The organism is Paracoccus sp. (in: a-proteobacteria), assembly GCF_047605025.1.
GTDB lineage: Bacteria > Pseudomonadota > Alphaproteobacteria > Rhodobacterales > Rhodobacteraceae > Paracoccus.
Map to the genome: position 1 here is coordinate 1 of NZ_JASGGO010000022.1, position 55,954 is coordinate 55,954.

At 66.5% G+C, this 55,954-nt stretch carries 54 protein-coding genes, 1 tRNA gene and 1 pseudogene (1 of these 56 cut by a window edge); 23 read left to right on the forward strand and 33 right to left on the reverse strand.

Features of this window, described 5'->3' with window-relative positions; genetic code table 11:
* A partial coding sequence (locus tag QM682_RS12900; RefSeq protein ID WP_415130366.1) for a ZinT/AdcA family metal-binding protein occupies positions 1 to 252 on the forward strand: 252 nt, incomplete at its 5' end.
* Between the two features lie 124 nt (positions 253 to 376).
* Here the strand turns inward: QM682_RS12900 and QM682_RS12905 are convergent.
* Positions 377 to 1,795 carry an amino acid permease gene (locus QM682_RS12905; protein WP_415130368.1) on the reverse strand — a complete coding sequence of 473 codons (1,419 nt, stop codon included), beginning with the start codon at positions 1,793 to 1,795 and terminating at the stop codon, positions 377 to 379.
* Between the two features lie 342 nt (positions 1,796 to 2,137).
* Positions 2,138 to 3,985, reverse strand: coding sequence for an excinuclease ABC subunit UvrC (gene uvrC, locus QM682_RS12910; protein ID WP_415130370.1), 1,848 nt, complete (start codon positions 3,983 to 3,985; stop codon positions 2,138 to 2,140).
* Positions 3,986 to 4,144: 159 nt separating this feature from the next.
* Between uvrC and QM682_RS12915 the strand changes: the two genes are divergently transcribed.
* On the forward strand, positions 4,145 to 5,245 hold the full coding sequence (locus QM682_RS12915; RefSeq protein WP_415130372.1) for a hypothetical protein: 1,101 nt from the start codon (positions 4,145 to 4,147) through the stop codon (positions 5,243 to 5,245).
* Positions 5,246 to 5,545: 300 nt separating this feature from the next.
* Here QM682_RS12915 and QM682_RS12920 read toward each other — a convergent pair whose 3' ends face one another.
* The 10 genes from QM682_RS12920 to QM682_RS12965 form a co-directional block, all read right to left on the reverse strand.
* Positions 5,546 to 6,316 (reverse strand): SDR family oxidoreductase, encoded by a 771-nt coding sequence (locus tag QM682_RS12920; protein ID WP_415130374.1) that lies wholly within the window; start codon positions 6,314 to 6,316, stop codon positions 5,546 to 5,548.
* Positions 6,317 to 6,422: 106 nt separating this feature from the next.
* The gene (locus QM682_RS12925) at positions 6,423 to 7,238 is read right to left on the reverse strand and encodes a S49 family peptidase (RefSeq protein ID WP_415130376.1); all 816 of its coding nucleotides are present in this window, start codon (positions 7,236 to 7,238) and stop codon (positions 6,423 to 6,425) included.
* A 46-nt stretch (positions 7,239 to 7,284) separates the two neighbouring features.
* Positions 7,285 to 8,157 (reverse strand): ribokinase, encoded by an 873-nt coding sequence (locus tag QM682_RS12930; protein WP_415130378.1) that lies wholly within the window; start codon positions 8,155 to 8,157, stop codon positions 7,285 to 7,287.
* A gap of 150 nt (positions 8,158 to 8,307) precedes the next feature.
* Positions 8,308 to 9,453, reverse strand: coding sequence for a cytochrome c1 (locus QM682_RS12935; RefSeq protein WP_415130380.1), 1,146 nt, complete (start codon positions 9,451 to 9,453; stop codon positions 8,308 to 8,310).
* Between the two features lie 11 nt (positions 9,454 to 9,464).
* On the reverse strand, positions 9,465 to 10,787 hold the full coding sequence (gene petB / locus QM682_RS12940; RefSeq protein ID WP_415130382.1) for a cytochrome b: 1,323 nt from the start codon (positions 10,785 to 10,787) through the stop codon (positions 9,465 to 9,467).
* A 10-nt stretch (positions 10,788 to 10,797) separates the two neighbouring features.
* Positions 10,798 to 11,370, reverse strand: a complete 573-nt coding sequence (petA, locus tag QM682_RS12945) for a ubiquinol-cytochrome c reductase iron-sulfur subunit (RefSeq protein ID WP_415130384.1) — start codon at positions 11,368 to 11,370, stop codon at positions 10,798 to 10,800.
* Positions 11,371 to 11,625: 255 nt separating this feature from the next.
* Positions 11,626 to 12,405: a RadC family protein gene (radC, locus tag QM682_RS12950; protein WP_415130386.1), complete on the reverse strand. Its 780-nt coding sequence runs from the start codon at positions 12,403 to 12,405 to the stop codon at positions 11,626 to 11,628.
* A 93-nt stretch (positions 12,406 to 12,498) separates the two neighbouring features.
* Complete coding sequence (gene dnaJ / locus QM682_RS12955; RefSeq protein ID WP_415130388.1) at positions 12,499 to 13,659, reverse strand: molecular chaperone DnaJ; 1,161 nt, start codon at positions 13,657 to 13,659, stop codon at positions 12,499 to 12,501.
* A gap of 81 nt (positions 13,660 to 13,740) precedes the next feature.
* On the reverse strand, positions 13,741 to 15,660 hold the full coding sequence (gene dnaK / locus QM682_RS12960; RefSeq protein ID WP_415130390.1) for a molecular chaperone DnaK: 1,920 nt from the start codon (positions 15,658 to 15,660) through the stop codon (positions 13,741 to 13,743).
* 180 nt (positions 15,661 to 15,840) lie between these two features.
* On the reverse strand, positions 15,841 to 16,662 hold the full coding sequence (locus QM682_RS12965; protein WP_415130392.1) for an ABC transporter permease: 822 nt from the start codon (positions 16,660 to 16,662) through the stop codon (positions 15,841 to 15,843).
* 130 nt (positions 16,663 to 16,792) lie between these two features.
* Between QM682_RS12965 and cysQ the strand changes: the two genes are divergently transcribed.
* From cysQ to QM682_RS13010, 9 genes are all read left to right on the forward strand, one after another.
* Positions 16,793 to 17,590 (forward strand): 3'(2'),5'-bisphosphate nucleotidase CysQ, encoded by a 798-nt coding sequence (cysQ, locus tag QM682_RS12970; protein ID WP_415130394.1) that lies wholly within the window; start codon positions 16,793 to 16,795, stop codon positions 17,588 to 17,590.
* 3 nt (positions 17,591 to 17,593) lie between these two features.
* A complete protein-coding gene (locus QM682_RS12975) occupies positions 17,594 to 18,394 on the forward strand; it encodes a 3-deoxy-manno-octulosonate cytidylyltransferase (RefSeq protein ID WP_415130396.1) in 801 nt (266 codons plus the stop codon).
* A complete protein-coding gene (locus QM682_RS12980) occupies positions 18,394 to 19,590 on the forward strand; it encodes a glycosyltransferase family 2 protein (RefSeq protein WP_415130398.1) in 1,197 nt (398 codons plus the stop codon). The genes QM682_RS12975 and QM682_RS12980 overlap by 1 nt, the downstream gene beginning before the upstream one ends.
* Positions 19,591 to 19,740: 150 nt before the next feature.
* Entirely contained in the window at positions 19,741 to 20,631 is an 891-nt protein-coding gene (locus QM682_RS12985; RefSeq protein WP_415130400.1) for a UTP--glucose-1-phosphate uridylyltransferase, read from the forward strand.
* A 2-nt stretch (positions 20,632 to 20,633) separates the two neighbouring features.
* Positions 20,634 to 21,632 (forward strand): UDP-glucose 4-epimerase GalE, encoded by a 999-nt coding sequence (gene galE, locus QM682_RS12990; protein ID WP_415130401.1) that lies wholly within the window; start codon positions 20,634 to 20,636, stop codon positions 21,630 to 21,632.
* Positions 21,622 to 22,833, forward strand: coding sequence for a glycosyltransferase family 4 protein (locus tag QM682_RS12995; RefSeq protein ID WP_415130403.1), 1,212 nt, complete (start codon positions 21,622 to 21,624; stop codon positions 22,831 to 22,833). The genes galE and QM682_RS12995 overlap by 11 nt, the downstream gene beginning before the upstream one ends.
* A gap of 53 nt (positions 22,834 to 22,886) precedes the next feature.
* On the forward strand, positions 22,887 to 23,912 hold the full coding sequence (locus QM682_RS13000) for a glycosyltransferase family 2 protein (protein ID WP_415130493.1): 1,026 nt from the start codon (positions 22,887 to 22,889) through the stop codon (positions 23,910 to 23,912).
* The gene (locus QM682_RS13005) at positions 23,909 to 25,612 is read left to right on the forward strand and encodes a beta-1,6-N-acetylglucosaminyltransferase (protein ID WP_415130405.1); all 1,704 of its coding nucleotides are present in this window, start codon (positions 23,909 to 23,911) and stop codon (positions 25,610 to 25,612) included. Before QM682_RS13000 ends, QM682_RS13005 begins: the two co-directional genes overlap by 4 nt.
* Before the next feature lies 1 nt (position 25,613).
* The gene (locus tag QM682_RS13010; RefSeq protein ID WP_415130407.1) at positions 25,614 to 27,002 is read left to right on the forward strand and encodes a hypothetical protein; all 1,389 of its coding nucleotides are present in this window, start codon (positions 25,614 to 25,616) and stop codon (positions 27,000 to 27,002) included.
* A gap of 10 nt (positions 27,003 to 27,012) precedes the next feature.
* On the opposite strand, the gene QM682_RS13015 is transcribed toward QM682_RS13010, so the two are convergent.
* The 5 genes from QM682_RS13015 to QM682_RS13035 form a co-directional block, all read right to left on the reverse strand.
* On the reverse strand, positions 27,013 to 27,987 hold the full coding sequence (locus QM682_RS13015) for a DMT family transporter (RefSeq protein WP_415130409.1): 975 nt from the start codon (positions 27,985 to 27,987) through the stop codon (positions 27,013 to 27,015).
* Positions 27,984 to 29,042 carry a tRNA epoxyqueuosine(34) reductase QueG gene (gene queG / locus QM682_RS13020; protein WP_415130411.1) on the reverse strand — a complete coding sequence of 353 codons (1,059 nt, stop codon included), beginning with the start codon at positions 29,040 to 29,042 and terminating at the stop codon, positions 27,984 to 27,986. The genes QM682_RS13015 and queG overlap by 4 nt, the downstream gene beginning before the upstream one ends.
* Positions 29,023 to 29,712, reverse strand: coding sequence for a glutathione S-transferase family protein (locus QM682_RS13025; protein ID WP_415130413.1), 690 nt, complete (start codon positions 29,710 to 29,712; stop codon positions 29,023 to 29,025). The genes queG and QM682_RS13025 overlap by 20 nt, the downstream gene beginning before the upstream one ends.
* A 77-nt stretch (positions 29,713 to 29,789) precedes the next feature.
* Positions 29,790 to 30,563, reverse strand: coding sequence for a monofunctional biosynthetic peptidoglycan transglycosylase (mtgA, locus tag QM682_RS13030; protein WP_415130415.1), 774 nt, complete (start codon positions 30,561 to 30,563; stop codon positions 29,790 to 29,792).
* A 51-nt stretch (positions 30,564 to 30,614) separates the two neighbouring features.
* Positions 30,615 to 31,190 carry a DUF1269 domain-containing protein gene (locus QM682_RS13035; protein WP_415130417.1) on the reverse strand — a complete coding sequence of 192 codons (576 nt, stop codon included), beginning with the start codon at positions 31,188 to 31,190 and terminating at the stop codon, positions 30,615 to 30,617.
* Positions 31,191 to 31,402: 212 nt separating this feature from the next.
* On the opposite strand from QM682_RS13035, the gene QM682_RS13040 reads away from it, so the two are divergent.
* Positions 31,403 to 31,717 carry an antibiotic biosynthesis monooxygenase gene (locus QM682_RS13040; RefSeq protein WP_415130419.1) on the forward strand — a complete coding sequence of 105 codons (315 nt, stop codon included), beginning with the start codon at positions 31,403 to 31,405 and terminating at the stop codon, positions 31,715 to 31,717.
* A 34-nt stretch (positions 31,718 to 31,751) separates the two neighbouring features.
* Complete coding sequence (locus QM682_RS13045) at positions 31,752 to 32,801, forward strand: glycosyltransferase 61 family protein (RefSeq protein WP_415130421.1); 1,050 nt, start codon at positions 31,752 to 31,754, stop codon at positions 32,799 to 32,801.
* A 42-nt stretch (positions 32,802 to 32,843) separates the two neighbouring features.
* On the opposite strand, the gene choX is transcribed toward QM682_RS13045, so the two are convergent.
* The 8 genes from choX to dapF all read right to left on the reverse strand — a co-directional run bounded on the left by choX (position 32,844) and on the right by dapF (position 41,278).
* Positions 32,844 to 33,803, reverse strand: coding sequence for a choline ABC transporter substrate-binding protein (gene choX / locus QM682_RS13050; RefSeq protein WP_415130423.1), 960 nt, complete (start codon positions 33,801 to 33,803; stop codon positions 32,844 to 32,846).
* A 190-nt stretch (positions 33,804 to 33,993) separates the two neighbouring features.
* Entirely contained in the window at positions 33,994 to 34,947 is a 954-nt protein-coding gene (locus QM682_RS13055; protein ID WP_415130425.1) for a COG3650 family protein, read from the reverse strand.
* Positions 34,948 to 35,067: 120 nt separating this feature from the next.
* Positions 35,068 to 36,996, reverse strand: a complete 1,929-nt coding sequence (gene dxs / locus QM682_RS13060; RefSeq protein ID WP_415130427.1) for a 1-deoxy-D-xylulose-5-phosphate synthase — start codon at positions 36,994 to 36,996, stop codon at positions 35,068 to 35,070.
* Positions 36,997 to 37,020: 24 nt separating this feature from the next.
* Positions 37,021 to 37,884 (reverse strand): polyprenyl synthetase family protein, encoded by an 864-nt coding sequence (locus QM682_RS13065; RefSeq protein ID WP_415130429.1) that lies wholly within the window; start codon positions 37,882 to 37,884, stop codon positions 37,021 to 37,023.
* Positions 37,884 to 38,120 (reverse strand): exodeoxyribonuclease VII small subunit, encoded by a 237-nt coding sequence (locus tag QM682_RS13070; protein ID WP_415130431.1) that lies wholly within the window; start codon positions 38,118 to 38,120, stop codon positions 37,884 to 37,886. The genes QM682_RS13065 and QM682_RS13070 overlap by 1 nt, the downstream gene beginning before the upstream one ends.
* The gene (locus QM682_RS13075) at positions 38,117 to 39,034 is read right to left on the reverse strand and encodes a histone deacetylase family protein (protein ID WP_415130433.1); all 918 of its coding nucleotides are present in this window, start codon (positions 39,032 to 39,034) and stop codon (positions 38,117 to 38,119) included. The genes QM682_RS13070 and QM682_RS13075 overlap by 4 nt, the downstream gene beginning before the upstream one ends.
* A 160-nt stretch (positions 39,035 to 39,194) precedes the next feature.
* Positions 39,195 to 40,454, reverse strand: coding sequence for a tRNA (N(6)-L-threonylcarbamoyladenosine(37)-C(2))-methylthiotransferase MtaB (gene mtaB / locus QM682_RS13080; RefSeq protein ID WP_415130435.1), 1,260 nt, complete (start codon positions 40,452 to 40,454; stop codon positions 39,195 to 39,197).
* A complete protein-coding gene (gene dapF, locus QM682_RS13085) occupies positions 40,451 to 41,278 on the reverse strand; it encodes a diaminopimelate epimerase (protein ID WP_415130437.1) in 828 nt (275 codons plus the stop codon). The genes mtaB and dapF overlap by 4 nt, the downstream gene beginning before the upstream one ends.
* 97 nt (positions 41,279 to 41,375) lie before the next feature.
* On the opposite strand from dapF, the gene QM682_RS13090 reads away from it, so the two are divergent.
* A tRNA-Lys gene (locus tag QM682_RS13090) sits at positions 41,376 to 41,451 on the forward strand.
* Positions 41,452 to 41,835: 384 nt separating this feature from the next.
* Here the strand turns inward: QM682_RS13090 and QM682_RS13095 are convergent.
* From QM682_RS13095 to QM682_RS13115, 5 genes and pseudogenes are all read right to left on the reverse strand, one after another.
* Positions 41,836 to 42,372 carry a hypothetical protein gene (locus QM682_RS13095; protein WP_415130439.1) on the reverse strand — a complete coding sequence of 179 codons (537 nt, stop codon included), beginning with the start codon at positions 42,370 to 42,372 and terminating at the stop codon, positions 41,836 to 41,838.
* Positions 42,373 to 42,607: 235 nt separating this feature from the next.
* Positions 42,608 to 42,973, reverse strand: a pseudogene (locus QM682_RS13100) (ATP-binding cassette domain-containing protein); the annotation flags it as partial.
* Between the two features lie 14 nt (positions 42,974 to 42,987).
* Entirely contained in the window at positions 42,988 to 44,187 is a 1,200-nt protein-coding gene (locus tag QM682_RS13105) for an ABC transporter substrate-binding protein (RefSeq protein WP_415130440.1), read from the reverse strand.
* A 57-nt stretch (positions 44,188 to 44,244) separates the two neighbouring features.
* Positions 44,245 to 44,874 (reverse strand): CoA transferase subunit B, encoded by a 630-nt coding sequence (locus tag QM682_RS13110; protein ID WP_415130441.1) that lies wholly within the window; start codon positions 44,872 to 44,874, stop codon positions 44,245 to 44,247.
* Positions 44,875 to 44,888: 14 nt separating this feature from the next.
* On the reverse strand, positions 44,889 to 45,089 hold the full coding sequence (locus QM682_RS13115) for a hypothetical protein (protein WP_415130443.1): 201 nt from the start codon (positions 45,087 to 45,089) through the stop codon (positions 44,889 to 44,891).
* 180 nt (positions 45,090 to 45,269) lie between these two features.
* On the opposite strand from QM682_RS13115, the gene QM682_RS13120 reads away from it, so the two are divergent.
* The 7 genes from QM682_RS13120 (at position 45,270) to QM682_RS13150 (ending at position 51,950) form a co-directional block, all read left to right on the forward strand.
* Positions 45,270 to 46,007 (forward strand): SDR family NAD(P)-dependent oxidoreductase, encoded by a 738-nt coding sequence (locus QM682_RS13120; RefSeq protein WP_415130445.1) that lies wholly within the window; start codon positions 45,270 to 45,272, stop codon positions 46,005 to 46,007.
* Positions 46,008 to 46,017: 10 nt separating this feature from the next.
* A complete protein-coding gene (locus QM682_RS13125; RefSeq protein ID WP_415130447.1) occupies positions 46,018 to 47,235 on the forward strand; it encodes an acyl-CoA dehydrogenase family protein in 1,218 nt (405 codons plus the stop codon).
* The gene (locus QM682_RS13130; RefSeq protein ID WP_415130449.1) at positions 47,228 to 48,232 is read left to right on the forward strand and encodes a phosphotransferase family protein; all 1,005 of its coding nucleotides are present in this window, start codon (positions 47,228 to 47,230) and stop codon (positions 48,230 to 48,232) included. The genes QM682_RS13125 and QM682_RS13130 overlap by 8 nt, the downstream gene beginning before the upstream one ends.
* A 39-nt stretch (positions 48,233 to 48,271) precedes the next feature.
* On the forward strand, positions 48,272 to 49,042 hold the full coding sequence (locus QM682_RS13135) for a FadR/GntR family transcriptional regulator (RefSeq protein WP_415130451.1): 771 nt from the start codon (positions 48,272 to 48,274) through the stop codon (positions 49,040 to 49,042).
* 110 nt (positions 49,043 to 49,152) lie between these two features.
* Positions 49,153 to 50,340: a beta-ketothiolase BktB gene (gene bktB / locus QM682_RS13140; protein WP_415130453.1), complete on the forward strand. Its 1,188-nt coding sequence runs from the start codon at positions 49,153 to 49,155 to the stop codon at positions 50,338 to 50,340.
* Positions 50,337 to 51,377, forward strand: a complete 1,041-nt coding sequence (locus QM682_RS13145) for a 3-hydroxyacyl-CoA dehydrogenase family protein (RefSeq protein WP_415130455.1) — start codon at positions 50,337 to 50,339, stop codon at positions 51,375 to 51,377. Before bktB ends, QM682_RS13145 begins: the two co-directional genes overlap by 4 nt.
* Positions 51,378 to 51,491: 114 nt before the next feature.
* Positions 51,492 to 51,950, forward strand: coding sequence for a helix-turn-helix domain-containing protein (locus tag QM682_RS13150; RefSeq protein ID WP_415130457.1), 459 nt, complete (start codon positions 51,492 to 51,494; stop codon positions 51,948 to 51,950).
* Between the two features lie 10 nt (positions 51,951 to 51,960).
* Here the strand turns inward: QM682_RS13150 and QM682_RS13155 are convergent, their stop codons facing one another.
* The 3 genes from QM682_RS13155 to QM682_RS13165 are packed head-to-tail and all read right to left on the reverse strand — an operon-like array spanning position 51,961 to position 54,173.
* Entirely contained in the window at positions 51,961 to 52,299 is a 339-nt protein-coding gene (locus tag QM682_RS13155) for a CoA transferase (protein ID WP_415130459.1), read from the reverse strand.
* A 33-nt stretch (positions 52,300 to 52,332) separates the two neighbouring features.
* Positions 52,333 to 53,190, reverse strand: a complete 858-nt coding sequence (locus QM682_RS13160; protein ID WP_415130461.1) for an SDR family oxidoreductase — start codon at positions 53,188 to 53,190, stop codon at positions 52,333 to 52,335.
* On the reverse strand, positions 53,187 to 54,173 hold the full coding sequence (locus tag QM682_RS13165) for an LLM class flavin-dependent oxidoreductase (protein ID WP_415130463.1): 987 nt from the start codon (positions 54,171 to 54,173) through the stop codon (positions 53,187 to 53,189). The genes QM682_RS13160 and QM682_RS13165 overlap by 4 nt, the downstream gene beginning before the upstream one ends.
* Before the next feature lie 95 nt (positions 54,174 to 54,268).
* Here QM682_RS13165 and QM682_RS13170 point away from each other — a divergent pair, with 95 nt between their 5' ends.
* Positions 54,269 to 55,753 (forward strand): AMP nucleosidase, encoded by a 1,485-nt coding sequence (locus QM682_RS13170; protein ID WP_415130465.1) that lies wholly within the window; start codon positions 54,269 to 54,271, stop codon positions 55,751 to 55,753.
* A gap of 149 nt (positions 55,754 to 55,902) precedes the next feature.
* Positions 55,903 to 55,954, forward strand: partial view of an HU family DNA-binding protein gene (locus QM682_RS13175; RefSeq protein ID WP_311159252.1) — the 5' end (the start) only. It continues 248 nt past the right edge of the window; the window shows 52 of its 300 coding nt (coding positions 1–52); the start codon lies at positions 55,903 to 55,905; its stop codon lies beyond the right edge, outside the window.

The following is a 55,954-nucleotide window of genomic DNA, read 5'->3' on the forward strand; positions in this document are numbered from 1 at the left end:
CACGAGATCCTGACCTACGAAAAGGGCAATCGCGGCGTCCGCTTCATCTTTCGCAAGACCGGCGGCGATGCCGCCGCGCCCGGTTTCATCCAGTTCAGCGACCATAACATCGCGCCGGTGAAATCCGACCATTTCCACATCTATTGGGGCGATGACCGCGCGGCGCTGCTGCAAGAGGTCACGAACTGGCCGACTTATTACCCCAGCGCGCTGAGCACCGAGGAAGTCGTCTCCGAGATGCAGGCGCATTGATCCGGCCGGGGGCGGCCGCGCCCCCCTGTTTCTTGCGAGCCTGTCCGCTTTGTGCAAACGAGTTGCCCCGGCCCCCCGTATGAGAGGGCCGGGGCAGTCGTCATCCGCCAGGAGGCGCGGGCCTTCAGGCTCCGCTGGCGGTGGTGTGGTTCAGCGCGCTGCTGCGGCGGCTGTAGAGGGCATAGACCATGGTTCCGATGGCGTTCCAGACCACGAACCACATCAGTGTCTTCGTCGGCAGGCTGAGGAACAGGTAAAGACAGCCCGAGATCGCGACCGTTCCCACCAGCCAGGCCGCCGGGGCGCGGAAGGTGCGTTTGCGGTCCGGGTCGGTTTTGCGCATCACCAGCATGCTGCCCCCGACCGCCATGAAGGCCACCAGCGTGCCGGCATTGGCCATGGCCGCGATTTCGTCAAGCCGTGCCACCCCGGCAAGCGAGGCCACCAGGATCGTCGTGGCGACGGTGATGGTGACCGGCGTGCCCGTCTTGGGGTTGATCTTGGCCAGCCGGTTCGGCAGCAGTCCGTCGCGCGCCATCACGAAGAAGATCCGGCTTTGCCCGTAAAGGAAGGCCAGCAGCACGGTCGGCAGCGCCACCACCGCCGCCGCCGCGATGACGGTCGACAGCGCGCTCTGGTTGAGTTCGCGCAGGATCAGGGCCAAAGGCTCGGCGCTGTTGGCGAAGACGGTGTAGCTGACGGCACCCAGTGCGGCCAGCGCCACCAGGATATAGATGATGGTGCAGCCCACCATCGAGCCGATGATGCCGATGGCAAGGTCGCGGTCGGGGTTCTTGGCCTCTTCGGCGGCGGTCGCGATGGCGTCGAAGCCGTAGAAGGCGAAGAAGACGATTGCCGCCGCCGCCATGACGCCGCTTTCGATGCCGTTCGCGCCCAGGGATTTGACGAAGCCATGCGGCATGAAGGGCTTCATGTTCTCGGGGTTGAAATGCGGCAGGGCGACGGCAACGAAGATCAGCAGGGCGGTGATCTTGATGCAGACAAGGATGGTGTTCAGCTTGGCGCTTTCATGCGTGCCCCGGATCAGCAGCGCGGCCACCGCGATGGTGATCAGGATCGCGGGCACGTTCAGCACCCCGCCCGCATGGGGGCCGGCGGTCAGGGCCAGCGGCAGTTCGATCCCGAATCCGTGCAGGAAGCCCACGACATAGCCCGACCAGCCCACGGCGACGGTGCTGACCACCAGCGAATATTCCAGGATCAGGCACCACCCCACCAGCCAGGCGATCGGCTCGCCCAGGGCGACATAGGAATAGGTATAGGCGCCGCCCGAGGCGGGGACCATGGCCGCCATCTCGGCATAGGCAAGCGCCGCGCAGGCGCAGACGACGCCGGCCAGCGCAAAGGACAGCAGCACGGCGGGCCCGGCCCGCTCGGCGCCGACGCCGATCAGGGTAAAAATGCCGGTGCCGACGATGGCGCCGATCCCCAAAGCCACCAGATGCACCCAGGTCAGCGACCGGACCAGCTTATGTTCGCTGTCATGTGACATCAGGCTGTGGAATGGTTTTTTCCGAAACACGATAATCTCCCACGTTCATATCGGGGATTGAGCACGAGGCCGTGAACAACTGTCAAGAGAATGTTACCAGCTTAGGCGCGTGAAACGGGATCTGGCTGAAAGCTGCCTATGCTACGGTATTTCGGCTGATATTTCTGTTGATCATGTCGCGCAGCGCCTGAAACCCGCGGCAGATCGGCAGCGTCCAGAGAGCCAGGGCATTTCGTCGTCACGAGCCTTTGTCGCATGCGCTATCTTGCCTGGGGCTGTGATCGTTTGGGGGAGGCGGCGTTTCGTCGTGAAGAACCCTGGGCGTTGCCAAAGGCTTGCTGACCTTTTCGCGGACGTTCCGAAGCCGGGCATTCACCCTTTCTGGAAATGATCCACGATCTTCTGGGCCAGCGCTTCGCTGATCCCCTCGACCGCGACCAGATCGGCAAGGCCCGCGCGGCTGACCGCCTTGGCGCTGCCGAAATGCGTCAGCAACGCGCGCTTGCGCGAGGCGCCGACGCCCGCGATCTCGTCCAGGGGGTTCGCCATCACCGATTTCGCGCGTTTGGCGCGGTGGGTGCCGATGGCCCAGCGATGCGCCTCGTCGCGCAGGCGCTGGATGAAATACAGCACCGGGTCGTTCATGCGCAGGGCAAAGGGGCGGGCGCCGGGGCGGTGGAATTCCTCTTTGCCGTGGTCGCGGTCCTCGCCCTTGGCGACGCCGAGCATGGGGATGTCATCGACCCCTATCTCGGCCATGATCTGATGCACCGCGCTAACCTGGCCGGCGCCGCCGTCGATCAGCAGAAGGTCGGGCCAGGCGTCCGACTGGCGGTCCGGGTCTTCCTTCAGCAGGCGCGCGAAGCGGCGGGTCAGGACCTCCTTCATCATGCCGAAATCGTCGCCCGGCGTGATCTCGGTGCCCTTGATGTTGAACTTGCGATACTGGCTTTTGATCCAGCCCTCGGGGCCGGCGACGACCATGCCGCCGACGGCGTTCGTGCCCTGGATATGGCTGTTGTCATAGATCTCGATGCGCTTGGGCGGATCAGACAGATCGAAGGCTTCGGCCAGACCTTCCAGCAGCCGGGCCTGCGCCGCGCTTTCCGACATGCGGCGCGCCAGGCTTTCGCGGGCATTGCGCAGCGCGTTCTCGACAAGCTGGGCCTTTTCGCCGCGCCGGGGCACGCCAAGCGCGACCTTGCGCCCCGCCTTGTCCGACAGCGCCTCGGTCATCAGGTCGGGATCCTCGATCCCGTGCGAAAGCAGGATCAGGCGCGGCGGCACCTTGCCGTCATAGAACTGGGCCAGGAACGCCTGCATCACCTCATCGGCGGATTCGACGCCGTTCAGCCTGGGATAGAAATCCCGGTTGCCCCAGCTTTGGTTGCCACGGATGAAAAAGACCTGAACGCAGGCCTGGCCGCCCTCCATGTGCAGGGCGATCACATCCGCCTCGGGGACGCCGCGCGGGTTGATGGCCTGGACCGATTGCACGGCGGTCAGCGCCTTGATCCGGTCGCGCAGGGCGGCGGCGCGTTCGTATTCCATCGCCTCGGCGGCCTCGGCCATCTCGCGGGCAAGCTGGGTCTGGATGGCGGTGGACTTGCCGCGCAGGAACAGTTCGGCATCGGCGACAAGGACATCGTAATCCGCCCGCTCGATCCGGCCGGTGCAGGGGGCCGAGCAACGCTTGATCTGGTAAAGCAGGCAGGGCCGCGTGCGGCCCGAGAAGGTCGCGTCGGTGCAGCTTCGCAGCAGGAACACGCGCTGAAGCTGGTTCAGCGTCCGGTTCACCGCGCCCGCGCTGGCGAAGGGACCGTAATAGTCGCCCTTTTCCGATTTCGCGCCGCGATGCTTCTTGATCTGGGCAAAGGGATGGGACTTGGCGACCAGGATGTTCGGAAAGCTTTTATCGTCGCGCAGCAGCACGTTGTAGCGCGGCTTCAACTGCTTGATCAGGTTCTGCTCCAGCAGCAGCGCCTCGGTCTCGGTCCGGGTGGTCAGGAACATCATCGAGGCGGTTTCGCGGATCATGCGCGCGATGCGTCCCGAATGCCCCGTGCCCCGCGCATAGTTCGAAACCCTGGCCCGCAGGTTGCGCGCCTTGCCGACGTAAAGCACCGCGCCCTGCTGGTCCAGCATGCGATAGACCCCCGGCGAGCCGTCGAGCGTCCTTACATAGTCCTGGATCAGGGAATGGCCGGTCTTTTGTGTCATGGCCCAAAGAAAGGCGTTCCGGCTGCCGGCTGCAAGGGCCGGACTGTCCAAAAAGCGAGGGTCCGGCAGGGCGAAAGGCTTTGACCGAATCCCGGTCCCGCACCTAGTCTTGCAGGCATCCCATTTTCATTGCGGTTCTTCAAGATGTCGAGGTTTGCGATGCGGTTGCTTACGTTTCTTTCCACTTTGGCGCTGATGGCGGGGGCGGCCTCGGCGCAGGAGCATGCGCTGAACGATGGCCCCTTCGACTTCGCGCGGATCGAGCAGGCCATCGCCATGGCCCATTCGGCCGGCGATTCCGAGTTCCAGGCCAGCGCCCCCGATCCCCGCCAAAGCGGCAATCGCGGCAGGGTGATCGCCGTGACCCGTGACGGCGTGCCGGTCCTGGCCTATCGGCCCAGCACCTACGACAAGGACGGCCGGCAGCCGGACGTGACCTTCAGTTGCGGCCCCGACCGGACGGTGGACATCACGCAAGTGCTGTCCGGTCTCGGCGGGGGCGCGGTTCCGCCCCGGACGGCGCGGCTGGCCCTGTCGATCAAGCCCTATGGGCAAGACGAATTCGTGATGCCGGTCACGCTGATCGAAACCCTGGATGCGCCCTATGTGCTGATCCGCGTGCATGGCCGCATCCCCGCCGATTCCCCCTTCCTGCGTGATCTGCGCGCGACGAGCAATCTTCAGGTGCAATTGATGGCCGATGGCCGCTATGAGCGCCTGGACGGCGGCGGCGATCTTTCGACCTTCCAGCAGGATGTCAGGCCGCTGCTGGACCTTTGCGCCGGGGGTGCCGCCGCGCCCGCACCGCGCGCCGCGACCGCCTCGGCCTGGACGCCGGATGCGGCTGAGATCAAGGCCGCGCTGGAGGCCCGGATCGCGCAGCAGATGCGCGTCTATGACGGCATGGCCGATCAGTGCAACAACCTGCGCAATGACAATCCGGTCTCGGCGCTGGCCTGCATGATGTCGGGGTTCGGCATGGCGAGTTCGCAGAACATGGGCGTGACGATCCATGGCGTCGATCTGGGCGAATGCGTGCGTGCCGACGATGCCACCGCCTATTGCCGCTATCGCGTCGACGCCCAGATGCGCGGCCAGGGCACCATGGGCCAGGTGGCGGACCTGGCCAATCTGGGCCTGAGCCTTGGCGCCTGGTCCTATGGCGGGTTCGAGCATGTCGGTGGAAGCTGGTCGCTGATCCGCAGCTATGAACATTGCGCCTGGGGTAACGGCAAGATCAATTGCACCTATCGCGAGTGAAGGGCGGCCGCGCTGATTCCCGGCCTTGTTCGGCCGCATCCCAGGAAATGCAAGGCCGAACCTGTCCACGGAATCTGGGGATAACTCTGTGAATCCCCTTGGGAGCAGTGGTGCTGCGGCTAGCGTTTATTGGGGTTCTGTTAACTTGCATGTTTTTTGTGCAATTTATCATGACATTGATTTTCAACGATATTTTTTATCATGGCAACAATGCGCTGAATCTTTTGGAAGAATCGTAAAGAAATTGCGACGAATGTTCCTGAGGTGGACAAGTCGCCGCCGCCCAAGGGTTGCCGGGATCTACTCGATCCCAACCGTGTCGGGTGTGCGCCAGGCCAGATGCTGGCCACCATCGACGCAGATCATCTGTCCGGTGACGGAATCGGCCTCCAGCAGATAGCGCAGGGCGGCGCAGATCGCCGCTTCGTCCGCGCCGCGCTGAAGCAGGGTGGCGGCGCGCTGGGCCTGGAACGCCTCGGGCGTCTGCCGGCTGCCTTGCAGGGTGGGGCCGGGGCCGATGGCGTTGACGCGGATATCGGGCGCCAGCGCCTGGGCGCAGGTCCGGGTCAGCCACCACAGGCCCGACTTGGCCAGCGTATAGGTCATGAAATCGGGCCGGGGCCGCAGCACGCGCTGGTCGATCATGTTGACGACCAGTCCGCGCGCCCGCGGCTCGGGGCGGCCACACTCGGCGGGGGGCATCTGCGCCGCCAGGGCCTGGGTCAGCAGGAACGGCGCCCGCAGGTTCGAGTTCATGTGCCGGTCCCAGCTTTCCCGGTTGGCGCTGGCGATGCAATCGGGTTCGAACACCGAGGCGTTGTTGACCAGGACCAGCACCGGCCCCATGGCGGCGGCCACGCGGGGCAGCAGCGCCTCGGCCTGGTCCAGATCCAGCAGATCGGCCTGAAAGACCTGGGCGCGGGGGCCAAGGGCCTGGATCTGCCGGGCCAGGTCCTGCGCCGCATCGGCCGAGCGGTGGCAATGGATCGCCACGTCATGGCCCTGTCGCGCCAGTTCCAGCGCCATAGCCCGCCCCAGGCGCTTCGCGGCCCCCGTGACCAGCGCCGTCATTTCCAGCGAATTCCCAAAAGCTTCGCGATCAGCCGCCGCACCCCCGGCCCGGCGGCCAGGGCCAGCGCGATCAGGATCAGCAGGCACAGAAGGACGGTCTTGACCATCAGCCGCCGGCCCCGAAGCGGGCGAAGGCGGCGCGCTCCTGAAGGCTGTCCACGACATGATCCGCCGACAGGCCGAAGCGTTTCATCAGCGGCACGCGCTGGCCATAGGTCAGGAAATTCGCCTTCTCGCCGTAAAGCTCGCGCATCTTGGGCACCAGATGGGCGATGCCGTCGGCCAGACCCAGGGCGACCGCCTGGCGGCCGGTCCAGATCTCGCCGGTGAAAAGGTCGCGGTCGGTGGCCAGGCGGTCGCCGCGACGGCTGCGGACATGCTGCGTGAACGCCTCGTGGATAGAGACCAGCAGGCGGTTCAGCCGCTCGACATCCTCGGGCTTTTCGGGGCGGAACGGGTCCAGCATGGATTTCGACGGCCCGGCGGTGCGGACCCGCCGCTCGATCCCCCAACGCTGGATCAGTTCCTGAAAGCCGAAACCCGCCGAGATCACCCCGATCGAGCCAAGGACCGAGCTTTCATCGGCCCAGATCCGGTCCGCCGCCGAAGCCAGCCAATAGCCGCCCGAGGCCGCCACATCCTCGACGAAGGCGTGGACGGGAACGTTGTTTTCCTGGGACAGGCGGCGGATGCGGGCGCCGATCAGGCTGGATTGCACCGGAGAGCCGCCGGGCGAGTTCACCGCCAGCGCGACCGCGACCGGCTTCCTGCGCTTGAAGGCGCGCTCCAGCACCGGCGCAAGGCCGGCATCCGAGAGGCTGGCGCCGCCGCCTCGCATGGCCATGCCGATCGCGCCTTGCAGGCGGATCACGGCGATCTGGGGCGGGCGGTTCACGATGCGGTTCAGGAATGGGATTTTCATGCTGTGCCAGATAGGTGCGGCGGGGCCTTTCGGCAAGCGCCGGGGGTTATTTGTCCGCAAGGAAGGCGATTACCTCGTCCCGGTCGGGCATGGCATCGCCCGCGCCCCGGCGCGTGACCTGCACCGCCGCCGCCGCCGCCGCATGGCGCAGCGCGGTCGGCACATCCTCGCCGCGCGACAGGCCGGCGGCGAACCAGCCCGCGAAGCAGTCGCCCGCGCCGGTCGTATCGACCGGCTGGACCTGGAAGGCGGGCTGCGCGAAGGTCCGGCCCCCGGCCAGGTCGCGATATTCCGCGCCCTCGCCCCCCTTGGTGATCAGGATCCCTTGCACCGGCAGATCCTCGCCGAAGGCGGCGAAGGTCTGGCGCGCCTCGCCCTCGTTCACCGCCAGGATCGAGACATGGGGCAGCACGGCGCGCAGGGCCTCGATTTCGAAGGGGGCGGCCGAATAGATCACCGTCGCGCCCCCGGCCCGCGCGACCTGGGCCGTCTCGGGCTGAAGGTTGGTCTCGTTCTGCATCAGCAGGATGTCGCCGGGACCGATCCCGGCCAGGTCGTCGGCCAGGATGCTTCGCGGCAGGGCCTGGTTCGCGCCGCCATGCAGCACGATCGAATTCTCGGCGCTGGCATCGACCAGGATGATGGCATGGCCGGTCGCCTGATCGGGCAGGCGGGCGATATGGCCGGTGGTGACGCCGGCCGAGGCCAGCCGCTGGGTCACCCAACCGTCGCCCGTGCCCATGGCGCCCAGATGGACGACCTTGGCCCCGGCGCGGGCGGCGGCGACGGATTGGTTCGCGCCCTTGCCGCCCAGCCCCAGCGAATAGCCCAGCGACGAGATGGTCTCGCCCGCCTGGGGCAGGGCGGCCAGCCGATAGATATGGTCGATATTGATCGAGCCGAGGTTGAAAATGGTCATGCTGCCCCCAGAAACTTGCGCCGGCCTGATGCCTGCCGGCTGGGCATCGAACCTTTTGCCGCGCGGTTTGTCCAGCGCCGGAAATGCCCAACGCGCCCCAAGGGGCGCGCTGGCCTTGTCTTTTCCAGGGCGGCGGTCGCCGGGACGGAGCTATTCCGGCTTGGAATTGCCGTGCTTGACCGGCCACCACAGCTTCTTGTTCGTCATGTAAAGCAGCGAGGCCAGCAGGACCAGAAACAGGACCGAGACCAGCCCGACCTGCTTGCGCGCCATCATCTTCGGCTCGGCTGTCCACATCAGGAAGGCCGAGACATCACGTGCCATCTGATCCACCGTCGCCTCGGTCCCGTCCTCATAGGTGACCTGCCCCTCGCTCAGGGGGGGCGGCATCTTGATCCAGCCGGTCGAGAAGGCCGCGTTGTGATAGAAGGTGCTGCCCGCCTCTTCCTTGGTCTCGCCGTTGAAGCCGGTCAGCAGGGCGTGCAGGTATTCCGGCCCGCCGATGCCCCGGAAAAGCTGGTTCAGGCCCAGGCCCTGCGGACCGTGGAAGCCCGCCCGCGCCTTGGCCATCAGCGAAAGGTCCGGCCCCATGCCCTCAGCGTCCACGGTGGGGAAGTGGTCGGTCGGAACGCGGGGACGTTCCTCGCCGGTCTCGGCGTCCTCGATGGTCAGATTGGCGGCATAGGCGCGGACCTGATCCTCGGGCAGGGCGGGGCCGCCGTCATCGGCCAGGGTGCGCAGGGGAACGTAGCGCAGGCCGTGGCAGGCCGAGCAGACCTCGGTATAGACCTGCAAGCCGCGCTGAAGCTGGAACTGGTCATAGCTGCCGAAGGGGCCTTCGAAGCTGAAGGACACGTCCTCGATATGCGCCGCCGCATGGGCCGCCGGCGCGGCCTCGCCGCCGTGCTCATCGGCGGGGGCGGCAGCGTGATCGGCGGCGTGATCGGCTGCCGGTTCGGGCGCGGCCGGGGCTTCGGCGGGTGCCGGTGCCGGTGCCGGTTCAGGCTGCGGCTCTGGCGCCGGCTGGGCGGCGGGTTCCGGTGCGGCAGGTTCCGGTTCCGCGGGTTCCGGGGCTGCGGCAGGTGCCGGAGCTTCGGCCGGGGCAGGCATCTCGGCTGGGGCCGGGGGTTCCGCCGTGGCGGCAGGAGCCTCCGCAGGTGCGGGCGTCTCTGCCGCGACCGGGGCGGTGGCCTGGTCGGCGACGGGCGGGGCGGCGCTGTCCTGTGCCAGCGCCGCCCCGGCAAGGGCGACGGTCAGGGCTGCAACCGCCGTGAGCGTCTTTTTCCTCAGGGTCATGTTGCCTCTCCTTACTCGGCAGGATGGGTTTTGTCGCCGTAATGCGCGGCGAAATCTTCCTCGATGGTCGAGGGCATCGCCATCGGCTTCTCGATCACGCCCAGAATCGGCAGGATCACCAGGAAATAGGCGAACCAATAGGCGGCCCCGAACAGCGCGATATAGGGATAGATCCCCTCGGCCGGCATTGCGCCGACCCACATCAGCACGACGAAATCGACGACCAGCAACGCGAACCACCATTTGAAAAGCGGCCGGAACCGCCCCGAACGGATGCGCGAGGTATCCAGCCAGGGCACCAGGGCCATCACGATGATCGCGCCGAACATGGCGATCACGCCGAAGAATTTGGCGTCGATGATGCCGAAGGACAGCCAGTTGACCAGCATCACCAGCCAGACATCCGAGGTGAAGGCGCGCAGGATCGCGTAGAAGGGCAGGAAATACCATTCCGGCACGATATGGGCGGGCGTGGCTAGCGGGTTCGCCTCGATATAGTTGTCGGGGTGGCCCAGATAGTTCGGCATGAAGCCCACGACGGCGAAGAACACGACCAGCACGACGGAAAGGCCGACCAGATCCTTGATCACGAAATAGGGCCAGAAGGGCAGCGTGTCCTTCTGTGCCTCGGCCTTGCTGGCCCGGCGCACCTCGATTCCGGTCGGGTTGTTGTTGCCGGTGGTGTGGAAGGCCCAGATATGGACGATCACCAGCCCGGCGATCACGAAGGGCAGAAGATAATGCAGCGAAAAGAAACGGTTCAGCGTGGCATTGTCGACCGCCGGCCCGCCCAGAAGCCAGGTCTGGATCGACGAGCCGATGCCGGGGATGGCCCCGAACAGCCCGGTGATCACCGTCGCGCCCCAGAAGGACATCTGGCCCCAGGGCAGAACATAGCCCATGAAGGCGGTGCCCATCATCAGAAGATAGATCAGCATGCCGACGATCCAGGTCACTTCTCGGGGGGCCTTGTAGCTGCCGTAATAAAGGCCGCGGAAGATGTGGATATAGACGGCGAAGAAGAACAGCGAGGCGCCGTTGGCATGCAGGTAGCGCAGCATATGGCCGCCGTTCACGTCGCGCATGATATGCTCGACCGAGGCGAAGGCCAGGTCCACATGCGGGGTGTAATGCATGACCAGCACGACGCCCGTGGCGATCTGAAGGGCCAGGCAGAAGGTCAGCACGATCCCCCAGATCCACATCCAGTTCAGGTTCTTGGGCGTGGGGATGAAAAGCGTGTCGTAAAGCAGGCTTACCACGGGCAGGCGACGGTGCAGCCAGCTTTGCAGGCCCGGTTTGGGTTCGTAATGGTCGTGGGGAATTCCGGCCATCTTGCGCTCCTCAGCCCAGCTGGATGGTGGTGTCGTTGACGAAGGCGGCGACGGGGATGTGCAGGTTCTGCGGCGCCGGGCCTTTGCGGATGCGGCCGGCCGTATCGTAATGCGAGCCGTGGCAGGGGCAGAACCAGCCGCCGAAATCGCCCGCGCCGTCGCCGATCGGAACGCAGCCCAGATGCGTGCAGACCCCCAGCATCACCAGCCATTCGCCGGCCTCGTCCAAGGTGCGGTTCTGGTCCAGCGCGGATTCGTCGGGCTTGTTGGCGTTTTCGGCGCTGGAGTCGATCAGCTCGTTCAGCTGGACCTCGCGGCCGGCCTGGATCTCGGTCTCGGTCCGGCGGCGGATGAACACGGGCTTGCCCAGCCATTTGACGGTCAGTTGCGTGCCGGTCTCGACGCCGCTGACATCGACCTGGATCGAGGACAAAGCCTGCACATCAGCCGAGGGGTTCATCTGATTGATCAAGGTCCAGCCGGCGGCGCCCGCCGCGATCGTGCCGGCGCCGGCCGTCGCGAAATAGAGGAAATCCCTCCGGGTGGCGCCGCTGTCTCCTGCGTGGTCGTCTGCGTGGGACACGGGTTCATCTCCATTTATGCACCCGGGGATCGCCCGGGCGATACGACAGAGCGGGCCGTGCCTCCTCGCACTTCCCCCCCCTTGCAGCCGTTCTAGCGATCAATTTCCTGTCAGTCTAGTTTGCGCCAAGGCGAGAGGCGCAGCAAAAGCGCCAAGGTGTGGGATTTTGGCTGCGCGCGGCGCCGCCGGTCGGGGCCAAAGCGAAGAATCCAATGCCGGCGCAGGCTTGCTGGCCGGCAGGGGATCGGGGCCGGGTCACAACAGCCCTTCGGCACGGAAGCTTAGTTCCCGCGACTTTCCGATGATCAGGTGGTCGTGCAGCGTGATCCCCATGACCTCGGCGGCGGCCTGGACGCGGTTCGTCATGGCGATGTCGGCCTGCGAGGGGGTGGGGTCGCCCGAGGGATGGTTGTGGACCAGGATCAGCGCGCTCGCGGTCAGTTCCAGTGCCCGCCGCATGATCTCGCGCGGATAGACCGGGACGTGATCGACGGTGCCGCGGGCCTGCTCCTCATCCGCGATCAACACGTTCTTGCGGTCCAGATAAAGGACGCGGAACTGCTCGATCTCGCCATGGGCCATGGCGATATGGCAATAGTCCAGCAGTGCGTCCCAGCTTGTCAGCACCGGGCGGTGCATCACGCGCGAGCGCGCCAGCCGCTGCGCCGCCGCCTCGATGATCTTCAGTTCCTGCACGACGGCGGGGCCGACCCCCTCGACCTCGCCCAGGCGGGGCAGCGGCGCGGAGAGCGCGCGGTTGAAATCGCCGAAACGGTCGATCAGCCGCCGGGCCAGCGGCTTCACGTCCTGGCGCGGGATGGCGCGGAACAGGACCAGTTCCAGCAATTCGTAATCGGGCATGGCCGAGGCGCCACCCTGCATGAAGCGTTCGCGCAGCCGCGCGCGGTGGTCCGAAAGATAGCTGGGCAATCGCTCGCCCGGTGTGGGCGCGGCCTCATCGGGGGCGCTTGCCGCCCCGCCCTGAGGCGTGAACAGCGGCATCGGGGCTTCGTGAAAGGCGCGATTCTTCTTCATCGCGCAAGACTGCCACGCCATAGGTAAAGGCCGGGTTAACGCGCCCCCGGCCTTCTTTGTTTCCCAAATACCCAAAAGGCGGTCGAAGCCGAATCAGCCTTTCATCTCGTCCCAGAAACCCTTGATTTTCTGAAAAAAGCCCTGGGCCTGGGGGCTGTTGTCGGCCTTGATCGTCTCGAATTCCCGCAGCAGTTCCTTTTGCCGCGCGGTCAGGTTCACCGGGGTTTCGACGGTCAGCTCGATCAGCATGTCGCCCGATTCGCCGTTCATGCCGGGACCGTGGCGCAGCGGCGGCATGCCCTTGCCGCGCAGGCGCAACTGCTTGCCCGACTGCGTGCCGGGCGGGATCTTGACCCGCGAGCGCCCGCCGTCGATGGTCGGCACCTCGATTTCGCCGCCCAGGGCCGCCGAGACCATGCTGACCGGCACCTGGCAGGCCAGGGTGCGGCCGTCGCGGACAAAGATCGCATGCTCTCTGACCTCGATGAAGATGTAAAGATCGCCCGCTGGTCCGCCGCGCATCCCGGCCTCGCCCTCGCCGGCAAGGCGGATGCGGGTGCCGGTCTCGACCCCGGCCGGGATGTTCACGGAAAGCGTGCGCTCTTTCTCGATCCGGCCGGCGCCGTGGCATTCCTTGCAGGGGTTCTTGACGATCTGGCCCTGGCCGTTGCAGGTCGGGCAGGTGCGTTCGACGGTAAAGAAGCCCTGGCTGGCACGGACCTTGCCCATGCCGGCGCAGGTCGGGCAGGTGGCGGGCTCGACCGCGCCCTCGGCGCCGGTGCCGCTGCACGCGCCGCAGGCGACCGAGCCGGGCACGGTGATCCCCTTCTGGACGCCGGTGAACGCCTCTTCCAGGGTGACGCGCAGATTATAGCGCAGATCCTGGCCCCGCGTCGCGCGCGAGCGGTTGCCGCCGCCGCCCGGACGCCGGCCCATCATGTCGCCGAACAGATCCTCGAACACATCGGCGAAGGCCGAGCCGAAATCTCCATGCGCCTGGCCGCCGCGCCCGAAGCCGCCGCCACCGCCTTCGAAGGCGGCATGACCGAAGCGGTCATAGGCCGCCTTCTTCTGTTCGTCCTTAAGGCAATCGTAAGCCTCGTTCACTTCCTTGAACGCGGATTCCGAGACCTTGCAATCCTTGTTGCGGTCGGGATGCAGCTCTTTCGCCTTGCTGCGATAAGCTTTCTTGATCTCATCGCCCGAGGCACCCCGAGCCACGCCCAGCACTTCGTAATAATCACGTTTCGCCATGTCGATCGCGTCCGGGGTCCTTCATGATAAAGCCGGCCCGCGAGGCAAATGCCACGGGCCGGCCGGTTGGGTCACTGTCGCTTACTTGCGCTTTTCTTCGCCAAGATCCTCGAAGTCGGCATCGACGATCCCGTCGTCATTGTCGTCGCGGCCACCGCGCGGCGCGTCGCCGTCAGCGGCATCGCCTTCGGATTGCCCGGCCTTGTAGATCGCCTCGCCCAGCTTCATGGACGCATCCATGAGGTTCTGGATGCCGCCCTTGATCTTGCCGGCGTCCTCGGTCTTGAGCGCATCCTCCAGCGCGCCGACGGCCAGTTCGATCACCTCGACGGTCGAGCCGTCGACCTTGTCGCCATGCTCGTCCAGCGATTTCCTGGTCGAGTGGATCAGGCTTTCGGCCTGGTTCTTGGCCTCGACCAGCTCCTTGCGCTTCTTGTCCGCCTCGGCATTGGCCTCGGCATCCTTCACCATCTTGTCGATATCCTCGTCGGACAGACCGCCCGAGGCTTGGATGGTGATGTTCTGCTGCTTGCCGGTGCCCTTGTCCTTGGCCGAGACCGAGACGATGCCGTTCGCGTCGATGTCGAAGGTGACCTCGATCTGCGGCATGCCGCGCGGCGCGGGCGGGATGTCTTCCAGGTTGAACTGGCCCAGCAGCTTGTTGTCGGCGGCCATCTCGCGTTCGCCCTGGAACACCCGGATCGTCACGGCGTTCTGGTTGTCCTCGGCGGTCGAGAAGATCTGCGACTTCTTGGTCGGGATCGTGGTGTTGCGGTCGATCAGGCGGGTGAAGACGCCGCCCAGGGTCTCGATCCCCAGGGACAGGGGCGTCACGTCCAGCAGAACCACGTCCTTCACGTCGCCTTGCAGCACGCCGGCCTGGATGGCGGCGCCCAGGGCCACGACCTCATCGGGGTTCACGCCCTTGTGGGGCTCCTTGCCGAAGAACTCGCTGACCGCCTCGACCACCTTGGGCATGCGGGTCATGCCGCCGACCAGGACGATCTCGTCGATGTCGCCTTTCGACAGGCCGGCATCCTTCAGCGCGTCCTGCACGGGTTTCATCGTGCGCTTGATCAGGTCGCCAACCAGGCTTTCCAGCTTGGCGCGGGTCAGTTTCATGACCATGTGCAGCGGCGTGCCGGTGTTCTTGTCCATCGAGATGAACGGCTGGTTGATCTCGGTCTGGGACGAGGACGACAGTTCGATCTTGGCCTTTTCCGCCGCCTCTTTCAGGCGCTGAAGGGCCATCTTGTCCTTGGTCAGGTCGACGCCATGCTCTTTCTTGAACTCCTCGGCGAGGTAGTTCACGATGCGCATGTCGAAATCTTCGCCGCCCAGGAACGTGTCGCCGTTGGTGGACTTCACCTCGAACAGCCCGTCGTCGATCTCCAGGATGGTGATGTCGAAGGTGCCGCCGCCAAGGTCATAGACGGCGATGGTCTTCGATTCCTTCTTGTCGAGGCCATAGGCCAGCGCGGCGGCGGTCGGCTCGTTGATGATGCGCAGCACTTCCAGGCCCGCGATCTTGCCCGCGTCCTTGGTGGCCTGACGCTGGGCGTCGTTGAAATAGGCGGGGACCGTGATCACGGCCTGGGTGACGGATTCGCCCAGGTAGGATTCGGCGGTTTCCTTCATCTTTTGCAGGATGACGGCGGACACCTGGCTGGGCGAATACTTCTCGTCCCGGACTTCGACCCAGGCATCGCCGTTGCCGCCGTCCACGATGGAATAGGGGACCAGCTTCTTGTCCTTTTCCACCTCGGGATCGGTGGTGCGGCGGCCGATCAGGCGCTTGACCGCGAAAACGGTGTTGGTGGGGTTGGTGACGGCCTGGCGCTTGGCCGGCTGGCCCACCAGACGCTCGCTGTCGGTGAAGGCAACGATCGAGGGCGTCGTGCGCGTGCCTTCCGAGTTCTCGATGACCTTGGGCTGGCTGCCGTCCATGATGGCGACGCAGCTATTGGTGGTCCCGAGGTCGATGCCGATGACTTTAGACATGCAATAACCTTTCTTGCGGCGATATTGAGGGCCTTGGGTCCCCGAGAGGCCCCCAGTGCCCGATCCCTGGATTGACCGGAGGGGAAGGCCCCTTCCGAACTCTGCTGGGCTATATAGGAAGGCCCGAAACCGCCTGCAAGCTGAGCTTGCGGCAGATTCGTCCTGTTTCGGGCAATCGCGCTAGCGCCCGGCCATGGTCGAGATCGACACGGATTTGCGGCTGACATATTCCGCCATCAGCCCGATCATCAGCAGCGCCAGGATGCAGTAGATCGGATAGCTGAGCGAACTGTTGCGCGGCGAATAGTTGATGAACGCATAGCCCCGCGTCTGGTCGATGATGTGAAACAGCGGGTTCCACGAGAAGGCGTGCAGCATGTAGACGGGCAGGGTGTTCGCCACGAACATCTTGCCCGAGAAGATCATGTTGATGCGCTGGTAGAAAGCCGTAAGCACCTGCGCGCCCTGCGGCCACCAGGGCCGGAAGGCCAGAAAGATCAATCCGATGCAGCAGCCCGAGAACCAGGCCAGCAGCAGCATGCCGTAACAGCCCAGCGGGTCTTCGATATGCACCGGCTGGACCAGGTAGTGATAGGCCGCCAGGATCACCACCGAGCTGATCGTGACCTGGTAAAGCGTCGCGAGCGCCGCCGCGGCCATTATCACCGCCGTGTTCATCGGCCCGTGCTTCATCATCTGGTTGGCGGCGCCCCCGGCCCCGGCGATCGCGCCGATGGCCCTGGTATGGGCCAGGAACATGAAGATCCCCGACATGATATAGACGATGAAATCGCCCCGGATCGGCGATTTTCGCACCCCGATCACCGCGAACATCAAATAGAAGCCCGCGATCATGGCGATCGCCTGGGCGATGATCATGATCAGCCCCACCACCGCGTTGCGCTGCCCCTTGCGCAGGTTGTTGGCGGTGACATGATAGATCAGGGCCAGGGTGGTGAAACCTGCCTCGACCATGTTGTGATTGCGGCGCTGGGTAAACATCTGTGACGGACCGTCCTGGCTTTGCTGGAGCGGGCGCTTGCCCTGCGCGATCCTTGCGATCATAAGGAGCGGAACGTTTTAGTTCAATCGCCGCCGCACGCCCGGCCGGCCGCGACGAGAAGGAAAAACCATGCAATTCGATCAATTGGTCGCTACCATGCGCAGCCTTGCCCTGAAGGCCGGCGACGAGATCATGCGGATCTATGGCGCCGAGGATTTCGAGGTGCGGGTGAAATCGGACGCCTCGCCGGTGACGGCGGCCGACGAAGCTGCGGATGCGATCATCTCGGCCGGGCTGCGGGCGGAATTTCCCGAGATCGCGCTGGTGACCGAGGAGCAGGCCGGGACGCATGGGCAAAGCCTCTCGACCTTCCTGATCGTCGATCCGCTGGACGGGACCAAGGAATTCGTGCAGCGGCGCGGCGATTTCACCGTGAACATCGCCTATGTCGAAAACGGTGTGCCGGTCCTGGGCGTGGTCTATGCGCCGGCCAAGGGGCGGCTTTTCTATACCCCCGCCCAGGGCGGCGCGGTCGAGGAAAAGGCGCCGTTCGGCGCGGATCCCGGCCAGGGCGCGGCCATCGGCGTGAATTCCATGCCCGATAATCGCGGGTTGATGGTGGTCGCCTCGAAATCGCACCGGGACGCGGCGACCGACGAATATATCGCGCGCTACGGGGTGCGGGACATGACTTCGGCGGGATCCTCGCTGAAATTCTGCCTGGTCGCGACCGGAGAGGCGGATCTTTACCCGCGCCTGGGACGCACCATGGAATGGGACACGGCGGCGGGCGATGCGGTCCTGCGCGCCGCGGGGGGCGAGGTGGTGCGCTTTGACGACCACACGCCGCTGTCCTACGGCAAGCCCGGCTTCGAGAATCCCTTTTTCATCGCCTTCGCGCCGGGCGTCCTGCTGGCCAAGGATTGATCCATGTCCGTCATCATCGTCATTCCCGCCCGCCACGCCTCGACCCGCTATCCCGGCAAGCCGCTGGTGGAACTGCGCGGCGCGACGGGCCAGGGCCTTTCGCTGATCCGCCGGAGTTGGGAGGCGGGCCGTCAGGTCCAGGGCGTGGATCGCGTGATCGTGGCGACCGACGATTCCCGCATCGCCGAACATGCCGCGGGATTCGGGGCCGAGGTCGCGATGACCTCGACCGAGGCCCGCAACGGCACCGAGCGATGCGCCGAGGCTGTGGCCGCCCTGGGCCTTTCCCCCGAGATCGTCGTGAACCTGCAAGGCGACGCGCCGCTGACGCCCGCCTGGTTCATCGAGGATCTGGTCTCGGGCCTGCGCGGCGATCCGGCGGCGGATGTGGCGACGCCGGTGCTGCGCTGCTCGGGGGCGATGCGCTCGGACCTGATCGCGGATCGGGTGGCGGGGCGCGTCGGAGGCACCACGGCGGTTTTCGGTCATGACCGGCACGCGCTTTATTTCTCGAAGGAAGTGATCCCCTTCGCGGCCGCCGATTTCGCCCCCGGCGATCCGACCCCGGTGTTCCACCATGTCGGCGTCTATGCCTATCGTCCCGAGGCGCTGGCCGAATATCCGGCCTGGGAAGAGGGCCGGCTTGAGGCGCTGGAGGGGCTGGAGCAGCTTCGCTTCCTGGAACGCGGCCGCCGCATCCTCTGCGTCGAGGTCGAGGCGCGGGGGCGCGAGTTCTGGGAACTGAACAACCCCTCGGACGTGCCCAAGCTGGAAACGATGATGAGCCGGATGGGCATCGCCTGATGACAGGGACGGGCGGGGGACTGCGGCCCAGCGTGGTCGTCGTTTCGCGCCGCCGCCCGGAATGCCTGGCCCGCTGCCTGGCGGCGCTGGCGCGGCAGAGCCGGGGACTGGAACTGGTCCTGGTCGCCGATCCCGAGGCCGTCGGCCTGCGCCCCGACCTGCCGATCAAGCGTGTTTCCTTTGACCAGGCCAATATCTCGGCCGCGCGCAATGCGGGGCTGGCCCAGGCGGCTGGGGATGTGGTGCTGTTCGTCGATGACGACGCCATTGCGGGCACGGAATGGGTGGCGCGGATGACCGCCGCCTTCACCGATCCCCGCGTCATCGCCGCGACGGGCTTCACGCGCGGGCCGGACGGGTTGAACTGGCAAAGCCGTGCCGAGCGGATATCCGCCTCGGGGCGCGGCTATCCGATCACGCCGGAGCAGGCGGCGCTGGAGCCGGAGGGCGGTGATCCGGTCAGCACCATCGGCACGAACTGCGCCTTTCGCCGCTCGGCGCTACTGGCCATCGGCGGCTTCGATCCGGCATTCAGCTATCATCTGGACGAAAGCGATGTGAACCGGCGCATGGCGCGGGTTTTCCCGCAGGGGCTGACCGCGATCCTGCCGCGGGCGCAGGTGATCCACGGGCTGGCCGCCGGCACCTCGCGCGCGGGAACGGGCGTGCCGCATGATCTGCGGGCCATCGGCCGCTCGACCGCGATCTTCGCGGCGCGGCATGGCGGGGACGCGTCCTGGATCGTCGAGGCGCAGCGCCGCCGCCTGCTGCGGCTGATGGTGGCGGGGCGGCTGGACCCGCTGGCGGTCGGGCGCATCCTGCGCAGCCTGCGCGAGGGGCTGGCCGAAGGGGCGGGGCATCACGCCTTGCCCGCCCCGTGCGCGGGCGTGCCCCCGGCATATCTGGAACTGCCGCCGGCCCCTGTCGCGCCGCTGTTTCTGGCCGGATGGCATTGGCGCGCGCGCCCTTTGCGCGCCGCCGCCGCCCGCGCGGTGGCCCAGGGCGGGCATGTGACCCTGCTGCTGCTGACGCCGACCGCGCTGCCCCATCGCTTGAAGATGGCGCCGGGCGGCTGGTGGGAACAGCGCGGCGGTATCTGGGGGCCTTCCCAGCCAGGTGATTCTGCGTTTAAATTGGGCGCGAAACGCGCTAGGATCATGCGTGAAGAGAGTTTTTTTGCCGCATTGCTGCGCTGATTGGGCAAGAATCTGCCTATTTTGGAAGCGCGCTCAATGACTTCCCGGTTCCATCCGAACCCCATCGTCTGTTAATCGATTGTTGCACGACCGATAGTAAGTTCGGCCACGCTCTGGCAAGATGGTGCCGACACCAGGAGACATGAATTTATGAGCCGCAAAGTTACTAAAGCGATCTTCCCGGTTGCTGGCCTTGGAACCCGCTTCCTGCCCGCCACGAAGAGCGTCCCGAAAGAGATTATGACGCTGGTGGATCGCCCGCTGATCCAATACGCCATCGATGAGGCTCGCGCGGCCGGAATCGAAGAGTTCATTTTTGTCACCTCGCGCGGCAAGGGCGCGCTTGAGGATTATTTCGATCACGCGCATGAACTGGAAGCCAGCCTGAAGAAAGCCGGCAAGAACGATCTCCTGGAAATCCTGCGCGGCACCAACATGGATTCGGGCGCCATCGCCTATGTCCGTCAGCACAAGGCCCTGGGGCTGGGCCATGCGGTCTGGTGCGCCCGCCGCCTGCTGGGCGACGAGCCGGTCGCCGTTATCCTGACCGACGACGTGATCATGGGCGAACCGCCCTGCCTGCAACAGATGATCGAAGCCTATCAGGACACCGGGGGCACCATGGTCGCGACCATGGAGGTGCCGCTTGAGAAAACGAAGTCCTATGGCGTGCTCGACGTGGCCGAGGATATGGGCGCCATCGTCCGTGCCAAGGGCATGGTCGAGAAGCCGAAAGAGAACCCGCCCTCGAACCTCGCCGTCATCGGCCGCTATGTCCTGGCGCCGACGGTGATGGACAACCTGAACAAGCTCAAGCAAGGCGCCGGCGGCGAGGTCCAGTTGACCGATGCCATCGCCGACGAGATCGAGGCGGGGCGCGATGTGTTCGGCCTGCGCTTCCGCGGCCAGCGATTCGACTGCGGCTCGAAAGCGGGCTTCCTGCAAGCGACCGTGGCCTTCGGCCTGGCGCGCGATGAGCTGAAGGACGAATTCAGCGACTATCTGGCCGATGTGATGGCGATGCGGAAGGCCGCCGAATAATCATGTCGCATTCGGTTCTGGTTACGGGTGGGGCGGGCTATATCGGTTCGCATGCCTGCAAGGCGTTGCGTGACGCGGGGTTTGTCCCCGTCACCTTCGACAATCTCGGCACCGGCTGGCGCGAGGCGGTGAAATTCGGTCCCTTCGAGCAGGGCGACCTGATGGATCGCTCGCGTCTGAACGAGGTGTTTGCTATCCACAAGCCGGTCGCGGTGATGCATTTCGCCGCGCTGAGCCAGGTGGGCGAGGCCATGCGCGAGCCGGGGAAATACTGGCGCGGCAATGTCAGCGCCTCGCTGAACCTGATCGAGGCGACATTGGCCGCCGGGGTGAAGAACTTCGTCTTTTCCTCGACCTGCGCCACTTACGGCGACCATGACGGCGTGGTTCTGGACGAAAATACCGTTCAGACCCCGCTGAATGCCTATGGCGCCAGCAAGCGCGCGATCGAGGACATGCTGAAGGATTTTGGTGCCTCGGATGGGCTGAAATCGGTGATCTTCCGCTATTTCAACGTGGCCGGCGCCGACCCGGATGGCGAGGTGGGCGAGTTTCACCAGCCCGAGACGCATCTGATCCCGCTGATTCTGGACGCCGTCGACGGCAAGCGGGCCGAACTGACCATCCACGGCACCGATTATCCGACCCCCGACGGCACCTGCATCCGCGACTATGTTCATGTCATGGATCTGGTTGACGCGCATGTGCTGGGCCTGCGCCACCTGCTGGCCGGCAAGGTGGCCGAGGGCGGGCATGAGGTGTTCTGCCTGGGCACAGGCAACGGCTTTTCGGTCCGCGAGGTGGTGGCCGAAGCCAAGCATGTCACCAACCGCCCCGTGCCTATGGCCGAAGGCCCGCGCCGTGGCGGCGATGCGGTCAAGCTGGTCTCGGGCTCGGAAAAGGCGGTTTCGGTCCTGGGCTGGAAGCCTGCGCGCTCGACCATGAAGCAGATGGTCGCGGACGCCTGGCGCTGGCACCAGAACGGCGGTTATGGCGCCTGATCCGGCGATCCTGCTGGACATCTCGCGCCTGATCTCGCGCCTGGGGCAGGGGCCTGCCACTGGCATCGACCGGGTTGAGGCCGAATGGCTGGCCCATCTGGCCCAGGCGGGCATTCCGCATCTGCTGCTGGCTCGCGTGCCGCGCGGGCAGCTTTTGCTGCCGCCCCAGGCCGGGGCGGCGCTTCTGTCCTGGCTGGCCGGGCAGGGGGATCTGCCGCGACCGGGGCTTTGGGACCGGCTGCGGGGCCGGACCGGCGCGATCCAGCGGGCGCATCGCGCGCTGCGGCGCATGGCGTTGGCGCGGACGGGCGCCAGCGGGCGCGGCATGGCCGCGCGGGCCCGGCGCAGGCTGGGCCCGGCCATCTATCTGAATGTCGGCCACAGCAATATCTCTTCGGCGTTGTGGTCCAATCTTGCGCCGCTGCGCCGGGTCGCGCTGATCCATGACCTGATCCCGCTGGATCACCCCGAATATACCCGCGCCGGCCAGTCCGAGAAGTTCCGCGCCCGCATCCGAACCGTGCTGCGCGAGGCCGATCTGATCCTGACGATCTCGCGCGCGACGCGCGCGGATCTTCTGCGCTGGCGCGAGGCGATGGGACTGCCCGACCGCGCCCCGGTGATCGCCACGCCTATCGGCACCCGTCTGGCCGCGCCCTCGGATCTGGACCTGGGCCTGGACCTGAAATCTCCGTTTTTCCTGACCATCGGCACCATAGAGCCGCGCAAGAACCACGCTCTGCTGCTGGATGCCTGGCAGGAGCTGGCCCGGCGCCTGCCGCCCGACCGTGTGCCCGGCCTGATCATCGCCGGCCGCCGGGGGTGGGAGAATCATCAGACCTTCGCGCGGCTGGACGCCCTGCCCAAGGATGGCCCCGTGCGTGAACTGAACGACCTTGCGGACGCGGCGCTGGCCCAGCTTCTGTGCCGCAGTCACGGGCTTTTGATGCCCAGCCGTGCCGAAGGCTATGGCCTGCCTTTGACCGAGGCGGCGGGGCGCGGCATTCCCGTCCTTTGCGCCCCGCTTCCCGCCGCGCGGGAACTGCTGGGCGATTACGCCCGCTATCTGCCCGCCGACGATCCCGGCGCCTGGGCGGCGGAGATCATGACCATGGCGGCCCGACCGCCTTGGCGCGGCCCCGCCCATCCGGTGCAGCAATGGGACAGTCACTTCCAACTTGTCGCCCAGGCGATGAGGTAAAGATTGCAGCCCTGAGTGGCCGACGCTATGCCGAACAGAAAGTGAAGATCGAATTGCCTCGCCTGGTCAGGATCCTGCGCCGAAAACTGCGACTTCGTGCCCTCAGGCAATACCTGCTGGCGCGCGCAATCCGGCGTCGGCGCAGGCTGAAGCCGGTCTCGATCCATACCCGGCGCATCCGGCCGGGCGACATCCTGCTTTTCATGTCCATGCGGAACGAGGCGGTGCGGTTGCCCTATTTCCTGGACTATTACCGCAAGATCGGGGTCCAGCACTTCCTGGTGGTGGACAATGGCTCGGATGATGGCGGGCGCGAATATCTGGCGCGGCAGTCCGACGTATCGCTGTGGCTGACCCATTCGGGCTATCGCGAATCGCGCTTCGGCATGGATTGGATGAACTGGCTGCTGCACCGCTATGGCGCGGGGCATTGGTGCCTGACGGTTGATCCCGACGAATTCCTGATCTATCCGCATCATGATTCGCGGCCCCTGCGGGCGCTGACCGACTGGCTGGACGCCTCGGCGCTGAAGTCCTTTTCGGCGATGCTGCTGGACATGTATCCCAAGGGCGCGATTTCTGCCCAGCCCTATCGCGAGGGGCAGGATCCGTTCCAGATCGCCTGCTGGTTCGATCCGGCGAATTATACCATCCGCAAGAATGGCGTATATTGGAACCTGTGGATCCAGGGCGGCCCGCGGGGCCGGATCTTCTTTCCGCACGAGCCCGAGAAGGGGCCGGCACTGAACAAGATCCCGCTGGTGCGCTGGGAACGCGGCTACGCTTATCTTAGTTCGACGCATATGCTGCTGCCCCGCTCGCTGAATCTGGTTTATGACGAGGATGGCGGAGAGAAGGCGTCGGGCTGCCTGCTGCACGCCAAGTTCCTGTCCACCTTCGCGCAGAAGGCCGATGAAGAGCTTCGGCGGCGGCAGCATTACTCGGACAGCCAAGAATATGTCGCCTATCACACCGGGCTGCGCTCGGAGGTGGATCTGTGGTGCGAACAGTCGCGCCGTTACGAGGACTGGCGCCAGCTTGAGGATCTTGGACTGATCTCCAAGGGGAACTGGGCATGAGCGCCGTCCCCCTTGGTCAGGCCGTGCCGCTGCCGAAGCTGGGCGTCGTGATGCTGTGCCATAACGAGATACCCACCGCCACGCGCATGGCGCAGGTCTGGGTGCAGGGCGGCGCGCCGGTCGCGATTCATGTCGATGCCAAGGTCGAGCGCGGCGCGATGCAGGCCATGGCAGCCGATCTGGGCGGCGCGCCGAACATCGTGTTTTCCATGCGCCATTCCTGCGAATGGGGCACGTTCAGCCTGGTCCGGGCAACCATCGACGCGGCGAGCCTGTTGCTGGAGCGGTTCCCCGAGGTGACGCATGTGATCTGCGTCTCGGGTTCCTGCCTGCCGTTGCGTCCGGTCTCGGACCTGACGGCGTTTCTCGCGCAGCACCCGACGCGGGACTTCATCGAAAGCGTCACCGCCGAGGATGTGGGCTGGACCATGGGCGGGCTGAACGAGGAACGCTTTACCCTGCGCTTCCCCTTCGCTTATCGCAAGCACCGGCGGCTGTTCGACAGATATGTCGATCTGCAACGGCGCTGGAAGATCGCGCGTCGCATTCCCGACGGGCTGGTGCCGCATCTGGGTTCGCAATGGTGGTGCCTGACCCGGATCACGCTGGAAGCGATTCTGAAGGATCCGCGCCGGCCCGAATTCGACCGCTATTTCAACCGCGTCTGGATCCCGGACGAGAGCTATTTCCAGACTCTGGCGCGGGTGCATTCGACCCGCATCGAAAGCCGGTCGCTGACGCTGGCGAAGTTCGACGGCCAGGGCAAGCCTTACGTCTTTTACGACGATCATCGCCACATCCTTGAGGAATCGCGCTGCTTCATCGCCCGCAAGATCTGGCCCAATGCCGCCGGGCTTTACGCGCATTTCCCGCGCCCGGTTCATGGCGTGCCCGCCTGGACCGAGCCTCAGCCCGAGCGTCTGGACCGCGTGATCAGCCAGGCCGTCGCCCGCCGCCGTCTGGGCCGGCCCGGCCTTTACATGCAAAGCCGCTATCCCCAGAAGGACCGCGAGAACGGCAAGACCTCGGCTCCCTATGCGGTGCTGCAAGGCTTCAGCGACATTTTCCCGGAATTCGAAAGCTGGCTGGGCGAAAGGGTCGATGCCGATGTGCATGGCCATATCTGGGCGCAGCACGGCGTCGAGTTCGCCGGGCGCGGCCATATCGGGCCGGGGGGGCTGTCGGACAGCGCGCTGATCCGCGACATGGACCCGCGCGGCTTCGTCGCCAACCTGATCCGCATCCAGCACCGGATGCAGATCATGCAATACAGCCCCCGTGACCAGCAGGGCATGAACTGGTTCATGGCCACCGATCCGAATGCGCGGATCTTTGTGATCACGGGGGCCTGGGCGCTGCCCTTGCTGCATTCCGGCATGCCCTTCGACGATATCCGCCGCGCCGCCGCCATCCTGCAACGCACCGAGCTGGCCCAGGTCGAGATCCTGAATTCGGTCTGGCTGAAGGCCCGGACACGGATCTGGGATCTGGGCGATTTCTGCGCCCGCCCGGTGGCGATCCTGCGCGTGGTCCTGCGCCATCTTGGCGCCGATCCCGAGATGGCGGCGAACCTGCCCGAGATGCGCGACTTGGCCGGGATGGGAAGATTCCTGCAACGTCTGCGCAATGCGGGGTTGCGTCCGCAACTGATGGGTGATTTCCCCGTCTCGGACCCGGTGCCCAGCAAGGATGCTTTCTGACATGACCTTTCAGCGATTCGTGATCTTTGCCGAGATGCGGACCGGATCGAACCTGCTTGAGGCGACGCTGAACGCGGTCAAGCGCGTCACCTGCTTCGGCGAGGCGTTCAACCCCTTCATGATGGGCTGGCCCGACAAGGACCAGTTGAAGGGCGTCACCATGGCCGAGCGCGAGGCGGACCCGCACCGGCTTTTGCACGCGCTTTGGGACAAGCCGAACCACCTGCCGGGCTTTCGCTATTTCCACGACCACGACCCGCGCGTTCTGGACGCGATCCTGGATGACCGGGCTTGCGCCAAGATCATCCTGACCCGCAATCCGCTGGACAGCTTCGTCTCGACCGCGCTTGCACGGCAGACGAACCAATGGAAACTGAACGAGACCGAGACCCCGATTCCCGCCGCCATCCGCTTCGACGGCGCCGAGTTCCGCCAGGCCCTGGGCGTGGTCGAGGAGTTCCAGCTTGGCGTCATGCGCCGGCTCCAGGTCTCGGGGCAAAGCGCCTTCTGGCTGGGCTATGAGGATCTTCGCGACACCGAGGTGATGACGGGTCTGCTGCATTGGCTGGGCCGGACCGAGCTTGAGCGGGTCGAGCCGGCGAATGACCAGGTGCCGCAGAACCCGCGCGAATTGTCCGAGAAGGTCGAGAATTTCGCCGAGATGGAGGCCGAGCTTGCCCGGCTGGACCCTTTCCTGCTGCGCAAGATCCCGAATTTCGAGCCGCGCAAGGGGCCGAACGTGCCCAGCTTCCTGGTGGCCGGGGCCGGGCGGGGGCTGGTCTTCATGCCGGTCAAGGGCGGGCCATCGGAGCCGGTGCAGGATTGGCTGGGCGCGATGGGGCCGGTCGAGGGCAAGATGAACCAGAACGCGCTGCGGCAATGGAAGCGCGACCATGCCGGGCATCGCAGCTTCACCGTCCTGCGCCATCCGCTGTTGCGCGCCTGGTCGGCCTTTGACTCGCTGCTGACCGGCGGGAACGTGGAACTGCGCGCGCTGATGCGCCAGATCCACCGTGTGCCGCTGCCCCCGGAGGCCGAGCTTGGCGCCTTGGACGATGCCCGCAAGGCCCAGCTTTTCGAGGCGTTTCTGGATTTCCTGCGCCGCAACCTGAACGGCCAGACCTCGCTGCCGGTCTATCCCGGCTGGGCCAGCCAGTCCGAGATCCTGGCGGGCTATGCCCGGTTCGGTAGTCCCGACATGGTCCTGCGCGAGGCAGATCTGGCGCGGGATCTGCCCTGGCTTGCGGCCAGTGCCGGGATCGGCAAGCCCGCCGACATGCCCGCGCCCGAGGTCTTTCCGGCGTTTCTTTCGGAACAATCCCTGCGCGGGGCGGCGAGGAAAGCCTATCTGCGCGATTACGTCGCCTTTGGCTTCGGGGGCAAGCCCTAGCCCAGCCGCTTTAGCCCTGTGGCGTCATCGCCTTGCGCTGATGCGGGCGTTCCAGGCCCATCTTGTGCTCGCGCCAGATGATCAGGATGCCCGCCAGCATGACCAGCGCGGCGCCGGCCAGCATGTTCGGCGTCGCCGCCTCGGAAAAGACCAGCCAGCCGATGACGATGGCAAGCAGCATCGAGACATATTCGAACGGCGCGATCAGCGAGGCGTCGGCATGGCGATAGGCCGAGGTCAGCAGGATCTGCCCCAGCCCGCCCAGCAGCCCCATCAGCACCAGCAGCACCGCCGTGCCCGCATCCGGCATCACCCAGCCGAAGGGCAGGGTCAGCAGGCTGAGCAGCGTCGAGGTGATCGAGAACCAGAAGACGATGGCCGATGTGCGCTCTTGCCGGACCAGCTTGCGCACGAAGATCATGGCAAGCGCCGTGCAGACCGCCCCGGCCAGCGTGACCACCGCCCCCAGGCTTTGGCGCAGGCCCGGCTGCGCCCCCACGGATCCAAGGCGCGGCCAAAGCACGATGATCACGCCCAGAAGCCCCAGCGCGACCATGCCCGCGCGAAACGCCCCCACCTTCTCGCTTAGGAACATGGCGGCGAAGATCACCGTCAGCAGCGGCGCGGCATAGCCGATGGCGGTGACCTCGGGAAAGGGCAGCAGCGCCATCGACCAGAAGCTTAGTCCCATCGCGGCGGTGCCGATCACGCCGCGAAGGAAATGGCCCATCGGACGATGGGTCTTCAGCCCCACGTCCAGATCGTGCCGCCAGGCCAGCCAGGCCAGGATCACCGGGATCGCGAAAAACGAGCGGAAAAAGACCTGCTGCCCAGGAGGCACGCCAAGGCCGGATGCCGAGGTCGCCTTGATCAGCGTCGCCATCAGGGTGAAGACAAAGACGCTGGCGCATTTCAGCATGATGCCGTGCAAGGGGCTTGGCGGCGATGTCTGGGCGGGGGGCGGAAGGGGCTTCTTCAGGCTCATTTCAGTTTCTGGCTGGCCCATTCCGCGGCATCGGCAACGGTGGGGTCGGGATCGTCGCGCAAGGCATCTGCCAGCGGGCGCAGATGTGCAAGCCCAGAATTGCCGATGGCATAAAGCGCGTTTCGGACCATGCGGCCGCGTCCGATGCGCTTGATCGGACTGCCCGAGAAGCGCGCCCGGAACCCGGCATCATCCAGCGCGGCCAACTCTGCCAGGGCCGGGCCGCCATGGGGGCCGTGATAGCGCAGTTCGGTCGCGGCCTGGGCGAACTTGTTCCAGGGGCAGGCCGCCAGGCAATCGTCGCAGCCATAGATCCGGTTGCCCAGAAGCGGGCGCAGTTCGGGATCGACCGGCCCCTTGTGCTCGATCGTCAGGTAGGAAATGCAGCGCCGCGCATCCAGTTGGTAGGGCGCGGGAAAGGCGCCGGTGGGGCAGGCGTCCAGGCAGGACCGGCAGGATCCGCAATGGCTGCGCTCGGGCGCATCCTTGGGCAGGTCCAGCGTGGTGAAGATCGCGCCCAGGAAGAACCAGCTTCCCAGTTCGCGCGACAAAAGGTTGGTGTGCTTGCCCTGCCAGCCCAGCCCCGCCGCCTGGGCCAGCGGCTTTTCCATGACGGGCGCGGTATCGACGAAGACCTTGATCTCGGCCCCGGTCAGTCCGACCAGCCAGCCCCCCAGCCGCTTCAGCCGCTTCTTGACCAGATCGTGATAGTCTCTGCCCTGGGCATAGACGCTGACCGCGCCGCGATCCTTGTGGCGGATGATCTCCAGCGGGTCGTGTTCGGGGGTGTAAAGCTCGGCCAGCATGATGACCGAGCGCGCCTCGGGCCACAGGCTGGCGGGCGAGGCACGCCAATGCGTCCGCTCGGCCATCCATTCCATCTGGCCGTGGCGGCCATCGTCCAGAAAGGCCGCCAGCCGCCGGGGCAGGTCGGGCGCGGCGTCGGGGGCGCAAATGCCAAGGGCCGAGAAACCCTCGGCCCGTGCCTGCGCTTCCAGCCGGGAGCGGATCTCGGCCGGGTCGGAAAGCGGCTGTCTAGAAGTCGAGCAGCGCATAATGCGGCGCCGGATGGACGCCCGGCAGGTGATCGGCCAGGATGCTGCGGAAGGCGGGGCGCGACTTGATCTTGGCATACCATTCCTGGACCTCGGTCGAATGGGTCCAGTCCACGTCCGAGATATAGTCCAGGCAGGACAGATGCGCGGCGGCGGCGAAATCGGCCAGGGTCATCACGTCTCCGGCCAGCCAGCGGCGATGTTCCAGCAGGGATTTCATATAATCCATGTGATGGCGGATCGCGGCCAATCCGGCCTTGACGGTGCGACTGTCCGGGTAGCCGGCGCGCATGACCTTCTTCCAGACCCGTTCGTTCATCACCGGGCGGGTGCATTCGGCGTTGAACTTGTCATCGAACCAGGCGCACAGGCGGCGCACCTCATAGCGGTCTATGGCCGAATGCGGCATCAGGGCGGGGTGGGGATAGGTCTCGTCCAGGTATTCGCAGATCGCCTGGCTTTCGGCCATCAGCCGCCCATCCATGCGCAGCACTGGCAGCTTGCCGGCCGGATTGCGGCGCTGAACCTCGGAGCCCGGCTCCCAATAGCGGTCTTCGACCAGTTCGACCTCGATGCGCTTTTCGGCCAGCACCAGCCGCACCTTGCGGCAAAAGGGCGACAGCGCGATGTGATAGAGGCGGATCGTGGAATTGGGCGAGGAATTGTTCATTGGGAAAAACCGGCTGTTTCACGGGCTGCCCCCGGTGATACGCCTCGCGCGCCGGCGTTTCAACCGCGATGGCGGGGCTAGCGTGGGATCAGCAGAAGGCAGCTGTCGCGCCCGTCGGCCTGGATCGTCTGCGCCCCCGACATGATCGAGCGCGTCCGCGCCGAGCCGGTCTGAGGATTGCGCGTCTTGGGCGCGGGCAGGATCGAGGCCAGCGCGGCCGCCTGCGCCAGGCTCAGCTTGTCGGGGGTGGTCTTGAAGTAATATTGCGCGGCGGCGTGGACGCCGAAGACGCCGCGCCCGAACTCGGCCAGGTTCAGATAGACCTCGGCGATGCGGCGCTTGGACCAAAGCGCCTCGATCATCGGCGTGTAGACGGTTTCCATCACCTTGCGCGGCCAGCTTCGCCCCTGCCACAGGAACACGTTCTTGGCCACCTGCTGTGTGATGGTCGAGGCACCGCGCGACGATCCCGAGGCCACGACCTTGCGGATCTCGTGCATGTCGAATCCCCAATGCGCGCAGAAATTCGCATCCTCGGCGGCGACCAACGCCCGTGCCATATGGGGCGAAATCCGGTCCATGTCGGTCCATTGCCGTTCGGCGCGGCCGGGGAACTCCCATTGCCCCTGAAGGATGGTCCAGCTTGTCGGCGGGTTGACGAAGGAAAAGAGCAGCACCAGCACGAACATCAGCGCCATCAGCCGCAGGCCCAGCCAGCGCACCCAACCCCAGCCCCGGCGCAGGGCGCGGTTAAGCGGGCGCATGGCACGCGAAGACCGCGCCGGTGGCTGCGGCAGATCCTCGGTCAGCGCCTCGGGGTCCTCTGGGGGCATGGTGATACGGCGGGGCATGGCCGCGTCCTGTCACGGCCATGCCCTTTGCGTCAAGCGATTGCGCGCGGATCAGCCCACCGGACTGGGCGCGGGGGCGGGTTCGGGCGCCTTTGCCGCCGCATCCGCCTGCGGCACGCCAAGCGCGGTGCCCAGCTTGCCGCCGGCGAAGGCTTCCCGCAGTTTCTCTTCCTGTGCCTCGGGCAGCGAGGTTTGCAGCACCCGGCCCCTGAGGTGGAAGCTTTCGAGCCGGGCCAGCACCTTGTCGCCCGTCATCTTGCGCAGCAGGATGAACACGCCCGAGCCGCCGGGCTGGATCGAATGGCCAAGCTCGCGCATGAAATCGTCGTTGATGCCCGTATCCGTGAAACGCCCGGCCACGGCGCCCGAGGCGGCGCCGACCGCCGCGCCCAGAAGCGGGTTCAAGAACAGAAGCCCGACCAGTGTGCCCCAGAACCCGCCCCCGATCGCGCCTGCGGCGGTCAGGTTCACGGCCTGATGAAGCTGGACATCCTCGGCCGAGGGGCGGGTGACGACCACGACATCCTCAAGCTCGATCAGATATTCCTTTTGCAGTTTGACCAGTTCGCCGCGCAACTCGAACCCGCTGGCCTCGTCGTCGAAGGCGATCACAAGAAGATCGGACATGGCTTCTCCTTTTTTTCATGGCAATCGTCAAAGGGGACCGACAAGCAACGCGGGGCGGCACCGCTTCGTTCCCGCTTCGCGGGGTCCGGCGGGTCTTCTGACGGCAAAAACGCGGGTTACCCAGGCTGAGGGCGGTTCCGCTCTTGTCATGGGGCCGCCAATTCGTGCCAAATGGGCGCATCGTCACCAGGCCATTTTTCGCGAGGTTTTCCATGCTGATCCAGCTTGTCCAGATCGAAGTGCGCCCAGGTGCGCGCGACGCCTTCATCCAGGCGTTCCGCATCAACTATGAGGGCGCGCGGACAGAGCCGGGCAATATCCGCTTCGATCTGCTATGCGACCCCGAGGATGAGAACCGCTTTTCGGTCTATGAGATCTTTCAGGATCAGGCCGCGCTTGAGGCGCATCTGACGACGCCGCATTACCGCCAATGCATCGAATTGATCGATCCGCTTTGCGCGTCGCGTCGCAGCAAACGCCTCTTCGCGCCGGTGCTGGTCGAGGGCCGCGCGGCGGATCGCGCCTGATGGCGTCGCGGCGACCGCCCGCGGGGGCCGTTCGATGCTGAACCCGCTTCGCTCCTACAGCGCCCGGATGCGCAGGCTGCTGAACCGCCCCGAGCCGGGTTTTGCCGAAGGCGCGCTGGAAACCTGGGAACATGCGCCGGGCGGGCTTTTGCGTTTCCGCCCGGCCCTGGCGCTGCCCGGCCAGATCGAGCGGATCCGTGCCACGGTCTTCGCCACCCTGCCCGAGACGGTCGAGGCGCTGACCCGCGACGGCGAGGCGCGCGAAGGCCCGACCATGGGCTGGCGCTTTCGCGGTGTCGATCTGGTGGACGGGGTGCTTTATCGCCCCGGCGCCGAGATGCATCTGCGCGGCCGCGCGCGTCGATTCGGCCTGGCCTTCCGTCCCCGTCAGACCCTTAGCGCCGCCCTGTATGAGACCTGGACGACGAATCGCTGGTTCGGAAGCTGGCTGATGGATGCGACCACAAGCTGGCCGCTGGCGCGGGCGACCGGCATGGCGATGACCACCGCGCCCGCGCCGAAACCCGGCAGCCATGCCGCCCGCTATGAGCAGATCCTGGGCATCGCGCCGGGCCGCATTCAGGGCGACGTGCATTTCGACGAACTGATCCTGCTTGGCGACCTGGCGAACAATGCCGACCGCTGGCGCCGCCAGTGCGAGATGCGCGAGGCGCTGCTGGCTGGCCGTGCGCCCAGGCCGGTGCCGGGCGTCTTCCTGCTGCGCGGGCAAAGCGGCGACCTGCGCCATCTGCGCAACGAACGGGACCTGGCCGAGCGCCTGGCGGCCGAGCGCGGCTTTCTGGTGATCGACCCGCTGGCCGCCACGGTGGACGAGTTGATCGAGGCTTGCGGTGCCGCCCAAGCCATTGTCGGCGTCGAGGGCAGCCACCTGGTCCATGGCATCATCGCCGCGCCCCCGGATGCCGCGATCCTGCCGATCCAGCCGCCCGACCGGGTCGCGGCGACGCTCAAGCAGCTTTCCGACCGGCTGGGCCAACGCTATGGCCTGGTCGTGGCCCAGGGCAACGATTCGGTCTTTACCCTGGACTGGGACGATCTGGCCCGGACGCTGGACCTGTTCTAGCCCCGGAACGGTGGCCCGGCGGTGATGCCGGGCCGCGCGCGTCTATTTCACCGAAGCCATGACCGCATCGGCGCCGGGCTGGCCGTCCAGCGTCGTCACGCCGTCCAGCCATTTCGCGGCCGCATCGGGGTTTTCGGCGATCCAGCCCTTGGCGGCATCGGTCGCATCCGCGCCCTCGTCCAGGATCTTGCCCATCAGCAGGTTCTCTTGATCGACGGTAAAGACCAGTTGCTTGAAAAGTCGGGTGACGTTCGGGCATTGCGCGACCCAATCCTTGCGCGCGACCGTATGCACCGTGGCGCCGCCGAAATCGGGACCGAATTCCGCATCCCCGCCGGAAAGATAGGTGATGTTCAGGTTAACGTTCATCGGGTGCGGCGCCCAGGCCAGGAAGACCGAGGGCGTGCCCGCCCCGTCATTGCGCGCGACCTGCGCCAGCATCGCCTGTTCGCCCGATTCCACCAGTTCCCAATCGCCCAGGCCGAACTTGTTTTCCTCGATCATCTTGGCGATGGACTGGTTGGCCGGGGCACCCGGCTCGATGCCGTAGATCTTGCCTTGGAAAGCGTCCTTATGCGCGTCCAGATCGGCGAAATCCTTGACCCCCAGATCCTTGGCCTTATCGGTGACGGCCAGGGTGAACTTGGCGCCGGCAAGGTTCTGGACCAGTTCCTCGGTCTTGCCCGAGGCTTCCAGGTCGTCGCGGAACTTCTGCTGCGCGGGCATCCAGTTGCCCAGGAAGACATCCGTATCGCCCTTCTTCAGCGCCTCGTAGCCGACCGGGACCGAGAGGGTCTTGATCTCGGGCTTGTAGCCCAGTCCTGCCAGCAGGGCGTTGGCGACGCCATTGGTCGCGGTGATATCGGTCCAGCCGGGGTCGGACAGGCGCACGGCCGCGCAGTTGGCGGGATCCTGGGCCAGGGCGGGGCCGGCGATCAGGGCAGGGCCGGCGGTCAGGACAAGGGCCAGCGCGCTGGCGCCAAGATGCGGGGGGCGGGACATGGCGAACTCCTGTTGGTTGGTTCAAGGCGCACCTACCGGGCGCGCGTTCGCGGCATCAACCCATAGCGCGTTTCGGGATGCAAGCCCGAGGGCGGTGGCCCCGATCAAAAGAGACGGCACGCATCGCCGCCGCCCAGGGGCGGGGAAAGCCTTTCCCGCGCCTTGCACCTTGTGCCCGCCGTCGCCCCGGCTAGCGCGCGATCGAGCAGCAGCCGCTCAGCATGCGCGAGGGGATGTCCTGGCCGTCCACGATGACCGAGACGGCCAGCGCATAGCCGCGATCCGACATGCCGTCCGAACATTGCGCGGGGCGGATGAAGGCGGTGAAGCGGGACTTGTCGTCGCCCGCGATCAGGCCGCGCGTCGGCTCTCCCTCGATCCCGCGATCCAGCACCTTGCGCAGCGACAGGGCGCGGTCGGGCTGGTCCGGTTCGGCGAAGGTCATGCCGGATTTGCTGGCCTTGAGCGACCAGAAGGGTTCGGTGCCCGCGCAGGCCAGGGTTTGCGGGATGGCGGCGGGCTGCCAGACGCCGGCCTGCTGCTTGAGAAAGCGCAGCGCCACCCAGCCCGAGTGCTCGCCCGCATTCACCTTGCCCCATTTGCCGCCGGGATCGCGGGCCAGAAGCTCGACCCCTTTGGCGGTCGCGGGCAGGGTGGCGATGACCTTGGCCTGACCGTCCGGGCTTTCGCGCACGTTCAGCGTGTCCCAGGTTTCGATCACGGTGACATCGAAGAGGTTCGGCAGGTCGTTCGTCAGGGCCTGGCTGGGGGCTGGCGGGGTCCCGGCGCCTGGCGCGGCCTGCGCCTGCGCCTGCGCGTCGGAGGCGGGAGCGGGGGCTGGCTTGGCCCCAGCCTCGGTCTCGGGTTTCGGGGTCGGGGGCTGTGCGGGCGGCTGGGTCGCGGGGGCGGGAACCGGGGCGGGCGGCGGCGGGCTTTCCACCGGCGCGGCCTTGGGCTTGTCCTCTGGACGTTCGGCTTCGGCCGCCTTCGCCGCCTCGGCGGGTTTCGGAACCGGCTTGGCCACGGTTTCCGCCGCCGGGGCGGCAGCCTTGGGCTGATCCGAGGCCGGGTCGCTGTCGCTTTGCTGGGCAAGCGCGGCGGCGGGCAGGGACAGAAGAAGCCCGGTCAACAGGATACGGAACATGGAAACCTCATTGGCGGAATCGGCGGAGGTCGCCGCTTTCGAAAAAAGGATAACATCAAGGGCTTGGTGATTCATCAACGCCCGGTAATGCCGGGGCGCCGAGGATGGACGGAAATCCGCCTATGCGCGCTTGCCTTGAAGCTGCGCCACGCCCAGAACCTCAAGCACCTTGGCCTTGATGTCCGGGGCGGACATGCGGGCACCGCGATACATGGCCTCGGGGCTGGCATGGTCGATGAATGTGTCGGGCAGCACCATCTGGCGGAAGCGCAGGCCGGCGTCGAACACCCCCTCGTCCGAGAGAAGCTGCGCCACCAGGCTGCCGAAGCCGCCGATCGCCCCCTCTTCGATGGTGATCAGCGCCTCATGCATGCGCGCCAGGCGCAGGATCAGGTCGCGGTCCAGGGGCTTGGCGAAACGCGCGTCGACCACGGTGGGCGAGATGCCGGAGGCCAGCAATTCCTCGCGCGCGCGCATGACTTCGCCCAGCCGCGTGCCGAAGGACAGGATCGCGACGCGCTTGCCCTCGCAGATGACGCGGCCCTTGCCGATTTCCAGCGGCTGGCCGCGCTCGGGCATTTCGACGCCCATGCCCTCGCCGCGCGGATAGCGGAAAGCGATGGGGCCGTCGTCATGGGCGGCGGCGGTGGCGACCATATGGGCCAGTTCCGCCTCGTCGGCGGCGGCCATGACCACGAAGCCGGGCAGGTTCGCCAGGAAGGCCACGTCATAGGCGCCGGCATGGGTCGCGCCATCCGCGCCGACCAGGCCGGCGCGGTCGATGGCGAAGCGCACGGGCAGGCGCTGGATCGCCACGTCATGGACCACCTGGTCATAGCCGCGTTGCAGGAAGGTCGAATAAAGCGCGCAGAAGGGCTTCATCCCGCCCGCCGCCAGCCCGGCCGCGAAGGTCACGGCGTGCTGTTCGGCGATGCCCACGTCGAAGCAGCGGCGGGGAAAACGCTCGGCAAAGAGGTTCAGGCCGGTGCCGTCCGGCATCGCCGCCGTCACCGCCACGATCTTGTCGTCGCGGCTGGCCTGATCGACCAGGGCCGTGCCAAAGACCGAGGTATAGCTGGGCGCGTTCGATTTCGCCTTTGCCTGCGTGCCGGTCGCCAGGTCGAACTTGGCGGTGGCATGGCCGCGGTCGGCGGCGCGCTCGGCCGGGGCATAGCCCTTGCCCTTTTTCGTGACCGCATGGATCAGCACCGGCCCCGTCGCCCGCGCCTTGAGCGTGCGGAACAGGGGCAGAAGCTGTTCAAGGTCATGGCCATCGACGGGGCCGATATAGGAAAAGCCCAGTTCCTCGAACAGGGTGCCGCCGACGGTGACGCCTTTCAGCATCTCCTTGGCGCGGCGGGCGCCCTCTTGCAGGGGCGGCGGCAGGAAGCCCACGGCACCTTTGGCCACGGCCTTCAACTCCTGGAAAGGGCCATCCGCGTAAAGCCGGGTCAGATAGCGCGACAGCGCCCCGGTCGGCGGCGCGATGGACATTTCATTGTCGTTCAGGACCACGAACAGGCGCTTGCCCAGATCGCCGGCATTGTTCATCGCCTCGAAGGCCATGCCGGCCGTCATGGCGCCGTCGCCGATCACCGCGATGGCGTCGCCCGGATCCCCGCCAAGCTCGCGCGCCATGGTGAAACCCAGAGCGGCGCTGATCGAGGTGGACGAATGCCCCGCCCCGAACGGGTCATAGGCGCTTTCGGACCGCTTGGTAAAACCCGACAGCCCGCCCTCGGTCCGCAGCGTGCGGATGCGGTCGCGACGGCCGGTCAGGATCTTGTGCGGATAGCATTGATGGCCCACGTCCCAGATGATCTTGTCGCGCGGCGTATCGAAGACGGCATGCAGCGCCACGGTCAGTTCGACCACGCCCAGTCCCGCGCCCAGATGGCCGCCGGTCACGGATACCGCGCTGATCGTCTCGGCGCGAAGCTCGTCGGCCAATTGCGCCAGTTCGCGGTCGCTCAGCGTCTTCATGTCGGCGGGCAGGTGGATCCGGTCCAGAACCGGGGTCGCGGGGCGGTGATCGTTGGTCTGGCTCATGGCTGACCCTTTCATTCGCGGATGTCAGGCGTCGCGTTCGACGACGAAACGTGCCAGGGCGCGCAGGTTTCCCGCCGCCTCGCCATAGGGGGCAAGCGCGGCCTCGGCGGCGCGGGACAGCTTGCGCGCCTTTTCCTGCGCCCCCTCCAGCCCCAGAAGCGAGACGAATGTGGCCTTGTTCGCCTGGTCGTCCTTTTTCAGGCGCTTGCCCATCTCGGCTTCTTCGCCGATCACGTCCAGGATATCGTCCTGGATCTGGAAGGCGAGGCCGAGATGGCGGGCGTAATCGGAAAGCGGGCCATGATCCTCGCCCGCCATGATCGCGCCCGAGACGGCCGAGAACTGGATCAGCGCGCCGGTCTTGGCCCCTTGCAGCCGCTTGATCGCGGCCAGGTCCAGAGGTTCGACGGCGGTTTCGGCGGCGATGTCCAGCGCCTGGCCCCAGACCATGCCGCGCCCGCCCACCGCGTCCGAGAACATGCGGATCAGTGCCAGCCGCGCATCGGGCGGGCCGATCACCGGATCGGTCAGCAGGCCGAAGGCCAGGGATTGCAGCGCGTCCCCGGCCAGGATGGCGGTTGCCTCGGACCATTGCACATGCAGGGTCGGCAGGCCGCGACGCAGATCGTCATCGTCCATCGCGGGCAGGTCGTCATGGACCAGGCTATAGGCGTGCAGCGCCTCGACCGCGACGGCGACGGGCAGCGATTCGCGGTCGCGCAGCTCGTGCAGCCGCGCCGATTCCATCACCAGAAAGGCCCGCAACCGTTTGCCGCCCAGACAGGCATAGCGCATCGCATCGGCAAGCTGGCCCCGAGGCAGATTGGACATCGCCTCGTCCAGGCCGGACTGGACCAGCGCCTTCACCTCGGCCAGACGTTCCCGCATCACAGCCCCTCGACCGGAACCGTGCCTGCTGGCTGGCCATTGGCCGCCAGCGTGATCTTCTCGACCCGCTCCTCGGCGGCGCGAAGCACCTTGTCGCAATGCGTGCGCAGGGCCGCGCCGCGCTCGTAAAGCTTGATCGATTCCTCAAGTGTGGCCTCGCCATGCTCAAGCCTGCCGACCGTCGCCTCAAGCTCTTTCATCGCCTCTTCAAAGGACATGTCGTCGATCTTGGTCACGAGGTCGTCTCCCTTAGCACCTGGACATGGGCGCGCGCCGAGCGGCCCAAAGCGGCCAGATCATAGCCGCCTTCCAGCACCGATACCACAGGGGCCGCGCAACCTGCCGCCGTGTCGCAGATCATTCGGGTGATGGCGGTGAAATCGTCCTCGTCCCAGGCGAGGGTCGCCAGCGGGTCGGCGGCATGGGCGTCGAACCCGGCCGAGACGAGCACAAGCTGGGGTTGCCAGTCCGCCACCCGCTCGCAGATCCCCTGCCAGGCAGAGCGGGCGGGCGCCCCGTCGGTGCCGGCGTGCAGCGGCAGGTTCATGATCTGGCCATGGGTGCCGCGCTCGGTTGCCGCGCCGGTGCCGGGATAAAGCGGGTATTGATGGGTCGAGGCGAAAAGCGCGCGCGGCTCGCTCCACAGCAGATCCTGGGTGCCGTTGCCATGATGCACGTCGAAATCCAGCACCGCGATCCGGTCCAGCCCGTGATGGTCCAGCGCCCGCTGCGCCCCGATCGCGATCGAGTTGAAGATGCAAAAGCCCATCGCCTTGGCGCGCTCGGTGTGATGGCCTGGCGGACGCATCGCGACGAAGGCGTTCGGCGCCTCGCCCGCCAGCACCGCGTCCACCGCCGCCGCGACCCCGCCCACCGCATGGCGCGCGGCGGCAAGGCTTCCGGCCGACAGATAGGTGTCGGGGTCCAGCATGGTCCAACCCTGATCCGGCACCTTGCGCTGGATCATCGACAGATAGGTCAGCGGGTGGCAACGCAGGATGTCCTCATCCTCGGCATCGGGCGCGATGCGATGTTCGAGCGCGAGGTCTTGCAGCGCGTCCAGCACCGCCGTCAGCCGCGTGGGCTGTTCGGGATGGCTGGGCGGCGTCACATGCCGAAGGCCCAAGGGATGAGTATACAAGAGTGTCATGGATTTGACGATTATGCAGGTCATTTTCCCTGGGCAAAAGGGTGTTCTTGCGCTTGCCGTAAAGATTCGCTCAGCCGCAAGGCAAATGCCCAGCCGCTTTGCAGCAGGAAGGAGCCTTCCCGCGATCAGCCGCTTTCATGGTCACAGCCCCGGCCCCCCATCAGGCGGTCAGCCGTTGCCCGTCATGGCCGGCGATGGCCAGCTCCAGCAGGCTGCCTTCGGGCATGTCGCGGTCGAACGAGACCTCGGTGAAGTGCTCGGTGCGCCCCAGGCGGGGACCTTCGGTCAGGATCGTGCGGGTCCGCCCGATCTGCGCATCCAGATGCAAGCGCAGGGCGGCATCGCCTGCCGCCCGCAGCCGCGCGGCGCGTTCCTTGATCGCGGGGCCGGGCACGCGCGGCATCCGTGCCGCCGGCGTGCCCTTGCGCGCGGAATAAGGGAAGACATGCAGGAAGGTCAGCCCGCAGTCGGCGACCAGCTTCAGGCTGTTTTCGAACATCGCCTCGGTCTCGGTCGGAAAGCCCGCGATGATGTCGGCGCCGAAGACGATGCCGGGGCGCAGGCGGCGCGCCTCTTCGCAAAAGCGGATCGCGTCGTCGCGCAGGTGGCGGCGCTTCATCCGCTTCAGGATCATGTCGTCGCCCGCCTGCAAGGACAGGTGCAGATGCGGCATCAGCCGAGGCTCGGTCGCGATCGCCAGCATCAGGTTCTCATCCACCTCGATGCTGTCGATGCTGCTGATGCGAAGGCGCGGCAGGTCGGGGACCAGCCGCAGGATGCGCATGACCAGATCGCCCAGCTTCGGCTGGCCCGGCAGGTCGGCGCCCCAACTGGTCAGGTCCACCCCGGTCAGCACCACCTCGTTGAAGCCCCGGTCCCGCAGCCGCTTGATCTGATCGACCACCACCCCGGCCGGAACGCTGCGCGAATTGCCCCGGCCATAGGGGATGATGCAGAAGGTGCAGCGGTGATCGCAGCCGTTCTGGACCTGGACATAGGCGCGGTGGCGGCCGAAGCCGTCGATCAGGTGGCCGGCCGTCTCGCGCACGGACATGATGTCGTCGACCTGGACCTTCTCGGTCTGGCCGATCAGGTCGGGGGCCTGGATGCGCTGCCACGTCTGCGGCTGCATCTTTTCGTGGTTGCCGATGACGCGGCTGACCTCGGCCATGGCGGCGAAGGTCTCGGGCTCGGTCTGCGCCGCGCAGCCGGTGACGATGACGGGCGCGCCGGGGTTTTCCCGTGCCAGACGCCGGATCTCCTGCCGGGCCTTGCGCACCGCCTCGGCGGTGACGGCGCAGGTGTTCACGATCACCGCGCCTTGCAGCCCGGCGGCCTCGGCCATCTCGCGCATGGCCTCGGTCTCATAGGCGTTCAGCCGGCAGCCGAGGGTCGCGAATACGGGCGGCTTGACGTTCATCCGTGCCAGACCCCGTCGAAGACATGGGCGGTCGGGCCGGTCATCCAGACGCCGTCCTCGCGCCAGTCGATATGCAGGGTGCCGCCGGGCACGTTCACCCTGACCCGCCGCCCGGTCAATCCGCGCCGCGCCGCCGCCACCACCGCCGCGCAGGAGCATGAGCCCGAGGCCAGCGTGATGCCCGTCCCCCGCTCCCAGATGCGCAGGATGATTTCGTCGGGCGAGACGATCTGAACCACCTCGACATTGGTGCGCTGGGGGTAAAGCGGGTGATGTTCATGCGCGGGGCCGAAGCGTTCCAGGTCCACCGCCGCCGCATCGGGCACGAAGAAGGTCAGATGCGGGTTGCCCATGCCGGTCGCCACCGGATCGCCCTCGATGGGCAGATGCAGCAGGTCCAGATCCCGCGCCAGCGGGATCGCCGCCCAGTCCAGCACCGGCGGCCCCATGTTGACGCGGGTCAGGCCATCGCCCGCATCCTGGGCCAGCAGCACCGCATGATCGGTGGCCAGCCGCAGCGCCCGCGTGCCCGTCCGGTCCAGCAGATAGCGCGCGACGCAGCGGGTGGCATTGCCGCATGCCGCCGAAAACGAGCCATCGGCATTATAGAACACCAGCCGCGCATCGGCGTTTTCGCCCGGCAGGATCACGGCCAACTGGTCGAAGCCGACGCCGCGATGACGGTCGGCCATGGCCGTGACGATCCCCGCCTCCGGCAGTTTGCCGGTCGCGCGCGCATCGATGACGACGAAATCATTGCCCAGCCCGTGCATCTTCATGAAGGGCAGGGGCCGGGCATCGGTCAGGTTTTGCTGGTGTTCCATGGCGCCCCCATACTCCCGTCCGAAAGTTTTTGCCAGAGGTGGTGATTTTTCCGCTTGACCCCACCCGCCGCTGACCCTAGTTAGCCCCCCGTGAAGTGGGCCCGTAGCTCAGTTGGTAGAGCAACTGACTTTTAATCAGTGGGTCACAGGTTCGAATCCTGTCGGGCTCACCAAAAAGATTCAAGGGGTTAGCTGGAAACGGCTAACCCCTTATTCGTTCCCATATGCCTTGCGGGTAACGCCTGGGTAACAGGTTGGTCTGATAGGTCGCTCGCTGGCTAAGGGCATGCCCTCGATGTGGCCGTCATGATCCTGTTGCCGATCAGGCTACGCGGCCTCGCGCACCCGGCGACGGGGGCCGGTAGATGGCGCGGGCGGGACGATCAGTCCTGCATGCCAGCACTCACGGATGGCGGTCCCGTCCAGCCCAGCGAGCGCGGCCACGGATCAGGTCCGCAGATTGGTCGCATTGTGCAAGCTGTATTCATCTTGCAGGATCCGAGTCAGGGCCAGTTGCGGCGACGGGACTGCGGCCAGGGCTTCAGCCTCGGAAATGATCAGTCCAGCACCTTGCGCGCGCCGGTCCCGGCATGGGCCAGGCTTTGGGTGACGGGCAGCGCCATGACCGGCAGCCTGCCGGGACCATAGACGACCAGCCTCATGCGGCGACTCCTTCGAAAACGGACAGCAGGATGTTGGCCTCGTAGGGCAAGGGGGTGCGGCGGCCGTCGAGGTCGAGCCAGACATCGAACACCGCCCGGCCGGGGGGGCCAGCTGTCGGTGGCGGCGGTGAAGATCACGGCCTGGAGCACGTCGTCGGCCACCACCGTGACCGGGTGGATCCGCGCGCCCTGCCTGACCGCCGCGCGCAGCCGATCATGGGCGAACGCCTCCCATTCCTCGGCATCGTCCATCAGCAGTTCGGCATGGAAGGTGGCGCCGCGCTTGATGCGGAACTCGGTCATGGCCATCAGCGCGCCCGAGGCACCGACAAATCCGGGCAGGCCGGCGATGATCTCGTCGGGGGCGGGCAATGGCACCCGGCGCCGTGCCAGCATCGACAGCACCTTCGGCCAGTCGAACGGCAATGTCACCCGGCTGCTGGATGCGTTGTTCTGGGATACGCCGCCTCTGCCCTGCCTTCATGCTCGACGACATGAATGTTTTCGGGTTCGCTACCCACCGGGGCGGCGACAAGCTGATCGGCGACAACGCGGGCCAGGGTGTCTGAAACGCCTTGAAGCCCTGTGATGCCTGGGTCTGTTAGACGCAGAAGCGCTCCAGCCTTTCCGATAACCCGGATGTGCCGCGTGCCGGGTGTCAGCCAAAGAGCGGCAACCAGAACTGGGTGGCGAGGCCGGCGGGGCGTTGCAGCGGGGCGTTGACGTTTTCCCGCACGCTCAGATGCGGGAAGACGGCCGAGATCTGGAAGCTGCGCACCAGCCCCATGCGCGCCACCCTGTCGGGCGGCGTGCGGGTGATGTCCTGGCCCAGCAGCGTGATCTGGCCGCGGCTGGGTTGCAGGAACTTGGTCAGCAGGTTGAACACGGTGGTCTTGCCAGCGCCGTTCGGTCCGATCAGCGCGTGGATCCGGGCGTGATGCACGTCCAGATCCACGGCATCCACCGCCGTGAAACCCGCGAAGTCACGCCCAAGACCCCGAGCCGAAAGGGCCAACCCAGCTTCGGGCCGCAACGCCTGCGCAACCGTTACTGAACCAGCGGGCAGCCGACGGTGCTGGGATCGGGATAGGCTTGATCGCCGGGCACGGTGGCAAGCACGTTGTAGAAATCCGAATCCCCCTTCATGTCCGCCGGGGCCTTGACCTCGACCAGATAGACATCCGAGACCATGCGACCGTTCGGCCAGACCTTGCCGCTGCGGGCAAAGTCATCCTCGACCGGCATCTCGTGCAGCTTGGCCGCGACCGCATCCGCGTCGTCGGTGCCGGCCGCCTGGATCGCCTTCAGATATTGCGTCACCGCCGAATAGGTTCCGGCATGGATCATGTTGGGATAAACGCCGGCCTTCGCCTTGATCCTTTCACCCAGTTCGCGCGAGGTGTCGTCGCGGTCCCAGTAATAGGATTCGGCAAGATACAGGCCCTGCGCGGCCTCCGGGCCGATGCCGCGCACCTCGGCCAGCGTGAAAAGCAGCGCGGCCAGCTTCTGCCCGCCCTGGGTGATGCCGAATTCGGCCGCCTGCTTGATCGCGTTCTGGGTATCCAGCCCCGCGCTTGCCAGGCCGATCACCTTCGCGCCCGATGCCTGCGCCTGCAACAGGAAGGACGAGAAATCCGAGGTGGAGAGCGGATGCCGGATCGCCCCGGCCACCGAGCCGCCCGCAGCTTTGACGACGGCCGAGGTGCTGCCTTCCAGATTGTGGCCGAAGGCATAGTCGCTGGTCAGGAAATACCAACTGTCGCCGCCTTGCTCGACCAGGGCGCCGCCCACGACATTGGACAGCATGTTGGTGTCGTAAGCCCAATGGAAACCATAGGGCGTGCATGCCTTGCCGGTCAGGTCGGCGGCACCGCCCCCGACGACGAAGGTGATGCGCTTCATGTCCTTGGACAGCGCCTGCACGGCGAGGGCCACGGCGGAATTCGGCAGGTCCATGATAACGTCGACCTGCTCGGTATCATACCATTGCCGCGCGATATTCGAGGCGATGTCGGTCTTGTTCTGGTGGTCGGCGAAGATCACCTCGATGGGTTTTCCCAGGACAGTGCCGCCGAATTCCTCGACTGCGACGCGCGCCGCCTCGACCGAGGTGCGGCCGGTCGTGTCGGCATAGACACCGGATTGGTCGTTCAGGATGCCGATCTTGACGACGCCGTCCGAAATCTCGGCCAGGGCCGGCGTGGAAAGCGCGGTCGTGGCGGCCAGAATTGTCAGAAATCTTTTCATTGCTTCCTCCCATTGTTGCGCTTCCCGGCCAACTCCCCAGGCCGTGACGCGAAATGCTCAGTCGACGATGGTGGCTTCGGTGGCGGCGCGGATCTGGTCCATGGCCACCCCCTCGGCCAGTTCGATCAGGCGCAACCCGCCCGGCACCACGTCGAAAACGCCCAGATCGGTGATGATGCGGTCCACGACGCCCTTGCCGGTCAGCGGCAGGGTGCATTCGCGCAAGAGCTTGCTTTCGCCGCCTTTGCTTGTGTGCTCCATGACCACGATCACCCGCCCGACGCCGGCGACCAGATCCATTGCGCCGCCCATGCCCTTGACCAGCTTGCCGGGCACCATCCAGTTCGCAAGGTCGCCGCCCTCCGAGACCTGCATCGCGCCCAGGATGGCGGTGGCGATCTTGCCGCCCCGGATCATGGCGAAGCTTTCGGCGCTGTCGAAGAACGCGGCATGGGGCAGGGCGGTGACCGTCTGCTTGCCGGCGTTGACCAGATCGGCGTCCACCTCGTCCTCGGTCGGATAGGGGCCGGCGCCCAGCATGCCGTTTTCGGAATGAAAGGTGATGGTCACCCCCTCGGGGATGAAATTCGACACCCGCGTCGGAATGCCGATACCAAGGTTGACATACATGCCGTCTTGCAGTTCGGCGGCGGCGCGGCGCGCCATCTGATCGCGATCCCAAGCCATCCCCATCACCCCCTTTATGCCGCGCGCGGCATGCGCTTTTCGTGCATGTCCTGGATCAGCCGGCGCACATGGATGCCGGGCATGAGCTCCAGGCCGCCGGTCGGCGCGATTTCCCGGATTTCGGCGATGCTCCCGCATTTCCCCGCCGGCACGTCGAAGTCATGCGCGGTCTTGCGAAAGATCGCGTTATCCAAGCGTCCGGCCGTGATCGGCATCCTGTCGCGCAAGATCCCGGCAAGTGCCTGTTCCGGCCTGTCGAAAACCTTTCCCATGTCTCCTCCCCCTTGCCCGCGGCGCTCCTCAACAAACCGCTTGACTTATGGTGATGACAATTAGATTGTCGGACAACGAAACAACAGTCAAGGGCTTTATGGCGGATAAAGCGGGGGGAAAGAATGACGCAACGCTGTTTCGTGGTGACGGGCGCCTCCAGCGGCCTGGGCGAGCATTTCGCCCGCACGCTTGCTGCCGAGGGGCATCGCGTGGTGATGACCGCGCGCAGCGGCGACAGGCTTGAGCGGATCGCGCAAGAGATTCGCGCGGCGGGGGGCACGGCCGAATATGCGGTGGTGGATGTTACCGATCCGGCCTCGGTCGCGTCGGGGTTCGACGGCATCGAGGGACGCATCGACGTGCTGGTGAACAACGCGGGCATCAGCAACAACGAACCGGCGCTGACCACCACGGCGGAAGGGTTCGACCGGGTGATCGACACCAACCTTAAGGGCGTGTTCCTGTCGGCCCAGGCGGCGGCGCGGCGGATGCAGCGGACGGGCGGCGGCGCCATCGTCAACGTGGCCTCGATCCTGGGGCTGCGGGTGGCGGGGAATGTCGCGGCCTATGCGGCGTCCAAGGCGGCGGTGGTGCAGCTGACGCGCGCGCTGGCGCTGGAATGGGCGCGTCACGGCATCCGCGTCAACGCGCTTTGCCCCGGCTATATCGAGACACCGCTGAACAGCGCCTTCTTCGCCACCGATGCCGGCCAGGCGTTGATCCGGCGCATCCCGCAGCGCCGGCTGGGCCAGCTTTCCGATCTGGACGAGCCGCTGCGGCTGTTGTGCTCCGACGGCGCGACCTATCTGACCGGCGCGGTGCTGGCGGTCGATGGCGGCCATCTGGTTTCGAGCCTTTGAGGAGATGAGCATGGATTTTTCCATTTCCCCCGAAATCGAGGCCCTGCGCCGCGACATCGCCGCTTTTGTCGCGGATGAAATCCTGCCGCTGGAGGCCGATCCCGCCAGCTACGATGCGCATGAGAACATCGCCCCGGACCTTCTTGAGCGCCTGCGGGCCAAGGCGCGCGACAAGGGGTTGTGGTGCCTGCAACTGCCCGAAAGCCTTGGCGGTCGGGGCATCGGCCGGGTCGGCATGGCGGTTTGCTACGAAGAGATGAACCGCTCGATCTTCGGGCCGGTGGTGTTCAACTCGGCCGCGCCCGATGACGGCAACATGATGGTCATGGCCGCGCTTGGCACGCCCGAACAGCGGGACTGGTGGCTGCGCCCGCTGGTCGAGGGCAGGGTGCGCTCGGCCTTCGCCATGACGGAACCGGCGCCGGGCGGCGGTTCGGACCCGGGCATGATGCAGACGCGCGCCACGCGCGATGGCGACGATTACGTCGTCCACGGCCATAAATGGTTCATCACCGGCGCGGGCGAGGCCGAGCATTTCATGCTGCTGGCCCGCACCTCGGACGACGCCCGGCGCGGCCATACCTGCTTTCTGTTTCACCGCGACGATCCCGGCTGGCGGATCACCCGCCGCATCCCGATCATGGGCCCCGAGGAGCATGGCGGCCATTGCGAGCTGGTCTTCGACGGGCTGCGCATCCCGTCGCGCAATGTCGTGCTGGACGAGGGGCGCGGCCTGAAGGTCGTGCAGACCCGGCTGGGCGTCGCGCGGCTGACGCATTGCATGCGCTGGCTGGGGCTGGCGAAACGCTGCATCGAGATCGCGACCGAATATGCCGACCGGCGCGCGGGCTTCGGCATCCGCCTGGCCGACCGCGAGAGTGTGCAGATCATGCTGGGCACGCTTTGCGCTGATATCGAGGTCGGGCGGCTTCTGGTCATGAAGGCGGCCTGGGAACTGGACCGGGGCGGCTTCGCGCAGAAAGAGGTTTCCATGGCCAAGGTGCATGTGGCGAACCTGCTGCACCGTGCGGCCGATACGGCGATCCAGATCAACGGCGCGCGCGGCTATTCCAGGGATACGGTGGCCGAATGGATCTATCGTTATGCCCGGCAGGCGCGTCTGGTCGATGGCGCCGACGAGGTGCACCGGATGATCCTGAGCCGCTCTCTGGCCGGCGAGGGCCGCGATTTCTGGCGCTGGAACGTGGCGGGGGCCTCCCATGGCTGAGGCGGATTTCGACATCGCCCGGCTGGAGGGCTTTCTGGCCGACAGCTTCGGCGCCGGCCGACTGGGCCTGTCCCGCATCTCGGGCGGGCAGTCCAACCCGACCTATGTGATCGAATGGGGCGGCCGCAGGATGGTGCTGCGCAAGCAGCCGAATGGCGAGATCCTGCGCGGCGCCCATGCCATCGACCGCGAATATCGCGTCATGGCCGCACTGGGGCAGACCGATGTGCCCGTCCCGCCGGTGGTGCTGTTCCATGCCGATCCGTTCGTGCTGGGCACGCCCTTCTATCTGATGGAATTCGTCGAGGGGCGGGTGTTCACCGATTGCACCCTGCCGGACAGCAGCCCCGATGAGCGCCGGGCGATCTATCTGTCGATGGCCGAGACGCTGGCGCGGATGCATGCCGTGCGGCCTGAGGCCGTGGGGTTGGGCGATTACGGCCGCCCCGGCAATTACTTCTCCCGGCAGATGAAACGCTGGGGCGGGCAGTTGCGCGATTCACCCAACAAGGACCAGACGCTTCTGTCCCTGGCCGAGGAGCTGGAACGGATGATCCCGCCCGATGACGGGCTGGTCTCGCTGGCGCATGGGGATTTCCGGCTGGGCAACATGCTGTTTCACCCGACCGAGCCGCGCGTCGTCGCCGTGCTCGACTGGGAGCTTTCGACGCTGGGCCATCCGCTGGCCGATCTGGGCTTTTGCTGCATGCCCTGGCATACCGATCCGCAGGAATATGGCGGCATCCTGGGCGCCGAGGCCGAGGGCGTCCCGGCCGAGGCCGAGTTCGTGGCGCATTACCGCTCGCACCTGCCGGTGGTGCCCGAGCCGACTCCGTTCCACCTGGCTTTCGCGCTGTTCCGCTTCGCGGTGATCTTCGTGGGCATCGCCGACCGGGCGGCGGCGGGCACGGCCGCCGATCCCGATGCGGCGCGTTACGGGCCGCTGGCGCACCGTTTTGCGCTGCGCGCATGGCAGGTGCTGGGAAAGCCGTGTTAAGACGGCCGAAACCGCATGCATGATACGGAGTAGCCGCAGATGGCCCGTTCACTCTCGAATGCCGCGCTGATCCAGGTCGATACCGATCCGACCTACAAGCGCGTCGCCAAGGCCATCGAAGAGGCGATCATGTCGGGCCGCCTGAAGACCGGCGACACGCTGCCGACCGAGACCGCACTGGCCGCGCAACTGGGCGTCAACCGCTCCACGGTGCGCGAGGGGATCCGGGCGCTGGAGAATGCCGACCTGATCAAGCGCGGGGGCGGCAAGCGTCTGGTGGTGCGGGTGCCGCAGGCCAGCAAGATCGCCTGGGTCAACAGCCGCGCATTGGGGTTGATGCATGTCAGCTTTCTCGACCTGTGGGAGTTGCAGTTGCAGGTCGAGCCCTTCGCGGCCTCGGTCGCGGCCGAGCGGATCACGCCGGACCTGGTGCAGGCGCTGCGCGAGAATGTCGCCCGGCTGGAGGGACATCTGGACGACGACGAGAGGGTGATCGAAAACGATATTGAGTTTCACCGGCTCGTCGGCCAGGCTGCCGGCAATGCCGCGCTGTCGCTGGTCGGCGAGCCGATCCGGGTGCTGCTTTTCTCGGCCACGGTCGATCTTTACGAGACCGTGCCGCAGGCGCGCCACCGCCTGCTGGCGGCGCATCGCGCCATCCTGGCCGAGATCGAAAAGGGCGACAGCACCGCCGCCCGGCGCTGGATGGCCCGCCATATCGAGGATTTCCGGCGCGGATATGAGGTCGCCGGTTTTGACCTGCGCGCGCCGATCCCGATCGACCAGCGCACACAGGAACGCTTCGGCTGAACGCCGTGCGCCCCGATCCAAGCTGAACTCTTCGCCGCGCGGGCGGCGAAGCCATTCGCCGTATCATGCCCGCCTGTGGCAGGACCGGCCATGTCTGGAAAGGATGAACCATGACCAATGTTGTGATCGCCAGTGCCGTGCGCACGGCCATAGGTGATTTTCAGGGCGCGCTTGCGTCGATCCCGCCCTGCGACCTGGGCGCGCTTGTCGCGGCCGAGGCGATAGCCCGCGCGGGCATCGCGGCGGATGCCGTCCAGCAGACCGTCTTCGGCAATGTGATCCATACCGCGCCCGAGGACATGTATATCAGCCGCGTCGCCGCCATGCGCGCGGGGGTGCCGGAAACGGCGCCGGCCCTGACGCTGAACCGGCTCTGCGGCTCGGGCCTGCAAGCGGTGGTGACGGCGGCCGAGCAGATCATGCTGGGCAATGCCGCCATCGCCCTGGCCGGCGGCGCCGAAAGCATGAGCCGCGCCGGTCATCTGCTGTCGGCGCGCGTCGGCCAGAAGATGGGTGACGTGCGCGCCGTGGATATGATGACCGGCGCGCTGACCGACCCTTTCGGCCGGATCCACATGGGGATCACCGCCGAAAACGTGGCGGCGCGCCATGGCATCGACCGTGCCGCGCAGGATGCCTTCGCGCTGGAATCGCATCGCCGGGCCGCCGCCGCCATCGAGGCCGGGCATTTCCGCGACCAGATCCTGCCCGTCACGGTCCGGCAGGGACGCAAGGAAATCCTGTTCGACCGCGATGAGCATGTCCGCCCCGCCCTGACTCTGGACGACCTTGCCAAACTGCGCCCCGCCTTCAGCAAGGAGGGCAGCGTGACCGCGGGCAATGCCAGCGGCCTCAACGACGGCGCGGCGGCGCTGGTGCTGATGGACCAGACGGCGGCCGGCGCCGCCGGGGTGCGGCCGCTGGCGCGGATCGTCGCCTATGGGCTGGGCGGGGTCGCGCCCGATGTCATGGGGTTGGGGCCGATCCCGGCCTCGCGCCAGGCGCTGGAACGCGCCGGGCTGGGTGTGCAGGATCTCGACGTGATCGAAAGCAACGAGGCCTTCGCCGCGCAGGCCTGCGCAGTCAGCGCCGAGCTGGGCTTTGACCCGGCGCGGGTCAATCCCAATGGCGGCGCGGTGGCGCTTGGCCATCCCATCGGCGCCTCTGGCGCGATCATCCTGACCAAGCTGATCCATGAGCTGAACCGCACCGGCGGCCGCTACGGCCTTGCGACCATGTGCATCGGCGGCGGCCAGGGCATCGCGGTGATCATCGAAGCCCTGGGGCACGCGGCATGAGGCTTTCCATCATCGGCGCCGGCACCATGGGCGGCGGCATCGCCATCACCAGCCTCAAGGCCGGCATCCCGACCGTGGTGGTCGATACCACCGACGCCGCGCTGGACCGGCTGCGGCAGCGCATAGACCGGCATCTGATGCGCGAGGTCGAAAAGGGCCGCATGGGCGCCGAGCGGGCCGAGGCGGCGCGCGCCTGCCTGGCGGTTTCGACCGATATAGGCGCCGTCGCGGACAGCGACCTTCTCATCGAGGCGGTGTTCGAGGATCTGGCCGTCAAGCATGACCTTCTGGCGCGGGTGCAGAAGGTGCTGGGAACGGATGCGGTGATCGCGACGAACACATCCTGCCTGCTGGTCGGCGAGATCGCCGGGGCGCTGGACGATCCGGGGCGGCTGCTGGGCCTGCATTACTTCAGCCCGGCCGAGGTCTGCCCCACGGTCGAGCTGGTCTCGACCCCGGAAACCCGGGCCGGGGTGCGGCAGCGCGCGCTGGATTTCCTGGCCCGGACCGGAAAATCGCCCTTGCCCTGCAAGGACAGCCCCGGCTTTGCGCTGAACCGTTTCTTCTGCCCCTATTGCAACGAGGCAGTGCGGCTGCTGGACGAAGGCATCGCCACGCCGGGCCAGATCGACCGGGTGGCCTGCGACAGCTTCGAAGTCTCGGCGGGGCCGTTCCGGGTGATGAACCTGACCAAGCCCGTCATCATGCTGCGGGCGATGCAGGGGCTGGAGCGTCTGGGCGCATCCTATCGCCCGGCGCATGGGCTGTTGCGGACCGGGGGCGAGGGCGCGGACTGGCTGATCGACGACGATCCGCCGCCTTTGCCCGACGCGGCGCGGCAACTGGTCGCCCGCCGCCTGACCATGGCGCTGTGCCGGCCGGCGGCCGAGGTTCTGGCCGAGGGCGTGGTCGCGGCGGGCGATCTGGACCGTGGCGCGCGCGAGGCGCTGCGTTTCGGGCGCACGCCGGTCAGTCTGCTCGAAGGGCTTTCCCCCGATGAGAGGCGGGAGTTGCAGGCCCTGCCGGAACCGTCGTGAAGGATGCGGGGCGGGGCAGCAGCCCCCCCGCGACCCTGACGCGGCTGCCGCCGGCCTTGCGGAAAGGACATATGCTGGCGGCGTTCGTTCCGAACAGCGTGATGGATCGAGGCCATGAGCACCAGCGGCACTCTCATGAAGCCGATACCTCGCAGGATCGGGCGGCCAAGCCGGCGCGCGGTCGAGCGGGCGGCGGTTGAGCAGGAAGCCGGCATCGACCGGCGCGAGGCGATCATCAACGCCGCAGCCGCGCAGTTCACCGAACACGGCTTCGACCGCACATCGACCCGCGACATCGGGACGGCGGCAGGCATCCTTTCGGGTTCCCTCTGTTATTATTTCAACTTCAGGGAAGAAATCTTCGTCGATGTCCACAGGGCCGGCATGCGCCGCCGCCGCCGCCGCGCCCTTCTGGAGAATGCGGGGTTCATGATCATGGTCTTTCGGCGGTTTCCTGTCGGGATGGGCGATATGCAGACCGGACCTGCCGGTCAGCGCAACGGGTATGAAAAGATTCTTGCCGATGTGATCGCGCAGTTGAACCTGCCGGACGATCCTGACCGCAATCTCTAGCGGCTTCAGCTTATCGGAGCCCTGAACTGGGCCCAGACCTGGTATCGCGGCGGAAGGTGCGTTCCAGTTCCGCCCGGATCGCCGCGCTGGCGCCGGGGGCGTCGCGGTCGATTCCGGCCAGTTTGCAGAAGCGGCGCCAGAATTGCGGTTCTGTCGCGCCAAGGGCGATATGGCCGCCATCGGCACATTCATAGACCCCATGACAGGCCATGCCGCCATCCAGCGGATTGGCCGCGCGGGAATCGCTCCACGTTCCCGCCGCCCGCATGCCGCAGAAGGCCGCGAGCAGCGAGCTTGCCCCGGCCCACATCGCGGTATCGACAACCTGGCCCGGCCTGAGCCGGCCCAAGCCTGCTGCACCAGCTCAGTCTGACACCTGCCGTCATTCCATGGAGTTTTCCGCCAGCAGCGCCCGCAAGCCGGCGCGATAGTCGGGATAAAGCAGCCTGACGCCCAGATCCTTCTTGATGCGGTCGTTTCGCACCCGCTTGCTTTCGGCATAGAAGCTGCGCGCCATCGGGGTCATGGGAGCCTGGGCGTAATCCTCGGGCGGGGGCGGGGGCAGGGATAGAAGGTGGGCGGCATGGGCGATGACCTCCTCGGGGGGGGCGGGGTCGTCGTCGCAGACGTTATAGACCGCGCCGGGCGCGGGAACCTGGATCGAGGCCAGAAGCACCTGGGCGATGTCCCTGACATGGATCCGGGAAAAGACCTGGCCGGGCTTGACGATGCGCCGCGCCGTGCCCGCGCGGACCTTGGCGAAAGGCCCGCGCCCAGGGCCATAGATCCCGGCGAGGCGGAAGATATGCAAGGGCAGGTCGTGGCGCCGGGCCAGATCCTGCCAGGCGCGCTCAGCCGCCACCCGCTCATGGCCCCGCCGGGTCGAGGGGGTCAGAGGTGTCTCTTCGTCGACCCAGCCGCCGCCATGATCGCCGTAGACCCCCGTTGTCGAAAGATAGCCCAGCCAGCGGGGCCGGGCCAGCGCCAGCGCCTCGCCGAACGCGGCCAGCGACGGATCGCGGCCCTGGTCGGGACCGGCCGAGACCAGGATGGCATCGGCCTCTTGGATCCATTCGCGAATCGCGGCCTCGTCGCCGGGCCAGAGCAGGGGCAGGGCGCCAGCGGCGGCGACCCGCTGGGGCGCGCTTCGGGTGGTGCCGGCGACCCGCCAGCCTTGCGCCAGCAGAAGCGGCGTCAGGAAGCCCGCGCTGTAGCCATGGCCCAGGACCAGCGCCCTCATGCCTTGGCCGCCAGGATATCCGCCGCGATCTGGAACGAGCGGTGCCGCGCCTCCTGGTCGTAGATATTGCCGACCAGGATCAGTTCATCCGGGCGATAGCGGTCGATGAGCGTGTCCAGGGACCGCGCCACCGTATCCGGCGATCCGACGGCGCTGATCGAAAGCGCGCCCTGCACCGTGGGCAGGATATGCGCCGGCACCGCGTCCAGCACATCATCGACCGGCGGCGGCAACAGCCCCGGCCGCCCCAGCCGCAGCCGGGCAAAGCTGATCATCTGGCTGGTGCGCAGGCGCTGCGCTTCGGCGTCGGTCCGGGCGGCGATGGCGTTCACGGCCAGCATGAAGCGCGGACGCTCGCCGAATTCGGTGGGCTGGAAGCGGTCGCGGTAAAGCTGAACGGCCTGGTCCAGATCCGTGGGTGCGAAATGGCTGGCGAAGGCATAGGGCAGGCCAAGCGCCGCCGCCAGGCTTGCGCCATAAAGCGATGAGCCGAGGATCCAGACCGGCACGTTCGTCCCCTGGCCCGGATGGGCCGCGACCGGCGCGCCGGGCTGGGGCGGACCCAGATAGCGCAGCAGCTCGACCACATCGTTCGGGAAATCCTCGTTCCGGGAATGGCCGCGCCGCAGGGCGTGCATGACGGCGCCGTCGCCCCCCGGCGCGCGTCCCAGGCCCAGGTCGATGCGGTCGCCGTGGATCGTGGCCAGCGTGCCGAATTGCTCGGCGATCGCCAGGGGCGCATGGTTCGGCAGCATGATCCCGCCCGCGCCGACGCGGATGCGGCGGGTCTGCGCGGCGACATGGCCGATCAGCACCGAGGTCGCGGCGCTGGCGATTCCGGCCATGTTGTGGTGCTCGGCCAGCCAGAAGCGGTGATAGCCCCAATCCTCGGCGGCGCGGGCCAGAGAGACCGAGTTGGCGATGGCCTGGCGGGCATCGGACCCCTCGGCCACCACCGCCAGATCTAGAATGGAAAATTGCATGCTGCGGACTCCTTTGCTTGTCAGATAGGCGCGCGGCAGGCGGCTTGCCAGTCCGGGGATGGGCTGGCACTCTCGCGCAAAAGGAGACTGGCCGCATGCTGATCGAGCGTCGACAACTGCCCGTGGAAACCCCCGAGCCCGCCGAGCGGGTGCATTTCGAAGATCCCGCCCTGGCGGTCGAATACCTGATCGCGCTTTACGACCGGGCCACGGACTTCCTGCTGCGCCGCTTTGTCGAGACCTTCGAGGGCGCCGCGCCGCATGCCCGCTTCCGCGCCTTCTATCCCGAGGTGCGCATGGTCGTGCCCAGCCATACCAAAACCGACTCGCGGCTGTCCTTCGGCCATGTGGCGGTGCCGGGCAGCTATGCCACCTCGATCACCCGGCCGGACCTGTTTCGCGGCTATCTGACCGAACAGATCGGCCTGCTGATGAAGAATCACGGCATTTCGATCTCGGTCGGCGACAGCCAGACGCCGATGCCGGTGCATTTCGCGGTGGCGACCAAAAGCGACCTGAACGTCCCGCAGGAGGGGGTGCTGAAATTTTCGCTGCGCGACGTGTTCGACGTGCCCGATCTGCGCAACACCAACGACGACATCGTGAACGGCACGGCGGGACCCAATCCCGATGGCAGCCAGCCCCTGGCCCCCTTCACGGCGCAGCGCGTGGATTATTCGCTGGCGCGGCTGGCGCATTACACCGCGACCCTGCCCGAGCATTTCCAGAACTTCGTCCTGTTCACCAATTACCAGTTCTATGTGGACGAATTCGAAGCCTTCGCCCGCCGCGCCCTGGCGGATCCCGATTCCGGCTATACCGAATTCGTCGGGCCGGGAAACCAGGTGCTGGAGCGGCCCGAGGACGTGCTGGCGACCGGGGCCAAGACGCCGCAGATGCCCGCCTATCACCTCAAGCGGGCCGATGGCGACGGCATCACCCTGGTCAATATCGGCGTCGGTCCGTCGAACGCCAAGACCGCGACCGACCATATCGCCGTGCTGCGGCCGCATACCTGGCTGATGGTGGGCCATTGCGCCGGGCTTAGAAACAGCCAGTCGCTGGGCGATTTCGTCCTGGCCCATGCCTATCTGCGCGAGGATCACGTCCTGGACGACGACCTGCCGATCTGGGTGCCGATCCCCCCGCTGGCCGAGGTGCAGGTCGCCTTGCAGGAGGCCGTGGCCGAGGTCACCCGGCTTGAGGGCTATGAGTTGAAGCGCATCATGCGCACCGGCACCGTCGCCAGCATCGACAACCGCAACTGGGAACTGCATGATCAGTCCGGCCCGGTTCAACGCCTGTCTCAATCGCGCGCGGTGGCGCTTGACATGGAAAGCGCGACCATCGCCGCGAACGGCTTTCGCTTCCGGGTGCCTTACGGCACGCTGCTTTGCGTTTCGGACAAACCATTGCACGGAGAGCTGAAGTTGCCCGGCATGGCCACGGACTTTTACCGCACGCAGGTGGCGAACCATTTGCTGATCGGAATCCGTGCGATGGAAAAGCTGCGTGCCACCCCGGTTGAGCGAATCCACTCGCGCAAGTTGCGATCCTTTAACGAGACGGCGTTCCTGTAGAGCGGGCAGCGTCGGCTGTTTCACCGCGTTTGCTGGGGAAAACTGCCGAAATCGCTTGAATTGCGCGCAAAAAACCTGTGTAGCGACATCCATGCCGCCAAGGCGGCGTCCGAAAATTTCCCGAATGGGAAAAAACGAGGAGACAGAGAATGGCCCAGGCCGCTTCGAAACCGATGACCAAGACCCAGCTTGTTGCCACGC

Coding starts and splice junctions, on each gene's coding strand:
- dnaK (WP_415130390.1), bottom strand. CDS start 15,660: ATGTCTAAAGTCATCGGCATCGACCTCGGGACCACCAATAGCTGCGTC.
- choX (WP_415130423.1), bottom strand. CDS start 33,803: ATGTCCCGCCCCCCGCATCTTGGCGCCAGCGCGCTGGCCCTTGTCCTG.
- mtaB (WP_415130435.1), bottom strand. CDS start 40,454: ATGAACGTCAAGCCGCCCGTATTCGCGACCCTCGGCTGCCGGCTGAAC.
- QM682_RS12920 (WP_415130374.1), bottom strand. CDS start 6,316: ATGACGGCGCTGGTCACGGGGGCCGCGAAGCGCCTGGGGCGGGCTATG.
- dapF (WP_415130437.1), bottom strand. CDS start 41,278: ATGGAACACCAGCAAAACCTGACCGATGCCCGGCCCCTGCCCTTCATG.
- dxs (WP_415130427.1), bottom strand. CDS start 36,996: ATGAGCCAGACCAACGATCACCGCCCCGCGACCCCGGTTCTGGACCGG.
- QM682_RS12995 (WP_415130403.1), top strand. CDS start 21,622: ATGGCGCCTGATCCGGCGATCCTGCTGGACATCTCGCGCCTGATCTCG.
- QM682_RS13160 (WP_415130461.1), bottom strand. CDS start 53,190: ATGAGGGCGCTGGTCCTGGGCCATGGCTACAGCGCGGGCTTCCTGACG.
- QM682_RS13075 (WP_415130433.1), bottom strand. CDS start 39,034: ATGACACTCTTGTATACTCATCCCTTGGGCCTTCGGCATGTGACGCCG.
- QM682_RS13120 (WP_415130445.1), top strand. CDS start 45,270: ATGACGCAACGCTGTTTCGTGGTGACGGGCGCCTCCAGCGGCCTGGGC.
- QM682_RS13015 (WP_415130409.1), bottom strand. CDS start 27,987: ATGAGCCTGAAGAAGCCCCTTCCGCCCCCCGCCCAGACATCGCCGCCA.
- QM682_RS12930 (WP_415130378.1), bottom strand. CDS start 8,157: ATGACCATTTTCAACCTCGGCTCGATCAATATCGACCATATCTATCGG.
- radC (WP_415130386.1), bottom strand. CDS start 12,405: ATGAAGAAGAATCGCGCCTTTCACGAAGCCCCGATGCCGCTGTTCACG.
- uvrC (WP_415130370.1), bottom strand. CDS start 3,985: ATGACACAAAAGACCGGCCATTCCCTGATCCAGGACTATGTAAGGACG.
- QM682_RS13130 (WP_415130449.1), top strand. CDS start 47,228: ATGGCTGAGGCGGATTTCGACATCGCCCGGCTGGAGGGCTTTCTGGCC.
- QM682_RS13025 (WP_415130413.1), bottom strand. CDS start 29,712: ATGAACAATTCCTCGCCCAATTCCACGATCCGCCTCTATCACATCGCG.
- QM682_RS12985 (WP_415130400.1), top strand. CDS start 19,741: ATGAGCCGCAAAGTTACTAAAGCGATCTTCCCGGTTGCTGGCCTTGGA.
- bktB (WP_415130453.1), top strand. CDS start 49,153: ATGACCAATGTTGTGATCGCCAGTGCCGTGCGCACGGCCATAGGTGAT.
- QM682_RS13170 (WP_415130465.1), top strand. CDS start 54,269: ATGCTGATCGAGCGTCGACAACTGCCCGTGGAAACCCCCGAGCCCGCC.
- galE (WP_415130401.1), top strand. CDS start 20,634: ATGTCGCATTCGGTTCTGGTTACGGGTGGGGCGGGCTATATCGGTTCG.
- QM682_RS12925 (WP_415130376.1), bottom strand. CDS start 7,238: ATGAAAATCCCATTCCTGAACCGCATCGTGAACCGCCCGCCCCAGATC.
- dnaJ (WP_415130388.1), bottom strand. CDS start 13,659: ATGGCGAAACGTGATTATTACGAAGTGCTGGGCGTGGCTCGGGGTGCC.
- QM682_RS13115 (WP_415130443.1), bottom strand. CDS start 45,089: ATGCCGATCACGGCCGGACGCTTGGATAACGCGATCTTTCGCAAGACC.
- QM682_RS13105 (WP_415130440.1), bottom strand. CDS start 44,187: ATGAAAAGATTTCTGACAATTCTGGCCGCCACGACCGCGCTTTCCACG.
- QM682_RS12975 (WP_415130396.1), top strand. CDS start 17,594: ATGTCCGTCATCATCGTCATTCCCGCCCGCCACGCCTCGACCCGCTAT.
- QM682_RS13055 (WP_415130425.1), bottom strand. CDS start 34,947: ATGTTCCGTATCCTGTTGACCGGGCTTCTTCTGTCCCTGCCCGCCGCC.
- QM682_RS13110 (WP_415130441.1), bottom strand. CDS start 44,874: ATGGCTTGGGATCGCGATCAGATGGCGCGCCGCGCCGCCGCCGAACTG.
- QM682_RS12965 (WP_415130392.1), bottom strand. CDS start 16,662: ATGTTTACCCAGCGCCGCAATCACAACATGGTCGAGGCAGGTTTCACC.
- cysQ (WP_415130394.1), top strand. CDS start 16,793: ATGCAATTCGATCAATTGGTCGCTACCATGCGCAGCCTTGCCCTGAAG.
- QM682_RS13150 (WP_415130457.1), top strand. CDS start 51,492: ATGAGCACCAGCGGCACTCTCATGAAGCCGATACCTCGCAGGATCGGG.
- QM682_RS13145 (WP_415130455.1), top strand. CDS start 50,337: ATGAGGCTTTCCATCATCGGCGCCGGCACCATGGGCGGCGGCATCGCC.
- petB (WP_415130382.1), bottom strand. CDS start 10,787: ATGGCCGGAATTCCCCACGACCATTACGAACCCAAACCGGGCCTGCAA.
- mtgA (WP_415130415.1), bottom strand. CDS start 30,563: ATGCCCCGCCGTATCACCATGCCCCCAGAGGACCCCGAGGCGCTGACC.
- QM682_RS13045 (WP_415130421.1), top strand. CDS start 31,752: ATGCTGAACCCGCTTCGCTCCTACAGCGCCCGGATGCGCAGGCTGCTG.
- queG (WP_415130411.1), bottom strand. CDS start 29,042: ATGCGCTGCTCGACTTCTAGACAGCCGCTTTCCGACCCGGCCGAGATC.
- QM682_RS13010 (WP_415130407.1), top strand. CDS start 25,614: ATGACCTTTCAGCGATTCGTGATCTTTGCCGAGATGCGGACCGGATCG.
- QM682_RS12915 (WP_415130372.1), top strand. CDS start 4,145: ATGCGGTTGCTTACGTTTCTTTCCACTTTGGCGCTGATGGCGGGGGCG.
- QM682_RS13040 (WP_415130419.1), top strand. CDS start 31,403: ATGCTGATCCAGCTTGTCCAGATCGAAGTGCGCCCAGGTGCGCGCGAC.
- QM682_RS13165 (WP_415130463.1), bottom strand. CDS start 54,173: ATGCAATTTTCCATTCTAGATCTGGCGGTGGTGGCCGAGGGGTCCGAT.
- QM682_RS13065 (WP_415130429.1), bottom strand. CDS start 37,884: ATGCGGGAACGTCTGGCCGAGGTGAAGGCGCTGGTCCAGTCCGGCCTG.
- QM682_RS13005 (WP_415130405.1), top strand. CDS start 23,909: ATGAGCGCCGTCCCCCTTGGTCAGGCCGTGCCGCTGCCGAAGCTGGGC.
- QM682_RS13125 (WP_415130447.1), top strand. CDS start 46,018: ATGGATTTTTCCATTTCCCCCGAAATCGAGGCCCTGCGCCGCGACATC.
- QM682_RS13035 (WP_415130417.1), bottom strand. CDS start 31,190: ATGTCCGATCTTCTTGTGATCGCCTTCGACGACGAGGCCAGCGGGTTC.
- QM682_RS12935 (WP_415130380.1), bottom strand. CDS start 9,453: ATGACCCTGAGGAAAAAGACGCTCACGGCGGTTGCAGCCCTGACCGTC.
- QM682_RS13135 (WP_415130451.1), top strand. CDS start 48,272: ATGGCCCGTTCACTCTCGAATGCCGCGCTGATCCAGGTCGATACCGAT.
- QM682_RS12980 (WP_415130398.1), top strand. CDS start 18,394: ATGACAGGGACGGGCGGGGGACTGCGGCCCAGCGTGGTCGTCGTTTCG.